The organism is Shinella sp. (assembly GCF_049651085.1).
GTDB lineage: Bacteria > Pseudomonadota > Alphaproteobacteria > Rhizobiales > Rhizobiaceae > Shinella.
The window spans coordinates 226343-282226 of record NZ_JBASBL010000026.1; the positions used below are offsets into that span (position 1 = coordinate 226343).

55 protein-coding genes (1 of these 55 running past the window's edge) are annotated in these 55884 nt (G+C 63.9%); 20 read left to right on the plus strand and 35 right to left on the minus strand.

Annotation, left to right across the window (positions count from 1 at the left end; genetic code table 11):
* Together WA950_RS17100 and WA950_RS17105 are read right to left on the minus strand one after the other, a co-directional pair.
* Positions 1–1765 carry the 5' portion of an ABCB family ABC transporter ATP-binding protein/permease gene (locus tag WA950_RS17100; RefSeq protein WP_424552976.1) on the minus strand. 125 nt of this gene lie to the left of the window's left edge, so only the first 1765 of its 1890 coding nucleotides appear in the window; its start codon is at positions 1763–1765; its stop codon lies beyond the left edge, outside the window.
* A gap of 187 nt (positions 1766–1952) precedes the next feature.
* Positions 1953–4217 carry a LysM peptidoglycan-binding domain-containing protein gene (locus WA950_RS17105; RefSeq protein WP_424552915.1) on the minus strand — a complete coding sequence of 755 codons (2265 nt, stop codon included), beginning with the start codon at positions 4215–4217 and terminating at the stop codon, positions 1953–1955.
* Between the two features lie 161 nt (positions 4218–4378).
* Here WA950_RS17105 and WA950_RS17110 point away from each other — a divergent pair, with 161 nt between their 5' ends.
* Positions 4379–4999, plus strand: coding sequence for a TIGR00730 family Rossman fold protein (locus WA950_RS17110; protein ID WP_424552916.1), 621 nt, complete (start codon positions 4379–4381; stop codon positions 4997–4999).
* 56 nt (positions 5000–5055) lie between these two features.
* Here the strand turns inward: WA950_RS17110 and rarD are convergent, their stop codons facing one another.
* The 7 genes from rarD to cysS form a co-directional block, all read right to left on the minus strand.
* Complete coding sequence (rarD, locus tag WA950_RS17115; protein WP_424552917.1) at positions 5056–6000, minus strand: EamA family transporter RarD; 945 nt, start codon at positions 5998–6000, stop codon at positions 5056–5058.
* 106 nt (positions 6001–6106) lie between these two features.
* On the minus strand, positions 6107–7723 hold the full coding sequence (gene cimA, locus WA950_RS17120; protein WP_424552918.1) for a citramalate synthase: 1617 nt from the start codon (positions 7721–7723) through the stop codon (positions 6107–6109).
* Between the two features lie 29 nt (positions 7724–7752).
* Complete coding sequence (gene pip / locus WA950_RS17125; RefSeq protein WP_424552919.1) at positions 7753–8712, minus strand: prolyl aminopeptidase; 960 nt, start codon at positions 8710–8712, stop codon at positions 7753–7755.
* Complete coding sequence (locus WA950_RS17130) at positions 8709–9182, minus strand: GFA family protein (RefSeq protein ID WP_424552920.1); 474 nt, start codon at positions 9180–9182, stop codon at positions 8709–8711. The genes pip and WA950_RS17130 overlap by 4 nt, the downstream gene beginning before the upstream one ends.
* 3 nt (positions 9183–9185) lie before the next feature.
* Positions 9186–9677, minus strand: a complete 492-nt coding sequence (locus WA950_RS17135) for a GFA family protein (RefSeq protein WP_424552921.1) — start codon at positions 9675–9677, stop codon at positions 9186–9188.
* Positions 9674–10156 (minus strand): GFA family protein, encoded by a 483-nt coding sequence (locus WA950_RS17140; protein ID WP_424552922.1) that lies wholly within the window; start codon positions 10154–10156, stop codon positions 9674–9676. Before WA950_RS17140 ends, WA950_RS17135 begins: the two co-directional genes overlap by 4 nt.
* On the minus strand, positions 10153–11586 hold the full coding sequence (gene cysS / locus WA950_RS17145) for a cysteine--tRNA ligase (protein ID WP_424552923.1): 1434 nt from the start codon (positions 11584–11586) through the stop codon (positions 10153–10155). The genes WA950_RS17140 and cysS overlap by 4 nt, the downstream gene beginning before the upstream one ends.
* A 470-nt stretch (positions 11587–12056) precedes the next feature.
* On the opposite strand from cysS, the gene WA950_RS17150 reads away from it, so the two are divergent.
* Positions 12057–12230 (plus strand): hypothetical protein, encoded by a 174-nt coding sequence (locus tag WA950_RS17150; RefSeq protein WP_424552924.1) that lies wholly within the window; start codon positions 12057–12059, stop codon positions 12228–12230.
* 5 nt (positions 12231–12235) lie between these two features.
* On the opposite strand, the gene WA950_RS17155 is transcribed toward WA950_RS17150, so the two are convergent.
* On the minus strand, positions 12236–13012 hold the full coding sequence (locus WA950_RS17155; RefSeq protein WP_424552925.1) for an SOS response-associated peptidase: 777 nt from the start codon (positions 13010–13012) through the stop codon (positions 12236–12238).
* 75 nt (positions 13013–13087) lie between these two features.
* Here WA950_RS17155 and WA950_RS17160 point away from each other — a divergent pair, with 75 nt between their 5' ends.
* The 4 genes from WA950_RS17160 to WA950_RS17175 all read left to right on the plus strand — a co-directional run bounded on the left by WA950_RS17160 (position 13088) and on the right by WA950_RS17175 (position 15096).
* Positions 13088–13507, plus strand: a complete 420-nt coding sequence (locus tag WA950_RS17160) for an NUDIX domain-containing protein (protein WP_424552926.1) — start codon at positions 13088–13090, stop codon at positions 13505–13507.
* Positions 13504–13929, plus strand: a complete 426-nt coding sequence (locus WA950_RS17165; RefSeq protein ID WP_424552927.1) for a TIGR02301 family protein — start codon at positions 13504–13506, stop codon at positions 13927–13929. The genes WA950_RS17160 and WA950_RS17165 overlap by 4 nt, the downstream gene beginning before the upstream one ends.
* 104 nt (positions 13930–14033) lie before the next feature.
* On the plus strand, positions 14034–14291 hold the full coding sequence (locus tag WA950_RS17170) for a hypothetical protein (protein WP_424552928.1): 258 nt from the start codon (positions 14034–14036) through the stop codon (positions 14289–14291).
* A 22-nt stretch (positions 14292–14313) separates the two neighbouring features.
* Positions 14314–15096 (plus strand): hypothetical protein, encoded by a 783-nt coding sequence (locus tag WA950_RS17175; RefSeq protein ID WP_424552977.1) that lies wholly within the window; start codon positions 14314–14316, stop codon positions 15094–15096.
* Position 15097: 1 nt separating this feature from the next.
* Here the strand turns inward: WA950_RS17175 and WA950_RS17180 are convergent, their stop codons facing one another.
* Complete coding sequence (locus tag WA950_RS17180) at positions 15098–15703, minus strand: amino acid transporter (protein WP_424552929.1); 606 nt, start codon at positions 15701–15703, stop codon at positions 15098–15100.
* Positions 15704–15872: 169 nt separating this feature from the next.
* Here WA950_RS17180 and WA950_RS17185 point away from each other — a divergent pair, with 169 nt between their 5' ends.
* Genes WA950_RS17185 through WA950_RS17200 form a run of 4 tightly spaced genes read left to right on the plus strand, consistent with a single transcriptional unit; the run spans position 15873 to position 18848 of the window.
* On the plus strand, positions 15873–16718 hold the full coding sequence (locus tag WA950_RS17185; protein ID WP_424552930.1) for a YgfZ/GcvT domain-containing protein: 846 nt from the start codon (positions 15873–15875) through the stop codon (positions 16716–16718).
* Positions 16715–17344 carry a YfbR-like 5'-deoxynucleotidase gene (locus WA950_RS17190; protein WP_424552931.1) on the plus strand — a complete coding sequence of 210 codons (630 nt, stop codon included), beginning with the start codon at positions 16715–16717 and terminating at the stop codon, positions 17342–17344. The genes WA950_RS17185 and WA950_RS17190 overlap by 4 nt, the downstream gene beginning before the upstream one ends.
* 2 nt (positions 17345–17346) lie before the next feature.
* A complete protein-coding gene (locus WA950_RS17195; protein ID WP_424552932.1) occupies positions 17347–17874 on the plus strand; it encodes a tyrosine phosphatase family protein in 528 nt (175 codons plus the stop codon).
* A complete protein-coding gene (locus tag WA950_RS17200; protein WP_424552933.1) occupies positions 17871–18848 on the plus strand; it encodes an NUDIX hydrolase in 978 nt (325 codons plus the stop codon). Before WA950_RS17195 ends, WA950_RS17200 begins: the two co-directional genes overlap by 4 nt.
* A gap of 6 nt (positions 18849–18854) precedes the next feature.
* Here the strand turns inward: WA950_RS17200 and WA950_RS17205 are convergent, their stop codons facing one another.
* From WA950_RS17205 to WA950_RS17225, 5 genes are all read right to left on the minus strand, one after another.
* Positions 18855–19373 carry a superoxide dismutase family protein gene (locus WA950_RS17205; RefSeq protein ID WP_424552978.1) on the minus strand — a complete coding sequence of 173 codons (519 nt, stop codon included), beginning with the start codon at positions 19371–19373 and terminating at the stop codon, positions 18855–18857.
* A gap of 66 nt (positions 19374–19439) precedes the next feature.
* Complete coding sequence (gene nadC, locus WA950_RS17210; protein ID WP_424552934.1) at positions 19440–20348, minus strand: carboxylating nicotinate-nucleotide diphosphorylase; 909 nt, start codon at positions 20346–20348, stop codon at positions 19440–19442.
* Between the two features lie 40 nt (positions 20349–20388).
* A complete protein-coding gene (locus WA950_RS17215; RefSeq protein WP_424552935.1) occupies positions 20389–21987 on the minus strand; it encodes an L-aspartate oxidase in 1599 nt (532 codons plus the stop codon).
* Between the two features lie 90 nt (positions 21988–22077).
* Positions 22078–23157 (minus strand): quinolinate synthase NadA, encoded by a 1080-nt coding sequence (gene nadA, locus WA950_RS17220; protein ID WP_424552936.1) that lies wholly within the window; start codon positions 23155–23157, stop codon positions 22078–22080.
* A gap of 193 nt (positions 23158–23350) precedes the next feature.
* Positions 23351–24586 (minus strand): MFS transporter, encoded by a 1236-nt coding sequence (locus tag WA950_RS17225; RefSeq protein ID WP_424552937.1) that lies wholly within the window; start codon positions 24584–24586, stop codon positions 23351–23353.
* Between the two features lie 302 nt (positions 24587–24888).
* Here WA950_RS17225 and WA950_RS17230 point away from each other — a divergent pair, with 302 nt between their 5' ends.
* Complete coding sequence (locus WA950_RS17230; protein WP_424552938.1) at positions 24889–25884, plus strand: magnesium transporter CorA family protein; 996 nt, start codon at positions 24889–24891, stop codon at positions 25882–25884.
* A gap of 87 nt (positions 25885–25971) precedes the next feature.
* Here the strand turns inward: WA950_RS17230 and WA950_RS17235 are convergent, their stop codons facing one another.
* The 5 genes from WA950_RS17235 to recO form a co-directional block, all read right to left on the minus strand.
* Positions 25972–26817, minus strand: coding sequence for an MOSC domain-containing protein (locus tag WA950_RS17235; protein WP_424552939.1), 846 nt, complete (start codon positions 26815–26817; stop codon positions 25972–25974).
* Positions 26818–26895: 78 nt separating this feature from the next.
* Entirely contained in the window at positions 26896–27549 is a 654-nt protein-coding gene (locus WA950_RS17240) for an HD domain-containing protein (RefSeq protein WP_424552940.1), read from the minus strand.
* 35 nt (positions 27550–27584) lie between these two features.
* Positions 27585–30446: a DUF2339 domain-containing protein gene (locus WA950_RS17245; protein WP_424552941.1), complete on the minus strand. Its 2862-nt coding sequence runs from the start codon at positions 30444–30446 to the stop codon at positions 27585–27587.
* A gap of 97 nt (positions 30447–30543) precedes the next feature.
* On the minus strand, positions 30544–31053 hold the full coding sequence (locus WA950_RS17250) for a PaaI family thioesterase (protein ID WP_424552942.1): 510 nt from the start codon (positions 31051–31053) through the stop codon (positions 30544–30546).
* Positions 31050–31814, minus strand: coding sequence for a DNA repair protein RecO (gene recO / locus WA950_RS17255; RefSeq protein WP_424552943.1), 765 nt, complete (start codon positions 31812–31814; stop codon positions 31050–31052). Before recO ends, WA950_RS17250 begins: the two co-directional genes overlap by 4 nt.
* Before the next feature lie 205 nt (positions 31815–32019).
* Here recO and WA950_RS17260 point away from each other — a divergent pair, with 205 nt between their 5' ends.
* Positions 32020–32751, plus strand: coding sequence for a L,D-transpeptidase (locus tag WA950_RS17260; protein WP_424552944.1), 732 nt, complete (start codon positions 32020–32022; stop codon positions 32749–32751).
* 17 nt (positions 32752–32768) lie between these two features.
* On the opposite strand, the gene WA950_RS17265 is transcribed toward WA950_RS17260, so the two are convergent.
* A complete protein-coding gene (locus WA950_RS17265; protein ID WP_424552945.1) occupies positions 32769–33131 on the minus strand; it encodes a hypothetical protein in 363 nt (120 codons plus the stop codon).
* A 113-nt stretch (positions 33132–33244) separates the two neighbouring features.
* The gene (locus tag WA950_RS17270) at positions 33245–33733 is read right to left on the minus strand and encodes an SRPBCC domain-containing protein (protein ID WP_424552946.1); all 489 of its coding nucleotides are present in this window, start codon (positions 33731–33733) and stop codon (positions 33245–33247) included.
* A gap of 72 nt (positions 33734–33805) precedes the next feature.
* Between WA950_RS17270 and WA950_RS17275 the strand changes: the two genes are divergently transcribed.
* Positions 33806–34129: an ArsR/SmtB family transcription factor gene (locus WA950_RS17275; protein WP_424552947.1), complete on the plus strand. Its 324-nt coding sequence runs from the start codon at positions 33806–33808 to the stop codon at positions 34127–34129.
* 30 nt (positions 34130–34159) lie between these two features.
* Here the strand turns inward: WA950_RS17275 and bla are convergent, their stop codons facing one another.
* Both bla and WA950_RS17285 read right to left on the minus strand, forming a co-directional pair.
* Entirely contained in the window at positions 34160–35053 is an 894-nt protein-coding gene (bla, locus tag WA950_RS17280) for a BKC/GPC family carbapenem-hydrolyzing class A beta-lactamase (RefSeq protein WP_424552948.1), read from the minus strand.
* A 145-nt stretch (positions 35054–35198) separates the two neighbouring features.
* Positions 35199–37508 (minus strand): Tex family protein, encoded by a 2310-nt coding sequence (locus tag WA950_RS17285; protein ID WP_424552949.1) that lies wholly within the window; start codon positions 37506–37508, stop codon positions 35199–35201.
* 279 nt (positions 37509–37787) lie between these two features.
* On the opposite strand from WA950_RS17285, the gene WA950_RS17290 reads away from it, so the two are divergent.
* On the plus strand, positions 37788–38837 hold the full coding sequence (locus tag WA950_RS17290; protein ID WP_424552950.1) for a polyamine ABC transporter substrate-binding protein: 1050 nt from the start codon (positions 37788–37790) through the stop codon (positions 38835–38837).
* On the plus strand, positions 38824–41187 hold the full coding sequence (locus WA950_RS17295) for a putative bifunctional diguanylate cyclase/phosphodiesterase (protein ID WP_424552951.1): 2364 nt from the start codon (positions 38824–38826) through the stop codon (positions 41185–41187). Before WA950_RS17290 ends, WA950_RS17295 begins: the two co-directional genes overlap by 14 nt.
* Positions 41188–41278: 91 nt before the next feature.
* Here WA950_RS17295 and era read toward each other — a convergent pair whose 3' ends face one another.
* The 8 genes from era to rpoZ all read right to left on the minus strand — a co-directional run bounded on the left by era (position 41279) and on the right by rpoZ (position 48043).
* On the minus strand, positions 41279–42223 hold the full coding sequence (era, locus tag WA950_RS17300; RefSeq protein ID WP_424552952.1) for a GTPase Era: 945 nt from the start codon (positions 42221–42223) through the stop codon (positions 41279–41281).
* A 95-nt stretch (positions 42224–42318) separates the two neighbouring features.
* On the minus strand, positions 42319–43032 hold the full coding sequence (rnc, locus tag WA950_RS17305) for a ribonuclease III (RefSeq protein ID WP_424552953.1): 714 nt from the start codon (positions 43030–43032) through the stop codon (positions 42319–42321).
* Entirely contained in the window at positions 43029–43799 is a 771-nt protein-coding gene (lepB, locus tag WA950_RS17310) for a signal peptidase I (RefSeq protein WP_424552954.1), read from the minus strand. The genes rnc and lepB overlap by 4 nt, the downstream gene beginning before the upstream one ends.
* A gap of 66 nt (positions 43800–43865) precedes the next feature.
* Complete coding sequence (gene acpS, locus WA950_RS17315; RefSeq protein ID WP_424552955.1) at positions 43866–44276, minus strand: holo-ACP synthase; 411 nt, start codon at positions 44274–44276, stop codon at positions 43866–43868.
* Positions 44273–44872: a DUF2062 domain-containing protein gene (locus WA950_RS17320; protein WP_424552956.1), complete on the minus strand. Its 600-nt coding sequence runs from the start codon at positions 44870–44872 to the stop codon at positions 44273–44275. The genes acpS and WA950_RS17320 overlap by 4 nt, the downstream gene beginning before the upstream one ends.
* Before the next feature lie 105 nt (positions 44873–44977).
* Positions 44978–45130 carry a DUF3563 domain-containing protein gene (locus tag WA950_RS17325; RefSeq protein WP_424552957.1) on the minus strand — a complete coding sequence of 51 codons (153 nt, stop codon included), beginning with the start codon at positions 45128–45130 and terminating at the stop codon, positions 44978–44980.
* A 170-nt stretch (positions 45131–45300) separates the two neighbouring features.
* Positions 45301–47529: a RelA/SpoT family protein gene (locus tag WA950_RS17330; RefSeq protein WP_424552958.1), complete on the minus strand. Its 2229-nt coding sequence runs from the start codon at positions 47527–47529 to the stop codon at positions 45301–45303.
* 112 nt (positions 47530–47641) lie between these two features.
* Entirely contained in the window at positions 47642–48043 is a 402-nt protein-coding gene (gene rpoZ / locus WA950_RS17335; RefSeq protein WP_424552959.1) for a DNA-directed RNA polymerase subunit omega, read from the minus strand.
* Between the two features lie 495 nt (positions 48044–48538).
* On the opposite strand from rpoZ, the gene WA950_RS17340 reads away from it, so the two are divergent.
* From WA950_RS17340 to WA950_RS17350, 3 genes are all read left to right on the plus strand, one after another.
* Positions 48539–49114 carry an NYN domain-containing protein gene (locus WA950_RS17340; RefSeq protein WP_424552960.1) on the plus strand — a complete coding sequence of 192 codons (576 nt, stop codon included), beginning with the start codon at positions 48539–48541 and terminating at the stop codon, positions 49112–49114.
* A 172-nt stretch (positions 49115–49286) separates the two neighbouring features.
* Positions 49287–49763 carry a hypothetical protein gene (locus WA950_RS17345; RefSeq protein ID WP_424552961.1) on the plus strand — a complete coding sequence of 159 codons (477 nt, stop codon included), beginning with the start codon at positions 49287–49289 and terminating at the stop codon, positions 49761–49763.
* Positions 49764–49899: 136 nt separating this feature from the next.
* Entirely contained in the window at positions 49900–50982 is a 1083-nt protein-coding gene (locus WA950_RS17350) for a MerR family transcriptional regulator (protein WP_424552962.1), read from the plus strand.
* 84 nt (positions 50983–51066) lie between these two features.
* Here WA950_RS17350 and smpB read toward each other — a convergent pair whose 3' ends face one another.
* Positions 51067–51546 carry an SsrA-binding protein SmpB gene (smpB, locus tag WA950_RS17355; protein WP_424552963.1) on the minus strand — a complete coding sequence of 160 codons (480 nt, stop codon included), beginning with the start codon at positions 51544–51546 and terminating at the stop codon, positions 51067–51069.
* Position 51547: 1 nt separating this feature from the next.
* Positions 51548–52432, minus strand: a complete 885-nt coding sequence (gene dapA / locus WA950_RS17360; protein WP_424552964.1) for a 4-hydroxy-tetrahydrodipicolinate synthase — start codon at positions 52430–52432, stop codon at positions 51548–51550.
* A 323-nt stretch (positions 52433–52755) separates the two neighbouring features.
* Between dapA and WA950_RS17365 the strand changes: the two genes are divergently transcribed.
* On the plus strand, positions 52756–54825 hold the full coding sequence (locus WA950_RS17365; RefSeq protein ID WP_424552965.1) for a lytic transglycosylase domain-containing protein: 2070 nt from the start codon (positions 52756–52758) through the stop codon (positions 54823–54825).
* 88 nt (positions 54826–54913) lie between these two features.
* Complete coding sequence (locus tag WA950_RS17370) at positions 54914–55789, plus strand: alpha/beta fold hydrolase (RefSeq protein WP_424552966.1); 876 nt, start codon at positions 54914–54916, stop codon at positions 55787–55789.
* The last annotated feature ends 95 nt before the right edge of the window (positions 55790–55884 follow it).

The window sequence follows — 55884 nt, forward strand, 5'->3', positions numbered from 1 at the left end:
CGTCGCGCTGCATCAGCTCGCCATGGGTGCCACGCTCGGCGATCACGCCGTCCTTGAGCACGATGATCTCGTCCGCGGAGATGACGGTGGAGAGGCGATGGGCAATGACCAGCGTGGTGCGGTTCTTCGAGACCACGTCGAGCGCCGCCTGGATTTCCTGTTCGGTGCGGGTGTCGAGCGCCGAGGTCGCCTCGTCGAGGATGAGGATCGGCGGGCTCTTCAGGATCGTGCGGGCAATCGCGACACGCTGCTTCTCGCCGCCGGACAGTTTCAGGCCGCGCTCGCCCACCATCGCCTTGAAGCCTTCCGGCAGGTGGCGGATGAAGGGACCGATCTGGGCGGCTTCGGCCGCGGCCGTCACCTCCTCGTCGCTTGCACCGGGCCGGCCGTAACGGATGTTGTAGGCAATCGTGTCGTTGAAGAGGACGGTATCCTGCGGCACCATGCCGAGCGCCGAGCGAAGGCTCTTCTGCGTCACGTCACGCACATCCTGCCCGTCGATGGTGATCGCCCCCTCCTGTACGTCGTAGAATCGGTAGAGCAGCCGCGAGAGGGTGGACTTGCCCGCGCCGGAGGGACCGACGACCGCCACGGTCTTGCCCGCCGGCACCTCGAAGGAAATGCCCTTGAGGATCGGCCGCGCCGGATCGTAGGAGAAATGCACGTCCTTGAAGGAGATCGCGCCGCTGGACACGGCAAGCGCCACCGCACCCGGCTTGTCCTGCACCTCCTGCTCGACCTCGAGAAGATCGAACATCTGCTCGATATCCGTCAGGCCCTGGCGGATTTCGCGATAGACGAAGCCGATGAAGTTAAGCGGGATGGCGAGCTGGATCAGCATTGCATTGATGAAGACGAAGTCGCCGACCGTCTGCTCGCCGCGCTGGACGGCGAGTGCGGACATGGCCATCATGATCGCCATGCCGACGCCGAAGATCAGCGCCTGACCGAAGTTCAGCCAGCCGAGCGAGGTCCAGACCTGGGTCGCCGACTTCTCGTAGCGCTCCATGGACTGGTCGAAGCGCCGGGCTTCCATGTCCTCGTTACCGAAATATTTCACCGTCTCGAAATTCAGGAGCGAATCGATCGCCTTGGTGTTCGCCTCGGTATCGCTGTCGTTCATCGAGCGGCGGATGGAGATGCGCCAGTCGCTCGCCCGAACGGTGAACCAGATATAGAGCCAGACCGTGACGGCGGTGACGAGCAGATATTGCAGCCCGTAGCCCCACCAGAAGATGGCGGCGGTCATCAGGAATTCGATGAGGGTCGGCACGCTGTTGAGGATCGTGAAGCGCACGATCGTCTCGATGCCCTTGGTGCCGCGCTCGATAACGCGCGAAAGCCCGCCGGTGCGCCGCTCCAGATGGAAGCGCAGCGAAAGGCGGTGCAGGTGCACGAAGGTACGGTAGGCGAGCTGGCGCACCGCATATTGCCCGACGCTGGCAAAGAGCGCGTCACGCAGCTGATTGAGCCCGGCCTGCAGGATGCGCGCGCCATTGTAGGCAAGTACCAGCATGACGGCGCCGATGAGGAAGCTCGGCAGCAGGCTGACAGTATCCGGCTTGCCGTTCAGCGCATCGGTCGCCCACTTGAAGAAGTAGGGAACGAGCAGCAGCACGACCTTGGCGGCGAGCAGGAAGACCGTCGCCCAGACAACACGCATCTTCAGGTCCGGACGGTCGGCCGGCCACATATAGGGCCAGAGGTTCACCAGCGTGTGGAGGAGATTGCTATCATCGGCCGAAACCGTCTTCTTGGTCGTCATTGCCACGCTGGCCTCCACCGAACCACCGTCCGGTCTGCTATATCGTTTTCACGCTGGTTCGCACGGAAACCGTCTCGTGTTTTCCCGGGAACCGCTCGAATGAAAATACGGCGCCCGGTGGGGCGCCGCATCCTGGAGATAGGCCCTTGCAGGCCGTTTCACAACGGCCCGCAGGAAATAACAGCGATCAATTGCCGCGCACGTGCTTGCGGTGCATTTCCTCCGCCTCCGCATCGCTCTCCATCGCCTTGTCCGGCACGCCGAAGACCTGGCCGGGGATGATGCGATCCGGATCGTTGATCTGCGCTTCGTTGGCGAGGTAGATCGTCGTGTAGCGCACGCCCTTGCCGTAAATGCGGCGGGAGATCTGCCACAGCGTATCGCCGCGGCGGATGATGACCGAAGTCTTGCTTGCCTGGAGCGGAGCCTGCTCGACCGTTTCCGGCTCTTCGGCCACGGCCTGTTCGCTGCCCGCAGCCGCAGTGCCGCTTTCGCCAGCGGTTGCGGCCGCCGTACCGGTTTCCGTAGCGGCGGATGATGTCGACGACGGTGTGCCTTCGGTGGCGGTCGCCACCGCATTGGCGGCGGCGGTGAGCGAGGGCATGCCTTCAAGGGCAACGAGCGCCTGCTGGTAGGCTTCCTTGCCTGCGCCTGCCGGGACAGCCGCAAGACGATCGAGCGCCGTAGAGGCCCAGCCCTTGAGCTTTGCAATGGCCGCCGCGACGTCCGCCGCTGTACCTTCCGGTGACGCGAAGCCGCCGATGGCCTTCAGCGCGCCCTCCAGCGCAGTGCGTGTGGTCTGGATTTCCGCCGACGTTGCATTGCGTCCGTCGGAGAACAGCGACACGAACTGTTGCTGCAAGGCGGTTGCCTGACCGGCCATCGCCTCGATCGAATTGTCGGCTGCGACCGTGACGCCGGTTGCGGCGCCCTGCGCCTTTTCGATGGCCGGCGCCAATGCATCGGCAACGGCCGTCTCGATGGAACCGAGCGCTTCGCCCACGGCGGCGGCGTCGGTCGGCAGGGCATGGATGCGGGCAAGCGCCGCAGCGGAGGCAGCGGACGCCTTGGCCGCCATCTCGCGGGCAGCCTCGCCCTCTTCGATACCCGGCCGGAACTCGGCCAGCGACTTCAGCGCGATTTCAGTGGCGGAGCGGGCCGCGGCAAGCTCTTCGGCGGACGGCAGTGCGCCGTTCGCATAGAGCCCCTTCAGCAGCGCAAGGGCCTTGTCGGCGTCGCCACGCAGCTTGTCGAAGGTGCCGCCGCCGATGAGGCCGAGAGCCGGGCCGGCATCGGTCGTGGCATTGTCCTGCGCCACCACGGCAACCTGTTCGCCTTCCGGCCGGTCGAACGGCACGGAAGCACGGAAATCGACCTTGCCGCCATCCGCGCTCATCACATCGGCGCGAATAGTGTGCCGGCCGACCGAAAGGTCGATCTTGCCGTCAGCCACATAGCGGCCCTGCTCGTCCGCCTTGGCTTCGCCGACAAGCTTGTCGTCTGCATAGATGCGCACCAGCGCGCCGGGCGTGGCCGTGCCGGCGATGAACATGCGCTCGCCCTCCAGTTCGACGGCGGAGACGCGCACCGGGGCCTTGGTGGCCGTGGCGGTCGCGTCGGCTGCAGTCGTCTCGCTGGTGGCCGGCGTGCTGTCGACTGCCGCGGTCTGCGTCCCGGCAACCTCGCCGCCGGTCGTCGTTGCGGCATCCGACTTCGCCTCGCCTTCCACGACTGCGGTTTCGCCCGCGGCCTGATCGGCGGCCTTCTGCGCTGTCTCCAGCACCTCACCTGCTGCCTTGCCTGCCGCGTCCGGCACCGTGATCAGACGGCTCGCCTCGCCCGGCTTCGAAACCATGGCGAGCAGCTCGCCTTTGCCGTCCTTCGGCACGGAAACGGTCGCCACCTCTTCCGAGGTCTTCGAGACGCCCTTGTCGTCCTTCGCGCTGAGGGTGAGCTGATGGTCGCCGGCGGCCAGCGGCTGGTCGAGGACGGCGGCAAAATCGCCCTCCGGACCGACATCGACGGTCGCGACGACAGTCTCGCCGCTCTTGATTTCCAGCTTGCTGCTCGGCTGACCGCGACCGGCGATCACCGTGGAGCCGTCCGGCTCGACACGCAGCAGATCGAAGGAAGGCATGACCAAGGCGGCGGCCGTATCGACCGGCGTTGCGTCTGCCTTGGCGGTTTCCTGCGTTTGCGTCCCGACCGGGGCAGCCTCGCCGGCAGCGGGCGTCTCGCCCTCCGCAGCCGCTCCATCCGTGGTGGCACGGGCCTGTTTGCCGTCCGCCGTCGCCGTCTCGCCGCCGCCCTCGACCGGTGTTTCGGCGGGCGTCGCCACGGAGGTTTCCGCCGGCTTGTCCTTGTTAATATTGGGCAGCACGAAGAAAACCATGAGCAGCGTGGCAGCCGCCAGGACGATCAATGTCACGAGGCCGGTCTTGTTCTTCATCATCAACTCTCTCTCTGTCCCGGTTTCCCGGGGAGTCCCCTGCCCAAATTGCTAGCGAGTCCCGGTGCCTTGCACAAGGTTCAGGGGAGATTCCGGGCCTTCGCCCCCTTGCTTTTCCGTCATTATCCTTGACGGGTCGCCAGTCGGGGTGTCTGAATCACCGGATGAGCGAACAAACCCAACCGATTCGATCCGTCTGCGTCTACTGCGGCTCCCAGCCGGGTCGTGATTCTGCCTATATCAACGCCGGGCGGGTGCTGGGCAAGACGATGGCCGAAGGCCATCTGCGCCTCGTCTATGGCGGTGGCACGAAAGGCATCATGGGAGCTGTCGCCAGCGGCGTACTCTCGCATGGCGGCCGCGTCACCGGCATTATACCGCAATTCCTCGTCGATATGGAGGCCACGCGTCATTCGCTCGGCCAGCTCAGCGAGCTGATCATCACGCCCGACATGCACGAACGGAAGCACAAGATGTTCGACCGTGCCGACGCCTTCGTGGCGCTGCCGGGCGGCATCGGCACGCTGGAGGAGATCGTCGAGGTGATGACCTGGGCGCAGCTCGGCCGTCATCGCAAGCCGATGGTCTTCGCCAATATCGGCGGCTTCTGGGATCCGATGCTGAAACTCATCCGCCACATGGCCGACGAAGGCTTCATCCACACCGCCCATCTCGTCCAGCCGCTCGTCATCGACGAGCCGGAGGACATCGTGCCGGCGCTTCTCGAACATTGGGCCGGTCAGGTCGACCGCGAGGGCGAAGCGGACATCATCGCGCGGCTCTGAGAGGAGCGGGCAGGAATTGCTGAAGCCGGAGGCATGCCTCCGGCTTTTTTGTATGGCTACTCTGCCACCTTCAGCTCTGCGGCGGAGGCACGATTTGCCCGCGCCGTGTGGAACATCGAACCGGTATAGAGGATGAGCGCGGCCCAGATGAAGGCGAAGGCGATGAGCTTCATCGTGCCGAAGGGCTCGCCGAAGATGAAAATGGCGATGAAGAAGATCATGGTCGGCGCGATATACTGCATGATGCCGATGGTGGACAGGCGCAGCAGCTTCGCACCGTTGGCGTAGATCATCAGCGGCACGGCGGTGACGATGCCGCAGGCCAGCAGCCACAGCATGTCGGCCATGCCCGTATCGCCGAAATGGCCCTGCCCGGTCGATTCCAGCCAGATGACATAGCCGAGCGCCGGAATGCTGAGCAGCAGCACTTCAAGGAAGAACCCCTGGTTCGGCCCGATCGGCAGCGTCTTGCGGAAGAAGGCGTAGAACCCCCAGGACAGGCAGAGGCTGATCGATACCCAGGGCAGTCCGCCCGCATCGAAGGCGAGGATCGCCACCGCGCAGGCAGCCAGCGCGATCGCCACAATCTGCGCCCTGCCGAGCTTCTCCTTCAAGAGGACAGCGCCGAGGAAAATCGAGAAGAGCGGATTGATATAATAGCCGAGCGCGGTCTCGATCGCCCTGCCCGCACCGATCGCCCAGACATAGATGCCCCAGTTGATGGTGATCAGCACCGCCGTCAGCGTCGCCATGGCGAGCATGCGGGGCGAGCGCAGCGCCGCCTTGATATCGGCCGTGCGGCCGAGCCAGACGAGCACGAGGCCGGCAAGCGGCACCGACCAGATGATGCGATGCGCCACCACTTCCGACGCCGGGATATGGGCCACGGCCTTCATGAAGAAGGGCAGGAAGCCCCAGAGCACATAGGCCGTCAGGGCAAAGGCGAAGCCGCGTGGCGAATCGCCGGATTGCGGGCCGCTGGAGGAATTCGCGTCGGCCATGGTGTCATTTCCCGTCAATTTATCGGATTGCCGTCGGGATACCCCAACGATGATGAATGCACCAATTCATTCCGGTGAAGGAATGGTTGAGCGGCGTTGATCCTGGCTACTCCGCCGCCACCCGTCCCGCCTCGCCGCGGTTCTTCAGGAGCTTGTAGACGATCGAATCCATCAGCGCCTGGAACGAGGCATCGATGATGTTGTCGGAGACACCGACGGTCCACCAGCGCGCGCCGGAGGCATCGGTCGATTCGATCAATACCCGGGTGATGGCTTCCGTGCCGCCATTGAGGATACGCACCTTGTAGTCCGCCAGCTCCAGATCCGCGATCTCGGCCTGATACTTGCCGAGGTCCTTTCTCAGCGCGAGGTCGAGCGCGTTGACGGGACCATGGCCTTCGGCAACCGACATCATCACCTCGCCATCGACGACGACCCGCACGACCGCTTCCGAGACCGTCTTGAGCTGGCCGTTGGCGTCGTAGCGACGCTCGACCATCACGCGGAAGCTCTCGACATGGAAGAAATCCGGCACTGTGCCGAGCGTGCGGTAGGCCAGAAGCGCAAAGCTTGCATCCGCCCCCTCATAGGCATAGCCGGTGGCTTCGCGCTCCTTGACGATCTGGATGAGCCGGTCGAGCTTGGGATCGTCCTTGCCGACCGTGATGCCGCGCAGTTTCAGCGCATTGATGAAATTCGCCTTGCCGCCCTGATCCGACACCATGACCTTGCGCAGGTTGCCGACGCTTTCCGGCGTGATGTGTTCATAGGTGCGCGGGTCCTTGAGGAGCGCGGAGGCGTGGATGCCGGCCTTGGTGGCAAAGGCGGAGGCGCCGACATAGGGCGCCTGCTGGTCCGGCGAGCGGTTCAGCAATTCGTCGAACGTGTGCGCCAGCTTGGTAAGGCCGGTGAGCTTTTCCGTGTCGATGCCGATCTCCAGGCGCGTATTGTACGCATCCTTGAGCGCCAGCGTCGGGATGAGCGTCACCAGATTGGCATTGCCGCAACGCTCGCCGATGCCGTTCAGCGTGCCCTGGATCTGGCGCACACCCGCATCGACGGCGGCAAGCGAGTTGGCGACGGCCTGTCCCGTATCGTTGTGGGCGTGGATGCCGAGGTTTTCGCCGGGCACCCCAGCCGCAATCACCGCCTTCACGATTGCCTGAATTTCGGATGGCTGCGTGCCGCCATTGGTGTCGCAGAGCACGACCCAGCGCGCACCGGAAGCAAAGGCGGTCGTGGCGCAGGCCAGCGCGTAGGTCGGGTTCGCCTTGTAGCCGTCGAAGAAGTGCTCACAGTCGATCATCGACTCGCGACCGGAGGCAACCACGGCCTTGACGGATTCGGCGATGCTTTCGAGATTCTCCTCGTTGGAACAGCCGAGCGCCACGCGCACATGGTAGTCCCAGCTCTTGGCGACGAGACAGATCGCATCGCTCTTCGAGCCGAGGAGCGCCGCAAGGCCGGGATCGTTGGAGGCGGAAATGCCGGCGCGCTTCGTCATGCCGAATGCGACGAATTTTGCGCGGCCGGTGCGGTTTTTCGCAAAGAAGGCCGTGTCCGTCGGGTTTGCGCCCGGATAGCCGCCTTCGACATAGTCCAGACCGAACTCGTCCAGCATGCCGGCGATCGCAATCTTGTCCTCAACGGAAAAGTCTATGCCGGGCGTCTGCTGGCCGTCGCGAAGGGTGGTGTCGAAAAGGTAGATACGGTCTTTTTGCATGTGCTCCCTCCTGGGAACGGTATTTTGTCTTACTTCTTGCCGGCGAATTTATCGGTCGCGTAGATCAGGCGATCGAGGATGCCAGGCTCGGAATAGGCGTGGCCCGCGCCTTCGATGAGATGGAATTCCGCTTCCGGCCAGGCCTTGTGCAGTGCCCAGGCCTGCTTGGCCGGGCACGGCATATCATAGCGGCCGTGCACGATTAGCCCCGGAATCCCCTTTAGCTTGTGCGCGTCACGCAGCAATTGCCCCTCCTCCAGCCAGCCGGCATTGACGAAGAAGTGGTTCTCGATGCGAGCAAAGGCATGGGCGAATTCGTCCTCGCCGAAATGATCGCTCGTCGCCGGCTCAGGCAGCAGCGTGATCGTCTCGCCTTCCCACATGCTCCATGCCCTGGCGGCGGCTATGCGCGTCGCCTTGTCGTCGCTCGTCAGGCGGCGATGATAGGCCTGCATCATCTCGTGGCGCTCTTCCGGCGGGATCGGCGCGACGAAGCGTTCCCACTTGTCGGGGAACATTTCCGAGACGCCGAACTGGTAGTACCAGTCGAGCTCACCCTTGGTGAGCGTGTAGATGCCGCGCACGACGAGTTCGCTGACGCGCTCCGGGTACGTCTCGGCATAGGCCAGCGCCAGCGTCGAGCCCCAGGAGCCGCCGAAGACCAGCCACCGGTCGACATCCGCCACCGCGCGCAGCCGCTCGATATCGGCGACCAGGTGCCAGGTCGTATTGGCGTCCAGCCCGGCATGCGGCGTGGACTTGCCGCAGCCGCGCTGGTCGAACAGCGTGACGTCGTAAAGCGCCGGGTCGAACAGCCGGCGATGGCTCGGAGAAATCGTGCCGCCCGGCCCGCCATGCAGGAAGACGGCGGGCTTGGCGCCCGGCGTGCCGACACGTTCCCAATAGACGACATGCCCGTCGCCGACGTCCAGATGGCCGCTGGCATAGGGCTCGATCTCGGGATAGAGCGTCCTCAGGTCTTCGTTCATAGTTTCAGTCCGTGGGAAGGCCAGTTTTCGGTTTCGTGGTCGGGGTGCTGGAAGGAGATGATCTTCTCCTGCTGGCTGTAGTAGTCCGGGTCGTCGTGGACCGGGGTGGAGAAGATCGTTTCGACCCAGGGAAGGCGCGAGCCGTAGTTGACCTGCACCTGCGGGGCGAGGTCGCTGCGGTCATCGAAGGCGCCGATCGCGATCTCCAGCCCGCCCGGATGCTTGTAGGTCAGCGGCGTGCCGCAATGCTTGCAGAAACCGCGGGCAATGTTGATCGACGACTGGAAGTAAGTGGGCTCCTCGCGCACCCATTCCGTCTCGCCCTTGGCGGTCACGAGCGGACCGAAGAAGCCGCCGAACTGTTTCTGGCACATGCGGCAATGGCAGATCGACGGGCGGCCAAGCTCCCCCCTGATGCGGAAACGGACGGCGCCGCACTGGCAGCCTCCGGTACGAACGGTCTCGGTCATGTCTTACTCCTCCGGCGGCCAGTGATCGGTGTCGTAGTCGGGATGCTGTCGGTTCGAATCGCGGATCGTCACATGGCGCGCCTCGCCGCCCTCGCCCTCGTCGCTTTCGTGCTCCGGCAACCTCGGCAATTGCGCAAACCAGACGACCCGCGATTCGACGCCGGATTGCGCGGCCGGGCGGACATCGTCGGGATCGTCGAGCGAGCCGAGCGTCACATTGACATGGGCCGAGCCAAGGCCGTCATAGAAGAGCGGGGTGCCGCAATTCCGGCAGAAGCCGCGCCGCACGGTTTGCGAGGACTGGAACCAGCCGGGCTCGCCGCGCACAAGAGAAAAGCGCTCGCGCGGCGCATTGGCGAGCGGCAGGAAATAGTTTCCCGCCGCCTTCTGGCACATGCGGCAATGGCAAAGATGCGGATCGCCAAGCGTGCCCTCAACCCGGTAGCGCACCGCGCCGCACTGGCAGCCGCCCGTATAGATGCGCGAAATGCTCATGATCTCTGCTCCGGCGGCCATTCGTCGGTATCGTGGTCTGGGTGCTGGTAAGAGACGAGGTCGGCAAGGAAGGCGGCGGCGTCCTGATCCGCCATCGTGTCCTCGCCCGGCAGGTCGTGGATTCCGTCGACATAGGGCAGCTTCGCCTCGATGCCCCACTGGATGCGCGGGGCGATTTCGGCCGGGTCGTCGAAGGCGGCGATGGTGAGCGCCACACCGTCCGGCGCTTCATAGGTCAGCGGCGTGCCGCAACCGGCGCAGAAGCCGCGATAGCCGTGGTTCGACGACTGGAAGCGTTTCGGCTCGCCGCGCGTCCATGTCAGCCTGGCGTCGCGCACCGAAACCAGCGGCAGGTAGAAGTTTCCGCTCGCCTTCTGGCACATCCGGCAATGACAGACCGACGCATCCCCGAGCGCGCCCTCGACATGAAAGCGCACCGCTCCGCACTGGCATCCACCGGTGTAGAAGGGCGTGGTCACCTTTTCACCTCCCACGTCGTCACGCGCTCGCCCGTTGCAGCGTCCTTGCCGTCCTTCAGCTGGATGCCTTTGGCGGAGAGGTCGTCGCGAATCTTGTCGGCTTCGGCGAAGTTCCTTGCCTTGAGCATTTCAAGGCGCAGTTGGATAAGCGTGTCGACGCTGTCCTCCAGCGCCTTGGAGACCTCGACCTTCTTTGGCAGCACGCCGAGCAGCTGGGCACTGGCAGCGAAGACCGGCAGCATCAGCGGATCGCCGTTGGCGCATTGGGCCAGCGCATGCAGCGCCTGCACGGCCGCGACCGTGTTGAGGTCGTCGATGAGCGGGGCACGCACGCTTTCGTCGACGCGGCCCTCTGCCGGATCGCCGCCGGTCGGCCACTTGGCGAGGAGGCGCTCGGCCTCTTCGAGGCGCTTCACGCTGAAATCGATCGGCTCGCGGTAGTGGGTCATCAGCATGGCAAGGCGCAGCACCTCACCCGGCCATTTGCGGCCGCCGAACTTTTCCTCGTGCAGCAGCTCGGCGATCGTGAAGAAATTGCCCTCCGACTTCGACATCTTGCGGCCCTCGACCTGCAGGAAGCCGTTGTGCATCCACACATTCGCCATGACCTTGGTGCCATGGGCGCAGCGCGACTGGGCGATCTCGTTCTCATGGTGCGGGAAGATGAGATCGAGCCCGCCGCCGTGAATGTCGAAGACTTCGCCGAGATAGGCGGCGGCCATGGCCGAGCACTCGATATGCCAGCCCGGACGGCCCCGGCCCCAGGGCGAGGCCCAGCCCGGCTCTTCCTGCGAGGAACGCTTCCACAGCACGAAATCGCCGGGGTTTTTCTTGTGCGCATCGACGGCGATGCGCACGCCGGCCTGCTGCTCGTCGAGATTGCGCTTGGAGAGGTCGCCGTAGTCGGCCATCGACTGCGTATCGAACAGCACTTCGCCATTGGCTTCATAGGCATGGCCGCGTTCGATGAGACGCTGAATCAAGGTAACCATGTCCGCCTTGCCGTCCGCGCGCGGCTCGACGAACTCGGTGGCGCGCGGCTCGTGGGTCGGCGGCATGGCGCCGAGCGCCACGATGTCGGCGTGGAACTGGTTCGCCGTCTTTTCCGTCACCCGGCGGATCGCCTCGTTGAGCGACAGGGTGCCGTCCGAAATCTCGCTGCCGAAATCGCGAAGCGCCCGCGCGTTGATCTTGTCGTCGACATCCGTGATGTTGCGGGCATAGGTGACATGGCTGTCGCCATAGACATGGCGCAGCAGACGGAACAGCACGTCGAAGACGATGACCGGCCGCGCATTGCCGATATGGGCAAAATCATAGACCGTCGGGCCGCAGACATACATGCGCACATTGTCGGGATCGATGGGGGCGAAGGCCTCCTTCGAGCGTGTGAGCGTGTTGTACAGCGTCAGGACCGGCTTGTCGGCCATAGGAATCTCCCAAAATGCGTGCGCCCGGCTGGCCGGGTCGTTGTCATCCGGGGATTTTGGGGGACGAAAACGGCCGGGCCAGCGCGTGCGCTAGCGAATAATGCTCCGGCGAATGCAGAGTACCGTCTTCATGGCTGCTTTATCGCGCCGCATCGGCCTGCGGTCAAGCGGGCGCAGGCGTCGCCTCGCGAAAATCCTGTCCTTTCGGCCTGTTACCGCGGTGACACGCCGACCGGCGCTTTCCGTGCAAGAAGGGACCTGCGAACCGACGGGTCGAAGAATTCACAAATGAATGTTAGCGCCCGTCACAATTATTGAGCGTCAAAACCGGCGCTTTCTGCCATCTTGCCGCGAAGCGGGCAAAGTTTGAGCAGAATTTGGCCGAATGGGGCCTGTAGATACACAGGTCATGGGGGAGCAACCGGGGGAACTGACGGGGCTACCTGATGAAACCACTTCAGGAGAGTAAAATGTCGACCGCAAACAAACAGCCTGCACAACACGCCGCCAACGAGAACCTGCAGGAGCGCTACAAGCCGCTCGGCCTGCGCGCCGTCGTTGCCGCCACGCAGTGCAAGCCGGAGATCAAGGCCACCGAGACGCGCCGCGATATTCCGGCCGTTCTTCAGTCGCTCCACGACTGAGCCGCTCAAAACAGCGAAAGCTGATCGGACGACGGGGGCGCTTCTGCGCCCTTTTTCTTTTTCTCCGGCAGCGTTCCGGCTTTCTCCTCGACCGGCTCCAGAATGTCCGGCCCCATATTGGAAACCTTACCCACCTTGTCGGACACGGGGATTGCCTCGAAGAAGCCGTCGTCGATCGGCGTCATGAGATCCGCCACATCGCGCGGCTCCTGCGTCTTGCAGTCGAGCCAGCGGGAAAAATCCTGCCTGCGGATGACGACAGGCATGCGATCATGGACGCGGGCAATATCGTTGTTCGCCGCCGTCGTCAGGATCGCGCCGGTATCGACCTCGGAACCGTCAGCCGACGACCACGTCTCCATGAGGCCGGCGAAAGCAACGATCTCGCCCTTTTTCGGGCGGATGTAATAGGCCTGCGCCTTCGCGCCCTTCTCCTCCGGCTTGCGCCATTCGAAGAAGCCGGAAGCCGGCACGAGGATGCGGCGGTGGCGCATGGCGGCGCGGAACGAGGCCTTGCCTGCCGCTGTTTCGGCGCGGGCATTGATGAGGAGCGGAAACTCGTTCGGATCCTTGACCCAGCCGGGCAGGAAACCCCAGCGCACCAGCATCGCCCTGCGCTCCGGAAGATTGCTGCCGAGCTCCTGTTTCTCGCCGGCGATGACGATCAGGATCGGCTGCGTCGGGGCGATGTTGTAGCGCGCCGGCGGGTCCTCCATGTTCACGACATCGAGAAACTCGCGCAGACCTTCGGGCTCGGCCAGCAATGCAAATCGTCCACACATGGCGTCGTCATCGCACTTTGCCTATAAGGGGTCAATCAAGCGCAAGCGAACCGGAACGCGATGAAGAAATCGAAGATGCCCCAGCCCGCCTCCTCCGCCATTATCGAGCGCGACGGGCGTTACCTGCTCGTCCTGCGCAGCAAGCCGCCCTCGGACGCCATGTTCGCCTTTCCGGGCGGGCGCGGCGAGGAAGGCGAAACGGCAGCCGAGACGGCGGTCCGCGAGCTGTTCGAGGAAACCGGCATTCGCGGCGAAAGGCCGATGCTCTTTGCGACCTACGACCTGCCCGGCCGCGAGGACGGCCCCGGCAGCCCCTCCTTCTTCCTCTCCGTCTTCAGGGTGAAGGCCGATCCGACAGCCGTCGCCATCGCCGCCGACGATGCGGCGAGCGTCGGCTGGTACACGGCCGAGGAAATCGAGAAGCTGCCCGCCCCCGACAGCGTGCGCGAATGCATCGTCCGACTGGAAGCGGAGCGGGCGGAGCAAGGCGCATGAACGCGATTCGCCTTGCGCTCGCCCTTGTCCTCGCCTTCGCCGTGCCCGCCCTCGCCCAGCAGGCGAAGGGCGGCAAGGCCGAGGAAACGCCGGCGGCGCCCGTCATCGAGCAAAAGCCTGCGCCCTATGACGAACGGCTGGAGCGTCTTTCCGAGATCGTCGGCGCCGTGCACTACCTGCGCAATCTCTGCATGGACAAAGCGGAGGACGCCTGGCGCGTCTCCATGCAGCGCCTGATCGAGCTGGAAGCGGCAAATGAGCCGAAGCGGCAGGAAAAGCTGACGGCGGCTTTCAACCGTGGATATCGTTCCTTTGCCGCGATCTATACGGCTTGCACCGACTCAGCCGTTGTCGCAGAAGAGAGATACCGTAACGAAGGTGCAACACTTGCGGCCGAAATTACCGCAAGGTTTGGAAATTAGCGATTAATTAACCTGTTTTCGCGGGAGCCAGTGCCGTTTTGGGAAAAGGCTGCTAAGGTCGTTAACAGTGCAGTAAGAACTGAATGCCTCGCATGGACCGATTGATGGAACCTACTCTCAACGATATCGACGAGATGATCGTGCACGAGAAGATGCAGGCCGCTCTGGAATACCAGAACGAGGCCTGGGCCGACGGAATGGCGGACGGAATCGAACCGGAAATCATCGCCGACGCCGCGATCGCGCTCGCTTTGCGCGAAACGATCCGTGTCCAGGGCGAAAAGGGTGCGGAAGCGATGCTCGAATCGCTGCGCGAGCGTATGCTGGCTGGAGAATTCTCCCCCGAGCGCATCCTGCAATAGGCTGGAAAGACAAGTCATGCAGATGTCGGCTGACGGCAAAAAGCTGTTTCGCAACAGCCTCATCGTACTGTCGGTACTCTTCGCGACAACGGCGCTCAACGCGCCGGTGCGCCCCGCCTTCGCCCTCAGCGGGCTGAAGAACGAGCAGGGCCAGGTACAGCAGGCTCCCGCCGAAGCTGAAAAAGCGCCGCCTGTCGAGGAGGAAGAGGAGCCGGTAGACGTCGGCCCGCTCGAATTGCCGCTGCCCGATCCGCTGATTCGCAAGGACCAGGCGCTAACAGAGCCGGCCGGCGAAGACCCCGCCGCCAACGACAAGGCGGTCGAAGAGCCGCAAGTGCCGGCGGAATTCATCTTCGACATCAGCAAGGCGCCGGAGCCCGTGCGCCGCATGCGCCAGCTCATCGTCGAGGCCGCCGCCTCCGGCGAGATCGAACGCCTGCGCCCCCTCCTCGGCAAAGGCATGACCGAGACCCAGGTCTCGATGGTCGAGAGCGAGGAAGACCCGGTCGCAACGCTGAAGGGCCAGTCCGGCGATCAGGACGGCATCGAAGTGCTCTCCATCCTGCTCGACGTTCTGGCGACGGGCTTCGCGCATATCGACAAGGGCACCGCCAACGAAATGTATGTCTGGCCCTATTTTACCGAGAAGGCCCTGGCCAGCCTCACGCCGCCGGAAAAGGTTGAGCTGCTGCGCATCGTGACAGCCGGCGATTTCGCCGACATGCAGGAATTCGGCAGCTACAATTTCTACCGCGTCGGCATCACGCCGGACGGCCAGTGGAAGTTCTTCGTCAGCGGCGATTGACCTACAGTGCTTCCAGCCAGGCATGATCCGGCTGGGCTTTTGCAATGCAGGCGCTCAGCCAGCCCCGTTGCGCCTTGTCGAGCTTTGGCAAGGCTGCGGCGAAATCGGCTTCGTCCTTGTCACGCCGGTATTTCGCCTTGAAGAGCAGGATGGCCTCGGGAGCGAGATAGGCAATACCGTCGACCGTGACGCGCACCATCTCACGGCGCAGGCGGCTTATCGCCGGGTCACGCTTGTAGACCCAGGTCTCCGGCGTGCCATCCTCGAGCATCATGTCGACGCGCCAGCATTTTGCCGCAACGTCCTCGCACCAGACCTGCATGATGCCAGCGGGTGGCGCTTGCGCTGTCGCGAGCGGTTCGACATGGCCATCCCCGACCGCATGGAATCGCAGGCCGGACAAGGCGGCGCTGAACGAGAAGAAATCGCCGCGCAGGATGGTGAATTCCAGATCGTCGTGCGGCCGCGTCTCGACGCCATGCCACAGATCGAGCGCCCAGCCGCCGACGACGCACCATGGGCGCGAGACGTGTGCAAGCCGCCGGGCAAGCGCGCTTGGGTGCCAGGCGGACCACGCGTCATGCGGCAGCGTCGATGGAACGTTCATGATGCATCGCCTTTTCTTGATCAGGCGTCTTCATAACCATCCTGAACCGCCGGACAAGCCTCCCCGATCTTGCGAAAGACGGCCGGCCGTTCTACTTCTGTTTCAACGGGTGCGATGATGCACCGCCTGCGCCGGAATGTGCCGGCGCACAAGAAATCTGGATCGAATCATGCCTTCCGTCACGCTTTCCGGCCGCGCCTTTCTCCGTCTATCCGGCAAGGATGCCGAGACCTTGCTGCAATCGCTCATCACCACGAACCTGCCCGATCTGCCGGAGGGCGAGATCCGCCCCGGCGCGCTGCTGACGCCGCAGGGCAAGATCCTCTTCGATTTCCTGATCCGCCGTGACGGCGCGGAAGCTTTCCTGTTCGAAACGGGCGAGGAGCAGCGCGATGCGCTCGTCAAGCGGTTGACCATGTACAGGCTGCGCGCCGCGGTCGATATCGCGATCGTCGAAGGCGATGCGGTTACGGTGGCCTGGGATGGCGCGCAAACCGATGCGGCGCTCGATGCCCGCTTCGCCAAGGCAGGCCTTGCGGTCTCCCGCCGCCAGGGCGCTGGCGGCAGCGATGATCCCGCGCTCTACGATGCGCTGCGCGTCAGCGCCGGCATTGCAGAATCCGGCCGTGACTACGCACTGTCCGATATCTTCCCGCATGATGCGCTGCTCGATCTCAACGGCGGCCTTTCCTTCGGCAAGGGCTGCTATGTCGGGCAGGAGGTCGTCTCCCGCATGCACCACCGCGGCACCGCGCGCCGCCGCCCGGTCATTGTCCGGGGCGAGACTGCCCTGCCCGCGACCGGCACCGAGCTTCTTGCCGGCGGCAAGTCGATCGGCGCGCTCGGCAGCGTTTGCGGCACGACCGGCCTTGCCATCGTGCGCATCGACCGCGCGGCCGATGCCATCAGCGCCGGCACGCCGATCACCGCGGACGGCGCGCCCGTGACCGTGGCGCTTCCCGCCTGGACCGGCCTTTCCTTCCCCGCCGACCACGCCGAGGTGCCGGCGCAATGAGCGGAGCGGCGCGAGCGAAGGCGGAGCCCCGCGCCTGGCAGCGCATGCTGTCCGGCCGCCGTCTCGACCTGCTCAATCCCTCGCCGCTCGATATCGAGCTTTCCGACATCGCGCACGGGCTTGCCCGTGTCGCGCGCTGGAACGGCCAGACCAACGGCGACCATGCCTTCTCGGTGGCGCAGCATTCGCTGATCGTCGAGACGATCTTCCGCCGGCAAAACCGCTGCGAGGCAGGCGAATGCCTGATGGCGCTGCTGCACGATGCGCCGGAATATGTGATCGGCGACATGATCTCGCCCTTCAAGGCCGTGGTCGGCGGCGGCTACAAGACGGTGGAAAAGCGGCTGGAGGCGGCCGTGCATCTGCGCTTCGGCCTGCCGCCCGCCACGCCCGCCGGCCTGAAGACGAAGATCAAGAAGGCCGATCAGATCGCCGCCTTCTTCGAGGCGACGGAGCTTGCCGGATTTTCCCATGTGGAAGCGACGAAGCTGTTCGGTGCGCCGCGCGGCATCTCGGTCGACATGATCGATATCGCGCCGCTTCCCGCCGTCGAGGCGCAAAGGCGCTTTGCCGAGCGGTTCGAGGCGCTGGAGCAGGAGCGCGGCGCCCTCGCCGCGGCGGTGTGACGATGGGAACGATCGTCGTCGCCCCGCTTGGAAAGATCGCGGAACTGGCCGTGCGCCACCGCTGCCGCGAAATGCTGAGCCTCGTTGCGCCCAGGCAGGACTTTCACCGTCCCGCCGTGATCTCCGCCGCGCGCCACCTGATCCTCGGCGTCAACGATATCGCCTTTGCCGGCACCGGCAAACTCGTCGCGCCCGGCGAGGAGCATGTGGCCGCGATCATCGACTTTGCCCGCGACTGGGACCGGCAGGCGCCGCTGCTTGTCCATTGCATGATGGGCGTGTCCCGTTCGCCTGCCGCCGCCCTCCTTGCCGCGCTCGCCGTGGAGCCGGACCAGGACGACCATGACCTTGCGCAGCGTGTGCGCCGGGCCTCCGTGCAGGCGACGCCGAATGTGCGGCTTGTCGAGATCGGCGATCATGTGCTCCACCGTGGCGGCCGGCTCATTGCCGCCGTGAAGGCCATCGGCCGTGGCGCGGATTATGTCGGCGACAGTCCCTTCGCTTTCTGCGCGGCACCGGAGCGGCCATGACGGAAAACACCGCCCGCCCGCCGGTCGAAATCGGCCTCAACGCGGCGGTCGTCGCGATTTCCGGCCGCAGTCCCTGTATCCTGGCCATCGGCGGCGACGGCGCACAGGCGCGCGATGCCCTGCCCTTCGGTCCCTTCGACCCGCGGCAACACCGCACCTTCGAGACGAGCCTGCGCGCCAGCGTGCAGACGCAGACCGCGCTGAAGCTCGGCTATATCGAACAGCTCTACACATTCGGCGACCGTGGCCGCCAGAAACTGCCCGACGAGGCCGGCACGCACATGGTCTCGGTCGGCTATCTCGCGCTCACCCGCACTGATGCCGAGGCGAACGAGCGGCTGGCGGAAGCCGGGGCGCGATGGCGCGACTGGTACAGCTACCTGCCCTGGGAAGACTGGCGGCAGGGCCGGCCGGCCGTGATCGACCAGTTGATCCTGCCGGCCCTCAAGCGGTGGGCAGCCGAGGAGCCGCTCGACGATCGCGTGAACCTCACGCCCCTGCCGCTCACCCGCGTTCGCCTTGCCTTCGGCCTCGACGATTTCCCCTGGGACGAGGAACGGGTGCTGGAACGCTACGAGCTGCTCTACGAGGCAGGCCTTGCCGAGGAGGCTGTCACGGACGGCCGGGCCCGGCCCTGCCAGGCCTCGCCCGGCACGACCATGCGGCACGATCACCGGCGCATCGTCGCCACCGCCATGGCGCGGCTGCGCGGCAAAATCAAATACCGCCCCGTCATCTTCGAACTGATGGCGCCGGAATTCACGCTCACCGAATTGCAGGCGACCGTGGAAGCGATTTCCGGCCGTCACCTGCACAAGCAGAATTTTCGCCGGCTCGTCGAGGGCGCCGAACTTGTCGAGCCGACCGGCGGCTCGACCTCCGCCACCGGCGGGCGGCCCGCCGCCCTCTTCCGCTTCCGCCGCCGCATTCTGGAGGAGCGCCCCGCCCCCGGCCTGAAGGTCGGCATGCGCTGACGGCGGCTACTTGATCACGGCGCAGGCCAGCCGGTCACCGGCACCGCCCGCCGGATCGGTGCGATAGTCGTCCGAGCCGGCATGCACCACGAGCGCGCGGCCGCGAATGCCCCGTTCGGCATCGTCGAGGCGCACCATCGTCGTGTGGACCTGAGCGCGCATCACGCCGTCCTCCGCAACATACTGGTTCGGCAGGTCGCCTGCATGCGGGCCGTTGGCGGCGGCAAAGCCATGTTCCTTGCCGTCCGGGTTGAAGTGCCCGCCAGCCGAAGCGTGACCGTCCGCATGATCGCAGGCGCCCGTCTCATGGATGTGCAGCGCCACCCATTTGCGGGGCGTCAGGCCGGAAACCTCCACCTCGAACAACACGCCGTCATTTCCGGCAGTCAGATGTGCGCGGCCAGTTTCCGTGCCGGAACGGTCGGTGAAATCGGCCTGTGCCGTGTTCTTCACCTGCTGGGCGACGGCGGGCGCGCCCAGCGCCACAAAGGCACCCGCCGCGGCGGCGAGCGCAACGATCTTCAACATGATGCGTCCTTCCGGTTGATTGCTCACGAGAGCGGAACGCATCGCCAGGTGGGGTGTTCCCCGTTACCGGCCCACGACGACGTCGAGGCCGATATCGAGCGTCGGCGCGGCCATGGTGATCTTGGAGGTCGAGATATAGTCGACGCCGGTCTCGGCGATCGCGCGGATGGTCTTGAGGTCCACATTGCCGGAGGCTTCGAGATTCACGCGGCGCGGGTCGCCGGCATAGGCCGCATCGGTGAGGCCGGCGCAATCGCGGTTGATCTCGACGGCGCGGCGCAGCAGTTCCGGCCCCATATTGTCGAGCAGGATGACATCCGGCTGCGCCTCGAGCGCCTCTTCCAGCTCCTCCAGGTCCGTCACTTCCACCTCAACCTTGACGAGATGACCGGCAAAGGCGCGGGCGGCGCGGATCGCACCGGCAACCCCGCCGGCAACGGCGATATGATTGTCCTTGATGAGAATAGCATCGTCGAGACCGTAGCGGTGCGAGGAGCCTCCGCCCATGCGCACGGCATATTTTTCCAGCGCCCGGAGCCCCGGAATGGTCTTTCGGGTGCAACAGACATTCGCCTGCGTGTGGGCGATTTCCTGAGCAAAGCGCGCGGTATGAGTGGCGACGCCGCACAGGTGCATGAGGAAGTTGAGCGCCACCCGCTCGGCCGAAAGCACAGCGCGCGCCGGTCCCGAGACAGTCGCAATCACCGTGCCGGGGGCAATCCTGTCGCCGTCCTTGACGAAGGCCTCGAAGCGGATCGCCGGGTCCATCAGCCGGAAGGCCTCACGCGCAAGATCGAGCCCGGCGACGACGCCATCCTCGCGCGCATTCAACTCCGCCCTGGCGACCATCTCCGGTGCAATCGTCGCCTGGCTGGTAATATCGCCCGCCCGGCCGAGATCCTCGCAAAGCGCCGCGCGCACCTGTTCCTCCACCATCAGGGGAGAAAGCACCGGGAGATAGGAGGTGGTCATGAAACTTGTCCTGTTTGGTTTCGATAGGATAGCGGCAGCCTCACGCCGCCGCTGTCTCCGAGAGGTCCTCGACCACCTTTTCCGCGTCCGCAAGGGTCAGGAAAGTGCGGTGTTTCCAGTTTTCCTTCTGCTCGGAAAAATCGGAACGGAAGTGGCCGCCGCGACTTTCTTCACGCAGATACGCGCCGGTCACGATCAGCTTTGCCGTGGTGACGATGTTGTGGAAGCGCATGCGGCTGTTTTCACGCTCCAGCCTTGCGATCTCGCGAATGGCGGTTGCGAGGCCGTCGCGGCTGCGGATGACGCCGGCATGATCGCTCATGACGCGGCGCAGGCGCGTCAGCGCAGGGCTGTCCTCGATGGTCACGAGATCGTCGCTCTCGCCGGCATTCCTGCCCCAGTCGTTGATCTTCGGCTCGGGCAGCATGCCCTTGATGTTTTCCGCGATGCGCGCGGCGAAGACGACGGCTTCAAGCAGCGAATTCGAGGCAAGGCGGTTCGCGCCGTGCACGCCGGTAGAGGTGACTTCGCCCGCCGCCCACAGGCCGTCGATGGAGGTGCGGCCTTCCGCGTCCGTCAGCACGCCGCCCATGTGGTAGTGCACGGCCGGAACAACGGGAATAGGCTGCGTGACCGGGTCGATGCCGGCGGCCATGCAGGATGCATAGACCGTCGGGAACATGTCGGGGAAATGCTTGCCGACCGCCTTGGTGCAGTCGAGGAACGCGCCGCGGCCGGCCTGCACCTCGGCGAACACGCCGCGCGAGACGATATCGCGCGGAGCAAGCTCGCCGTCCTCGTGGATATCCAGCATGAAGCGATGGCCGGCGGAATTGACCAGATGCGCGCCGTCGCCGCGCAGCGCCTCGGTGGCGAGCGGCGCCGGATCGCGGCCGATATTGATGGCCGTCGGATGGAACTGCACGAATTCCGGATCGGCGATGATCGCGCCGGCGCGCGCAGCCATGCCGACGCCCTGGCCGCAGGCTTCCCACGGGTTGGTGGTGACGGCGTAAAGATGGCCGACGCCGCCCGAGCAGAGCACCACGGCGCGGGCCGGGAAATGCACGCGGTTCTTCGACTGGCCGGCATCCGGCCGGGCCACGACGCCCGAGATGAAGCGGCCTTCGCGCACCAGTTCCTCGACGACATAGCCCTCCAGCACGCGGATCGACGGCGTCTTGCGCACGGCCGCAATCAGCGCTTCCATGATGGCCTTGCCTGCCATGTCGCCCTTCACGCGCACGATGCGCCGCTCGGAATGGGCCGCCTCGCGAGAGAGCATCAGCTTGCCTTCGAGGTCGCGGTCAAAGGGCACGCCATATTCGAGCAGGTCATGGATGCGCGCCGGGCCTTCGGAGACCATGAAGCGCGCCATCTTCTGGTCGACGATGCCGGCGCCGGCCTCCAGCGTGTCGGCGACATGCTTTTCAAAGGTGTCGCCGGGGCTCATGGCCGCAGCGATGCCGCCCTGCGCCCAGGCAGAGGATGCGCCCTGCCCGATGGGCGCGGCCGCAAGGATCGTGACGGGGCGCGGCGCAAGCTTCAGCGCGCAGAAAAGACCGGCAAGACCACCACCGACAATGACGATATCGTCGATGCCGTTCCAGGATTGCGGGCGGAAACTATCAATGGGCATGTCTTACTCCTCCGACGCGCCGCTGTGCTCCCTTGCGGGAGACTGACCAAGGGGCATTCGCGCCCCTTTCCCTCCAGAGCGGAGGACGGCCTACTGCTTCAGGTTCACCATCCGCTCGACGGCGAGACGGGCGCGATCGGCAATTGCCGGATCGACCACGACCTCGTCCGTCATGTACACCAGACTGTCGAGGATCTTCGGCAGCGTGATGCGCTTCATGTGCGGACAGAGATTGCACGGCTTGACGAAATCGACGCCCGGCAGTTCGGCCTGGATATTGGAGGCCATGGAGCATTCGGTGACGAGCAGAACGCGGGCGGGACGGTTGTCCCTGACATAGTTGATCATGCCCGAAGTGGAGCCGGCGAAATCGCAGACGGCGATGACGTCCGGGTGGCATTCCGGATGGCCGATGATCTCGATGCCGGGATGGGATTCCTTGTAGGACAGCAGCTCGGACGCCGTGAAGCGCTCATGCACCTCGCAGTGGCCCTTCCAGGTGAGGATCTTCTTGTTCGTCTGCTTGGCGACGTTCATCGCCAGATACTCGTCCGGGATGCAGAGAACGGTGTCGCTCTCCAGGCTCTCGATGACAGCCAGCACGTTGGACGAGGTGCAGCAGATATCGGTCTCCGCCTTCACGTCGGCCGAGGTGTTGACGTAGGTCACGACCGGCACGCCGGGATAGCGCTGCTTCAGAAGGCGTACATCGGCGCCGGTGATCGAATCCGACAGCGAGCAACCGGCCCTGGAATCGGGGATCAGCACGGTCTTTTCCGGGTTCAGCAGCTTCGAGGTTTCCGCCATGAAGTGCACGCCGCACTGGATGATGATCTCGGAATCGACCTTGGTGGCATCGCGCGCAAGCTGCAGCGAATCGCCGACGATATCGGCGACGCAATGGAAGATTTCCGGCGTCTGGTAATTGTGCGCGAGGATGACGGCGCCACGCTCCTTCTTCAGCCGGTTGATGGCGGCGACATAGGGCGCGTAGACCGGCCATTCGAAGGCCGGGATGAACTGCTTCACCTTTTCGTAGAGGTGCTCCGTCTCGCGGGCGATCTCGGGCGTGAAGGTCAGGTCCGGTTTCTCGACGACACCGAAGCGCTCCGCGGCGGTGAGCGGACGTGCGGCTTCGGCTGGCGCGGCATGCTGGGCCAGAACGGTCATGGAACCCTCCTCTTCTCCCGCCTCCCGGCGGTATCCTCGATTTTCCTGCCTTGCGGCAGGCCATTTTGCTCAATTTGAGCATAACGGCTGTAAAACAAAACCGGCACTGGCCGGTCGTTCAGATTTAGAAACTTTTGTGACGCTTTGCAAGAAGCGCCGCCCGAATTCCTTCGGGCGGCGGCAAGGTTTTCGCTCAGGCCATGGCCGGGCGGGCGACGCCCTTTTCCTCGATCGGCCAGTGGACGATCGCCGCAAAGATCCCGAGCACCACGCCGAGCCACCACACCGGATCGTAGGTGCCGAACTGATCGTAAAGGTAGCCGCCCATCCAGACCCCGAGGAACGAGCCGACCTGATGGGACAGGAAGACGATGCCGCCGAGAAGGCCGAGATGCTTCGTGCCGAACATGATGGCGACGAGGCCATTGGTCGGCGGCACGGTGGAGAGCCACAGAAGCCCCATGACGATGGCGAAGATGATGACCGAGGCAGGCGTCTTGGGCAGCAGGATGAAGGCTGAGACCGCAACCGAGCGCGCGATGTAGATATAGGCGAGGAAATAGGGCTTCGAATAGCGCTGGCCGATATAGCCGGCGGCAAGCGAGCCGATGATGTTGAAGAAGCCGATCAGCGCCAGCCCGATCACCGCATAGCGCGCATCAATGCCGAGATCGCCGAGATAGGCCGGGAAATGCGCGGTGATGAAGGCGACCTGATAGCCGCAGACGAAGAAGCCGGCGGTCAGCAGCAGGTAGCTGCGATGGCCAAGCGCCTCACGCAGCGCCTCGCCGATCGTCTGCTTGTATTCCGCGGCCGCGGTGATGCCGGAGGAGGAATTGCCGCGCAACGGAATGGCGATGAGCGGCACGGCCAGCATCAGGATGCCGAGATAGACGAGGCTGTCCGACCAGCCATAGGCGCTGATGAGCCCCTGCGACAGCGGCGCAAAGAGGAACATGCCGGCCGACCCCGCCGCCGTGCAAATGCCGAAGGCCATGGAACGCTGGTCCGGGGTGACATTGCGCGCAAAGGCGGAAAGCAGGATGCCGAATGAGCCCGCGCCGACGCCAAGCCCGACCAGCACGCCGCCGCCGACATGCAGCCAGAGCGGCGACGTGCCGAGCGACATGAGGAAGAGGCCGAGGGCATAGACGAGGCCCGAGACGAGCAGCACGCGCCAGGTGCCGAACTTGTCGGCGATGGCCCCGAAGAACGGCTGGCTGACGCCCCAGGCGAGGTTTTGCAAGGCCATGGCGAGACCGAAGGTGGTGCGGTCCCAGCCGGTATCCTGCAGCATCGGCAACTGGAAGAAACCCATCGCCGAGCGCGGGCCGAAGGTGAGCACGGCAATCAGCGAACCGGCAAGAATGATGAGCCAGGGCATGGGCCGGGTGGCGGCAGGAGCCGCAACGACGGATGGGGCGGACATGGTGGGTCTCCGGGATTGTCTGCCGGGAACCTACGCTCGGCCATCAATTAACAAAAGCGAATTTAATTGACCAAGCAATCAGCCGCATTGATGGGACATTCCGATTCAGCGTATCGCCCGATGTGCTTGACGCAGCAGGATTTTAGGCGCATGTCCATCGCGCGCGTCACATGACGCCAACCCAAACCGGATAAGATCAATGGACCCCGACAGTAGACCATCGAGAGCAATCGAGCGACCTGTCCGGTAAGAAGCCTTCAGCTTCACTCCGGACGGCGAGAACGCCCTCAAAGGAGTGAAGCATGCTGCAGATCTATGCCCGTCAGGCTGACCGCTTTTGCCTGCGTGAAATTTCCAACCCTGCCATCGAGCAGGCGATTTCCCCTGCCCTCTGGTATGACCTCCTGAGCCCGACGCCGGAAGAGGTGAATGAGGTCGAAGCCGCGCTGCACCTTTCCATCCCCTCGCGTGAGGAAATGGAGGACATCGAGCTGTCCGCCCGCCTCTACCAGGAGGACGGCGCAGCCTTCATGACGATGACCGCGCTGACCAATCTCGACGGCGACGAACCGACCAAGATGCCGATCACCTTCATCCTGCGCGGCCCGACGCTGGTGACGGTGCGCTATGCCGATGCAAAACCCTTCGCCACCTTCTGCCACCGGGCGCTGCGCTCCAACGGCCATTCCTACGAGACCGGCGAGGACGTCATGCTCGGCCTTATAGAGGCTGTCATCGATCGCATGGCGGACGTGCTGGAACGGCTCGGCAACGAGATCGACGGCATTTCGCACGCGATCTTCCGCGGCAAGAAGGCGCCTTCCGCCCGCAAGACGCGGAACCTCGAGGCGGTGATCGACCAGCTCGGCCGCAAGGGCGATTTCCTGAGCGGCGTGCGCGAAAGCCTCGTCAGCATCGCACGGTTCGTCGCCTATCATGCGGCGGCGGTCGAGCATCCGGACCGCCGGCCGTACAAGGAAGTGCGCCAGCTGGTGAAACTCGTGCAGCGCGACGCCGTCTCGCTGGGCGACCACGCAGCGTTCCTCTCGGGCAAGATCAACTTCCTGCTCGACGCGACGCTCGGCCTTATCAACCTTGAGCAGAACCAGATCATCAAGATCTTCACCGTCGCCTCGGTCGTCTTCCTGCCGCCGACGCTGGTTGCGTCCGCCTACGGCATGAACTTCGAGCTGATGCCGGAACTGCAATGGCAGCTCGGCTATCCCTATGCGGTCGGCCTGATGATCTTCTCGGCGCTGATGCCCTTCCTCTATTTCAAGCGGCGCGGCTGGGTCTGACAGGCCCCGTCTGCTCCAGCCACACAGAACGACGAAGGGCCGGCACCTCACGGAGCCGGCCCTTCGTTCTCCCAATCCGTCCGGACGTCATCCCCGCATCTTCATCGGCCAGCGCTCGCCGCGCGTCTTTGTCACCTTCACCGCATCCCCGAGGCGCACTTCACCCTCGCCGCGCGGCACCGCGTTCCAGCCGAACAGCACGCCGGGCACGCGCCGGTCGGCGGACATACGCTTTTCGGCGAGGCCCTGGATCGGATTGCCGCCGATGCGCTCGCCGGTCCTCTGGTCCTGCGTGGTCATGATGCAGCGGGAGCAGGGTTTGACGAAACCGAAGACGATGCCGTTTATCTCGATCGTTTCCCACAGGTCTTCCGCCCAGGGCTCGTCGCAAGAGACGAGGATATTGGTGCGGAAACGGTCCATGCCGACCGGTTCTTGCCCTTTGGCGACCAGCGTCTCGTTGAGGTCGGCAAGCGAGCCGGTCGTCGTGACGAGGACCGGAAAACCGTCGGCGAAACCGACGGGCGCCGGGCGGCCGGCCCATTCCTCGCCCTCCGCGCGCCGCGCCAGCGCATCCATGTGCACGAGCTTGACCGGCCGGGCGAGCCAGCCCGACAGGGCGTCGTTCACCGCTTCGTCCGCCACGGCCGCATTCACCGGGCTGTCCCAGATGATCACATCCATCCGGTCGTCCGGTTCGAAGCTGGCGAAGAGCTGGCTACCGCCCATTTCCAGATGCAGGCTATCGCCGACAGCCGTCGCCTCGACACGGGCGAGCGTCTGAAGTTCGCGCTGGGTGATGAAACGGCCATCGGGCTCGACGACCATGAAGCGCCGGTCGCCGGCAAGCCCATCGAGGCGCACCGTCGCGCTTTCGACGGGGATGGCCCGGCCGCTCTTCAGCGGGTGGATGTTCAGACCTTCGATCTTCACGGGGCGACCTTTCCTGAAATTTCGATTCAACGCCTTGCCGAAGCGATTCAATGCGGCGGCACAAAAGCATGTTTTCGTTCAGATTTCATCCAGAAGCATGTCGCGGATGGCGCGCAGGCGCTCCGTGCGCTCCCCGGCCATGCGCGCGCCTGCCGCCGTCTGGAAGCCATCCGCCAGCTTGAACAGCTTGACCTCGAAGTGATCGATGGCGAAGGCCTTGTCGTCGAGCGGCCGGTTTTCGGCGAGCGGATCAAGCGGATCGTAGAGGCCGCTGCCCATGCGCCCGGCAATGTAGAAGCAGCGCGCCGCGCCGACCATGCCGATGGCATCCAGTCGGTCGGCGTCCTGCAGGATTCTTGCCTCCAGCGTTTCCGGCGCAATATCGGCGGAGAAGCTGTGTGTGAGAATGGCGTGGGCAACCGCCGCGACATCCCCGGCGCTCCAACCCTCGGCGGCAAGCAGGCGGGAGGCCTTTTCTGCCGCAAGGCGCGAGGCTTGCCTGCGCAGCGGCGAGTTCTTCTCGACCGAAACGCAGTCGTGCAGCAGCACGGCGGCGGCAAGCAAACGCAGATCGCCGCCCTCTTGCGCTTGGATGCGGCGGGCGCTCTTCCAGACACGAATGAGATGGGCGGCATCGTGCGAGCCGTCATCGGCCGCAAAGGCTTGCGGCAACAGACGCTCGGCAAGGTCACCGAGGGGCGAAAAGGCGGCGGCGAGGCAGGCAAAGGACATGGGCAATCCACAAATGATCGCCCATGACTAGCCTGTCACGGGGACGCGTTCAATTCCGCCTTCCCGTCCGTCCCGGACTTTCCCGAGAGGATCTTCTGGTAGAACAGCCCGATCCCGATCAGCACCGCGCCGAGCCCGATGAAGGAAAGCGCCCGCAGGATGCCCTCGAGGTTAGACATGTCGATGAGGAAGACCTTGACGACAGCGATCAGCACGAGGCCGGCCGAGGCAAGGCGGATGCTCTTGGAATCGACCTTCGAGCCGATAGCGAGCAGCGCCACGCCCAGCAGCAGCCAGACGACCGAGTAGGTGTAGGTCTCCGGCTGGAGGAAGCCCTTCCAGTCGGCAATGTTGTCGCCCTGCCAATAGCGGCGGACCGAGAGCGTGAACCAGGCGAAGACGAGAGCGACGCCGGTCAGGGCGAGCATGATTACATAGGGCAGCGGCCGCCGGTCGCGCGCATAGAAGGCAAGACCGCCATAGGCGATACCGGGCAGCAGGTAGCCCACCAGCAACAGATCGACGACCGGCCATTTGCCGAGCAACTCACCAGTGAAATAGGGGTTGAGGCCAATGAAATGGGCGCTCAGCACCGAAAGCACCGAGAGACCGCCGACCACCATCGATCCGTAGCGGAAGACGGGGCTCGGCGATTTGAGGTCAAGCGACATCATGACCGCCGAGGCGCCGATGACCAGCAGCGTATAGGTCGCCTGCTCGCCGAGCGTCGGCACGGAACTGTCGAGCACGCCGCCATTCATGCCATGGCGCACGAGGATCGCCGCCGTCAGCAGCAGGAACAGGCTGGCGAGCGCCTGCAGCAGGTTGCGGATACGTATCCCCGGCCAGCGACGCAATTCGAAGGCGGAGAGCGCGAGCAGCACCGCCGGAATGCCGTAGCCGGCGAGAAGCTGGTTGAAGACCGGCGTCGTCGAAAGGCTTGCCGGCCCGACGATGGTGGGCTCCCACGCAATCCGCCCTGCAACGATGGCAGCGGCACCGGCCATCAGCCAGGGCAGCACCAGCCAGCGGCGAAGGCGGGTTGCAAAAACGGCCGCCGTGCCGAGCACCATGATGGCGAGCGTGGTGACGAGTCCGTCCGTCAGCGCATGCAAGGCCAGCACGAGAAAGGCGAAACCGCCGGCCGCAAACGCCCATTGCGGCACGAAGAGGCTATCCTCCTCGCTTCGCTCGCGCGAAAAACCTTCCGCCGCCGCGAGGAACACAAGACCGAAGACAACAGCGGTGAGGCCGTGCTTGAGGTCGAACGAGAGGTTGCCGAAATTGAAGAAGCTGATCGCAAGGATCGCAAAGGGCACGGTCGGCGCGATGAGGCTCCAGATCGCGGCGAAAACGCCGGAACCAGCCAGACGCAGGCGCACGGCAGCGATCGAAACGGTGGCGTAGGCGACAGCGAGCACCAGCAGCAGGTTGACCGGCGTTGACAGGACGGGGACCGGAACGGGAAGCGACTGCGGCTCCGTGCCGTCCAGCAACGGAGTGCCGTCGAGCATCGGCGGCGCGATGGTCGAGAACGCGTCGATCACGCCGCTGCCGGGCAGCCCGACCAGCGCCACGACACCCGCCACGGCGGCTATCGCCGACAGCAATGCCGGATAGATAGCCCAGACGCGTAGCGCGCCAAGCAGCGCCAGCGCCATCACCGCAATGACGAAGGCATAGTCCCCATGGGGGATGGCCGCCTCACCGCTTGCAAACATCAGCGCCGGGAAAGCCAGCGCCAGCGCACCGGTCAGCGACACCGCGACGGCCGGCGGGGTGAGCAGCCGGTCGAGCGGATGCACTGAGACGGCTCCCGACGGGGACGGCATGTCCTCCGCCGTAACGCTGCCCGGCCAGATCAGGCCATGGCCGATTGCAAGCACCAGAACGGCAAGAAGCACCGGCAGGACATCGACATTTTCCGAAAACGACAGGTAGAGCGCGATCCACAGCAGCATGCCGGCATTGGCGAGCGAAGGCACGATCTGCCAGCGGCGGATGCGCGCGGCGGCGAAGGTGGCGAGCCATGCAACGCCGAGGAAACCGAACAGGCTCCAGGGGCTCGGCTCGCTGGTAGAAACCAGCGCCGGCGTCAGCATGGAGGCCAGCAGGCCGAGGCCGGCAAGCGCCTGTCCATGCAGCAGAGACAGGCCGATCGTCGCGAAGGAGACAGCGGCGAGCAATGTAAAGGCGGCCACGGGACCGAGATAGCCGTAGAATTCGTAGGCGACATAGGTGACGGCGAAGAGCGTGATCGCGCCGGCCGCCGTCAGCACACCGGGGATCATGGCGTTCTGGAAGGCATTGGCGATGAGCGGCTGGGTGCGGCGGCGCACGAATTCGCCGACGCCCATCAGCACGAGGCCGAAGACTGCGGCAAGCGAAAGCCGCACGGCCGGGCTCAGCAGGCCCGCCTCGATGGAATATTTCACCATGAAGATGCCGCCGAGCGCGAGCGCGATGCCGCCCACCCAGACGGCCCAGCGCGCGCCGATGCGGCTCTCGAAGCTTTCCTTCGGCTTGACCAGTACAATGGCAGGCGCGGCAACGGCCTCCTCGGCCGTTTCACTTGCAACAGAAGCCTCGGCCGGCGCGACGGCCTCGCCGCCGAAGATGGTGCGGCCCTTTTCGGCCTCCTCCACCTTGCCTGCCCAGGGGCTGGAAAAGCCCTCCTCCACTGGCGCTTCGGCCGCCTCTTCGCCCGTGACCATGGCCGCTTCGTCCGAAATTTCCGCCGCCGTCTGTGCCGGCACCGTCACGCCGCCGGTTTTCAGCGCCTCCACCTCACGCTTGAGACGCATCACCTCCTCACCGAGTTTCTGCGCGCTGCTTTTCGAGGCGTTGAGGGTGTAGAGGGCCAGGCCGATGGCGACCAGGGAAAGGATTTCCAGCATTGCAACTCCAGAACGGGCATTGTCCGGCGGGCAGACTACCCGGTTTTCTTCAATCTCCAAACCGGGTTACGTTTCAGGGCGGCAATCTGTTCGGCGTTCAGCGCATCAGATTTTCGATGGGGAAGATGGCGCAGGTTTCCGTGCCGTGGGCGAGCAGCTTGCCGTTTCCATCCCGCAGCCATGCCTCGGAGGTGGCTATCGTGCGGCCGCGATGGACGATCTTTCCCTCGCAGAACACCTCGCCCATGCCGGGCAGAACGGGGCGCACGAGGTTCAGCTTGAACTCGATGGTCGTATAGGCTTCGCCCGGCTTGATGACGGAGAAGACGGCGCAGCCGAGGGCCGAATCCATCACCGTCGCCGTCCAGCCGCCATGCACGGTGCCGAGCGGATTGAGATGATCGGCGGACGGCATGCCGGCGAAGACGACGCGGCCGTCCTCCACCTCGGTCAGACTGAAGGCGAGCGTCCTTGCCATTGGCGGAGCCGGCAGCTCACCGGCAAGCATCGCCTGCAGGACCTTCAGGCCGCCATCGCGCTTCACCACCTCGAGCGGCAGCGTGCCGATGCCGCCGACCGTCAGCCCCGGATAGATTTCGACCGTCATGCACCTGCCTCTTTCGATTGATCGTTTCGTGGCGAACCAAGCGCCTTCAGCGCCGCCTGCACGAAGCCTTCGCGGGCGTTTGCAAGCTCCAGCCCGCGCGGTTCGCAGACATGCCGGTTGAGGAAGAAGGCCGTCAGCCGGAAGCCGTCGGCAAGCGCGGCGGCATCGGCCGCATGCCGGCTTTCGTCGCCAAGAAAGGCGGGCAGCGCCAGCATCTTGTCCGCCCAGGGGCTGCCGGCCTCGCGCGAGACGGCGCGGCCGGATTTCGGCGAGACGTAGCAGAGGTCGTCGCGCGTGCCCGTCGCGACACATTCGAGAAGGTCGAGGCCGAAGCCCAGATCGTTCAGCACGGCAAGCTCGAAGCGGATGAACAGTTCACCGGCATCCGCCGGCTCGTGAAGGTGGCCGAGGATGACGGAAAGCGCCTCGTAAAGATGGGGATGGGGATCGCGCTCCGGCAGGAAGCGCAGCAGCGCCGCCATGGCCTGCACGCCGTAGACGGCGGTCGCCGTTTCCATCAGGCGGCCGGCGCGCAGTTCCACCGGCTCGATCCGGAATTCGCCGAGATGCTCGTCGAGCCGCGCCCGCCACGTCACATCCACCGAATTGCCGGGCTGGAGCACCGGCTGCATCGTGCGCGTGCGCCCGCCGCGCACCATGCCGAGATGCCGGCCGCGCTCACGCGTCATCACCTCGGCGATCACCGACGTTTCGCCATGGCGCCGCACGCCCAGAACGATGGCCTCATCACTCCATTGCATGGCAATGCATTACGCCCTCGCCCGCCCCGCTGCAAGCACATGCGCCCATGCCGGGCACCTGCGGGACCTGTGGCCCGATGGCCACACCTAAGCCCTTGCCACAGTTTTGCTTTCTTCTTGCCCTGCCCGCGCCCGCTTTGCCTTCAATGAAGCCCGAAAGGCCTCCAAGGCCAGATCCAGACTTGCAATTACAGGTGCCCTCTTCATGTGTGTGTCCCGCATCCGCGCTTCTGCGGCTCTTCGCTCCCTCGCCCTCCTCGCTCTTGCCGCCACGCTTGCCAGCTGCGCCACCACCGCTACGCCGGTGAAAAAGGGACCGAACCCCATTCATGTCGCGATGTACGGCCCCCACCCGGAAGAGCGCTTCCCGCTGCCGGCCATGGATATCAGCCGGGTAGACCCGAAATATTTCCGCCAGCAGGTGGCCTACCAGACCAACGAGCCGGTCGGCACCATGGTCATCGATACGCAGAACCGCTTCCTCTACCTCGTGCAGGGCGAAGGCATGGCGATGCGCTACGGCATCGGCGTCGGCAAGGCGGGTCTGGAATTCGAGGGCACCGCGCGCATCGGCCGCAAGGCGGAATGGCCGCGCTGGACGCCGACGCCCAACATGATCAAGCGCGAGCCGGAACGGAACCTCAAATGGGCGAACGGCATGGAGCCGGGCCTGACCAATCCGCTCGGACCGCGCGCGCTCTATCTCTATCAGGGCGGCAACGACACGCTCTTCCGCATCCACGGCACCTCCGAGCCGTGGTCGATCGGCAAGGCCGTATCGAGCGGCTGCATCCGCCTGTTCAACCAGGACATCATCGACCTCTATGGCCGCGTGCCGAGCGGCAGCCGCGTCGTCGTTCAGCAGCATCAGGCGCCGGTGAATGAGGCAATACCGATGGCGGCGGTCGACGCCTTCACGCCGCCCGCAGCCATCTAGTTCATTCACGCACTGGCCTACCAGGCGTCCGGCTCGCGCACCATGTGCACGATATTTGCCGGGCTCATGATCCAGCCGCCGCGAAAGCCCTCGCCCAGATCCTCGACGGCGTCGCAGCGCACGACGCCGTTCTGCTCCAAATGCCCGAGGGCGATCCGGTGATCCGGCGTGAAAAGCTCCAGCCAGACTTCGGCCTGGCTGTAGTTCGGCGCTTCGTCGATCCACAGCCGGTTCGGTCCGAGCACGAAGCCCTTGGCCGGCGCCTTGTCATCAAAAGGCTCCAGGCCGACGACATCGCGGTAGAACGCGATCGTCGCCTCGTATTGGTGCGTGGGCACCTTCATGGCGATGTTGATACCGCCCTTGATTTTCGCTGTCATGACATCCTCCTGGAGCATTTTTCAGCCGAACCGGTATCGTCCCGGCGTCGGACAATGCGTAAAAAACAAAGAGCTGGAGCATTTTCGGTGAACCGGAATTCACCGGATATGCCCTAGATGAAGTCCTGCTGCTCCGAGGCGACGACGCCCTTGAGTTCGCTCGGGTAGTAGCCCTCGCGCAGGTTGATGCCGTATTCGACATAGGCCTTCATGCAGGCAAGCATCTGCGACCAGCCCTCGCAGTTCATGTAGGACGATTTCTGGCCGCGCTCGTTCTCACGCCAGCCAGTCTCGGCGATGGTCACCATCGTGCCGCCATCGTCGAGCGGCTTGAAGCGCATCTCGACGCGCGTCTTGTAGGGATCCTCCCCCTCATCGACCGTGGCGTCCCAGCGGAAAACGATGAGGGCATCCTTCTCCACCTTGTCGACAATGACCGGGGCCATACCCCACCACGTCACAGTCGCGCCCTCGACAAGCGGCGCGCTCGCGCCGCCGATCGTCGTGAAATAGCCGCTCAGCTTCTGCGGATTGACCACCGCGTCGAAGACCTCGGCGGCCGGCTTGCCGATTCTTCCGTTCACGCGAAATTCCAGCGTCATGCTGTCCTCCTTCGGGGCGTCTCCGCCCTCCTCGATCTTGTACCCGGATAAAATATGTTATAAAAACATAACATGTCAAGCGAATCAAAAGAGGATGCCATCTTCAAGGCGCTCGCCAATGGAAAGCGGCGGCAGATGCTGGACGCGATCAGACACGCGCCACTGACGACGGGCGCGCTCTGCGAAAGGTTTCCGGAGATGGACCGCTGCACGGTGATGCAGCATCTGAAGGTGCTGGAAGAGGCGGATCTCATTCTCGCGCGCCGCGAGGGCCGCGAGCGCTGGAACCACCTCAACGCCCTGCCGATAAAGGCGATTCACGACCGCTGGATCAGCCAATATGCCGGCCATGCGATGAATGTGCTCTCCGCCCTGAAGGACGGACTGGACGAGTGAAGCGCCGCCTTGTGGCGGCGCTCCGCTAGATCAGACCTCGGCGGCGATACGGCCGATCTCGGCGATGACGGCATTGCGCTCGTCGCCGGAAATTCCGGGCATCTCGCAGAAGGCGGTGACGATGATCGCGCCGCGGTCCGGCGACCAGGCGACCGCCACGTCATTGGCATTGCCGGCCTTGTCGCCGTTCGTGCCGGTCTTGTCGCCCGTCATCCAGCCAGCCGGGAAGCCTGCACGCAGGCGGGCATCGCCGGTCTTGTTCATCACCAGCCACGCGGCGAGCTGCGCCTTCGAGCCTGAAGAAAGAACATCGCCGAACAGCAGCTTGCGCAGCGTTTCGGCCATGGCGACCGGCGTCGTCGTGTCGCGCTCGTCGTCCGGCGTCTCGTGGTAGTTGAGCGTCGGTTCCGTGCGGTCGAGGCGGGTCACCTCATCGCCGGCACCGCGGAGGAACGCCGTCAACGCCTTCGGCCCGCCGGAGGCCGCCAGCAGCAGGTTGGCGGCGGCGTTGTCGCTGAGCGTGATCGTCGCCTCGCAAAGTTCGGCGATGGAAATTCCCTCGCCGCCGACACGCTTTTCCACCACCGGCGACCAGTCGACGAGGTCGGATTTCTGCACGACGACACGCCGGTCGAGCGTCTCTTCCTTGCGGTCGACGCAGGCGAGGATATGGCCTGCCAGCAGCGCCTTGAAGGTGCTGCACATCAGGAAGCGTTCGTCCGTGCGGTGGCCGAGCCGCGCTCCGGTAGCGAGATTAAGTATGGCAACGCCGATGCGGCCCTCATGGCGCGCTTCCAGCGCGGCAAGCCGCTTTTCCAGTGCGCCCGTCCCGGCAGCGGCGGCATTGCCGGCAAGTGCGGAAACCGCGGGAACGGCAAGCAAGGCGCCGGCCATTGCCTGCCGGCGTGAAATCGTGATCGTCATATGCATTTTCCTGTCTGTCGGACACCGCAGCGCATCGCGCCACCTGCCCGTTGAGCCCGCCCATGCCGCAACAATGCGGAAAGGGGCGGGTCAAGACAAACGACGATTTCTGCCGTCAGCCATTAGGAAAATTTGGGCTCGAATACTACTTCCGCTTCATCGCCTCGGCGAGCGCCGCGCCGAAGGCCCCCTGGGACGGTGCCTGCTGCTTGGGGGCGGCCTGGCTGAATTTTGGCTTCATCTGCGCATTCTTGTCGTTGCGCGGGGCATTGTCGCGGGCGACGGGCGCGCCGCCGTCCTTGCGCATGGTGAGGCCGATGCGCTTGCGGGGAACGTCGACTTCCGTGACGCGCACCTTCACCACGTCGCCGGCCTTCACCACCTCGTGCGGATCCTTGATAAAGCGGTCTGCAAGCTGCGAGACATGCACAAGGCCGTCCTGATGCACGCCGATGTCCACGAAGGCGCCGAAAGCGGCGACGTTCGTCACGGTGCCTTCCAACAGCATGCCGGGCTTCAGGTCCTTGATGTCATCGATGCCATCGGCGAAGGTCGCGGTCTTGAATTCCGGGCGCGGGTCGCGGCCGGGCTTTTCCAGTTCCGCCAGAATGTCCCTGACGGTCGGCAGGCCGAAGCGCTCGTCGACGAAGACCTTCGGGTCGAGCGTCTTCAGCGCCGCGCTGTCGCCCATCAGCGTGCGCACGTCGCGCCCGCAGGCGGCAACGATCTTCTTGGCGACGCCGTAGGCCTCCGGGTGCACCGACGAGGCGTCCAGCGGCTCCTTGCCGTTCGGGATGCGCAGGAAGCCGGCGCACTGTTCGAAGGTGCGCGCGCCGAGACGCGAAACCTTCATCAGTTCCTTGCGGCTTTCGAACGGGCCATTGGCGTCACGATGCGCGACGATGGCTTCCGCCGAGGACTTGCCAAGACCGGAAACGCGGGCCAGCAGCGGCGCAGAGGCGGTGTTGAGGTCCACGCCGACGGCGTTCACCGCATCTTCCACCACGGCATCGAGCGAGCGGGACAGCTTGCCCTGGTCGACATCGTGCTGGTACTGGCCGACGCCGATCGATTTCGGCTCGATCTTGACGAGTTCGGCGAGCGGATCCTGCAGGCGGCGGGCGATGGAGACGGCGCCGCGTAGCGAAACGTCGAGATTCGGGAATTCCGCCGCCGCCGTTTCCGAAGCGGAATAGACCGAAGCGCCGGCCTCCGAGACGATGACCTTGGTGGGTTTTGGCGCGGGAAGCTGCACCAGCATGTCGGCGACCAGCTTTTCCGTCTCGCGGCTGCCGGTGCCGTTGCCGATGGCGATCAGTTCCACCTTGTGCTTGCGGATGAGGCTGGCAAGTTCGGCCTGCGTGCCGCGCACGTCGTTCTTCGGGGGGAAAGGATAGACCGTCGTCGTCTCCAGCACCTTGCCCGTATTGTCGACCACGGCGACCTTGACGCCGGTGCGGATGCCCGGATCGAGGCCCATTGTGGCGCGCGTGCCGGCGGGCGCGGCAAGCAGCAGGTCCTTGAGGTTTCGCGCGAAGACGCGGATCGCCTCCTCTTCCGAGCGCTCGCGCATCTCGCGCATCAGGTCGAGCGAGAGCGACATGGAGAGCTTCACGCGCCACGTCCAGCCGATCACCTCCGCCAGCCACTTGTCGCCCGGCTTCGTGCCGATGGCGTAGAAGGACGCAATGATGCGCTCCACCGGCTTGACCGGCTCGACATTGTCCTGATCGACGACGATATCGACCGACAGGAACTCCTCGTTCCAGCCGCGCAGCATGGCAAGCGCGCGGTGGCCCGGCACGCTTGCCCAGCGCTCGGTATGATCGAAATAGTCGGAGAATTTGGCGCCGGCCTCCTTCTTGCCCTCGACCACGCGGGAGCGCAGAAAGGCGTTGTCCTTCATGTATTCGCGTAGACGCTTCAGAAGATCGGCATTTTCCGTCAATTGCTCGGCGACGATGTCGCGCGCGCCTTCCAGCGCGGCCTTCACCTCCGGCACCTCGGCCGAGATGAACTTTTCCGCCAGCTCCGCCGGCACCAGCGCGCGGTCGGCAAGGATCTGCTCTGCCAGCGGCCCGAGGCCGCGTTCGCGCGCGATCTCCGCTTTGGTGCGGCGCTTCGGCTTGTAGGGAAGATAGATGTCCTCCAGCTCGGCCTTGGTCGTGACGGCGGCGATCTTGGCGCTCAGCTCGTCCGTCAGCTTGCCCTGCCCCCCGATGGAATCGAGGATGGAGGCGCGGCGGGCCTCCAGTTCGCGCAGATAGGTCAGCCGCTCGGAAAGCGTGCGCAGCTGCGTATCGTCGAGACCGCCGGTCACTTCCTTGCGGTAGCGTGCGATGAAGGGCACGGTGGCGCCCTCGTCCAGCAGCCCCACGGCAGCGGTAACCTGCGCGGACGTCGCCTTGATCTCGGCGGCGATCAGGTTCGAGATCTTGAGCGATGTCGGGGCCATGTCGAACTCCTCTGGATGGCGCGGCGGCGATCGTGGATTGCCTGTGCAGATCCGGACGCACGCCGTTTCGCGCGATTGCTGGAATTGCTCATAGTGAGCGCTCGATAGCAAGCCAACCGCGCGACGCGCCGGGGCCTTTCACGTCCACAATATATCCATGGCCGGCAGCATCAGGGCCGTATCAAGGTTGAGCAATCATCGATACAGGCTCATCGGTTGTAACGCTTCATAAAGCCTTACCGCCTATCCTGCCTCCCGTAACGGCAACGGGGCCTTCGGATGCGCGGCGCTTTTCTAGCAACAGTCTCGATGACGGTCCTTGCCGCGACCGCACCCGCGGGCGCGACGACGCTCAACCTCCTGATCTGGGAATCCTATATCGACGAGCAGATTCTCGTCGACTGGCTGGCCGAGACCGGGATCGAGGTCCGCCAGACTTTCTACGACAGCGGCGATGCGCGCGACGAGATCCTCGCCGATCCCAACAGCAACATCGACGTGGTCGTGACCAACGAGAACGGCGCGAAACTCTACGGAAACCGCGGCGTCATCATGGCCGTCGACACGGCGAACGTGCCGACCCTCAAGGACTTCGAGGAGAGCTGGCTGAAGCGCTGCGGCGGCTATGGCGCGCCCTATCTCTGGGGCACGATGGGCATCCTGTACCGCTCCGACAAGATCGCCACGGCGCCGACCTCCTGGGCCGACATCATGAAGCCGGCCGAAAGCCTGCGCGGCCATATCGCCATGTATGACGACCATGCCGAGGCCTTTGTCGCGCCGCTCGCGCTGCTCGGCAAGTCGGTCAACGCCAATGACAACGAGACGCTGAAGGCAGCCTTCGAACTGATGAAGGCGCAGGTACCCTACGTGCTGACCTACGACTACGTGGTCACCTCGATCCAGAACGCCGACAAGGGCCCCAACATCCACATGGCGCTCGGCTACAGCGGCGACCAGTATACGCTGAACGACAAGGTCGGCACTCCCGGCCTATGGCGCTATGCGGTGCCCAAGGAAGGCACGCTGTCCTGGCTCGACTGCATCACCGTCAGCGCACGCTCGCAGAACAAGGACCTGGCGCTGAAGCTCGTCGACTACATCAGCAACGCCAGAAACGGTGCGCGCAACGCCGTAAAGCTCAACATGCCGACCGCAAGCACGGCAGCCCTGGCGCTGCTTCCGGAAGACGTAAGATCCAATCCCGAAATCTATGCCGCACCGGAAGTCCTGGCCAAAAGCCAGTTTCAGGAGGAACTGACCGTTCAGTCGGTACAGGCCCGCCGCCGCATCATCAGCAGTCTGGCCCAACTCAGTGACGCTCGGTAAACGCGCCCTCTCCCTCATCTTCCCGGTCGTGCTGGCGGGCTACGTGCTCGCAGCCGCTCTCATCTATTATGTGCAAGGTGCCTCGATCCTCGGATTGGAGCGCGCGCGCCTCTGGCAGCAAATGGGCCTGCTGACCGCCGTCTTCCAGAACGAGGTCACGCAAAACCGAAGTTTCATCTATTCGCTCGTTGAAGGCGGCGCGATCCGCCTCTTCGTCAACGAGCAGGACCCGGCCTATCGCAGCACCGCGCTCGGCGTGCGGCTGCAACAGAGCATCACCTCGCTCTCCGACGATCGCAAACGTTTCATTTCAGTGGCAATCATCCGCCCGCCGCTGTCGGTCGACTATTATTTCGAGGACAGCGAGGATCCGTTCGCCGAAATCACCGAGCAACAACTGGAACATGCCCGGCAGGTGATCAAAAGCCCGCGGCTTTCGTCCTGGAACTATCTCCTTGCGGAAGGCCTCGAGCCGCTGATCGTGCATTCCGAGTTCATCGATCCGCACACCCTCAACCGTCCGGTGGCGAGCGCCAAGAGCGGCGCAATCCTCGTGCAGACGGCGGTTCGTCCGCAAGCCTTCCTAGACATGAAACGGGCGCTGGAAAAGGAATACGGCGCGACGATCGAGATCGGGCAGCACCAGTTCCTCGCGCAGGGCTCTCTTTCGGCGACCGCAACGCTGAGCCCCGCACTCTTTGCGCGCCTCACGCCCGATCCGGTCTTCCTCGAAAAGCGGCTCGGCACGTTGAAGTCCCTGCTCGCCCTCGGCGCCATTGCGCTCAGCCTCTTCACGATCGCCCTCGTGCTGCTGCTCGTGCGCCGCTACATCACAAATCCGATCGCCCGCCTCGACCGCCAGCTCACCGACGTGATGACCGGCAGCCGCAGCGCGCTGCTGGACGCGGACGAGGCTGGTGAGATCGGCCGTCTTTCGACCAACGTCAAGCGGCTGCACGACCAGTCGATGCAGTCCTTCGACCTCGTACAGAATGCGTCCTGGACCGACACGCTGACCGGCATCTCCAACCGCGAATATTTCAACATCCGCTCGACGCAGATCCTCGAGGAAGCCGAAGCCGAGGATATCGGCTGCACCCTCCTCTTCATCGACGTCGACAACTTCAAGTTCGTCAACGACAAGCACGGTCACAAGATCGGCGACGAACTGCTGAAGACGCTGGCTGACCGCATCTCCACCATCGTCAATCGCATCGTCTGCGAACGCGGCCTGCCGAACGGCCTTTTCGCCCGCCTTTCCGGTGACGAATTCGCGATCATGCTGCGCTGCCAGCCGGGCGGCGGCACCATCACCGAGATTTCCAACGAAATCCTCGCGCTCTTCGCCGAAGGCTTCGAGGTGCTGGACAAGGCCTATCCGGTGACAGCCAGCATCGGCATCGCGGTCTATCCGGAGGATGCGCATACCCTTGCCGAACTCGTCGCCAACGCGGATGCCGCCATGTACCAGGCGAAGTCCCAGGGTAAGAACGGTTCGGCCCGCTATTCGCGCTCGCTGCACGAGAAGCGCAACCGCCAGCGCCGCATTGAGGAGGAATTGCGGATTCTTGACGCGGACGACCAGTTCCACCTCGTCTACATGCCCATCGTCGATGGCCGCGGCAAGGTGACGGGCTGCGAGGCGCTCCTGCGGTGGAATTCACCGGTGCTGGGCAGCGTGACGCCCGACGAATTCATCCCGATCGCCGAATCGACCGGCCTCTTCAGCAAGATCGACTGGTGGGTGATCGACCGGGCGATGGCGGAATACAGCCAGATCAGGAATCTCTTCGGTGCGGAAACGATCCTCTGCATCAACATCTCGTCCGCCGAACTCTATACCAAGTCGATCAGCGATCACTTCTGCGCCTGCGCCGACCGGCACAGCGTCGAGGCGCGCATGATCGAAATCGAACTGACGGAAACGTTTGCGGTAAAGCTCGGCGAGCAGTCTCGCCGCAACATCGAGATCCTGCGCGCCCGCGGCTTCCGCATCTCCATCGACGACTTCGGCGCGGGCTACACTTCGGTCCAGCAGATCATCGAATACACAGCTGAGACCATCAAGCTCGATCGCGAACTGGTGGAAAGCCTCACCCGCTCGGCGGCGCTGCCCACGCTGCGGGCGCTCGTCGCGCTCTGCCATGCGCAGGACATGGCGGTGATCGCCGAAGGCATCGATACGACGGAAAAGATGGCGCTGCTTGCAGCTGCCGGCTGCGATCTGTACCAGGGCTACCTCATCAGCCGCCCCCTCCCGCTCGAGGAACTCGGCATCTGGGCGATGCAGCGGCTGATCGAACAGGCGCGCGAAACCGCCCTTCCCCAGGAACGGCACGTCCGCGCCTGATACTATCTCATACCATGTCGCGCCTCCTGCGGGCCTTGTCGGCCGCAGGAGGAATTCTACAGGACCGCGCCAAGACGCGGCCGGTAGTCCGTCAGGAGTTCGGGAAGTCGAGGCCCATTTCGCGGAAGCGGGCCGGGTCGTCGCCCCAGTTCTCGCGCACCTTCACGAACAGGAAGAGATGCACGGGCTGTTCGAGAATTCCCGAAAGTTCCTTGCGCGAAGCCATGGAGATGGCCTTGATCGCGTCGCCGTTCTTGCCGAGGGCGATCTTTTTCTGGCTGTCGCGCTCGACATAGATCACCTGCTCGATGCGCACGGAGCCGTCCTTGCGCTCCTCCCATCTCTCCGTCTCGACATGCGAGGAATAGGGAAGCTCCTGGTGCAGGCGCAGGAACAGCTTTTCGCGGGTGATTTCGGCGGCGAGCTGGCGCATCGGCAGGTCGGAAATCTGATCTTCCGGATAGTACCACGGCCCTTCCGGCAGCGCTTCCGCGAGATAGTTCATCACATCTTCGCAGCCCGAGCCGTTCAGCGCCGAGATCATGAAGGTGCGCTCGAACTTGACGACCTCGTTAGCGGCGGCGGCAAGCTTCAGCAGATCCTCCGGGTTCACCCGGTCGACCTTGTTGAGGACGAGGAGCTTCGGCTGGTGGACTTCCTTCAGCCCTTCCAGAATCGTCTCGGCATCGCCCTTGAGGCCGCGCTCGGCGTCGATCAGGAACATGATCACGTCGGCATCCTTGGCACCGCCCCAGGCGGTCGTCACCATGGCGCGGTCGAGCCGGCGGCGCGGCTTGAAGATGCCGGGCGTATCCATGAAGACGATCTGGGCGTTGTTGTGGATCGCGATGCCGCGCACGATGGCGCGCGTCGTCTGCACCTTGTGGCTGACGATCGTCACCTTGGCGCCGACGAGGCGGTTGACCAGCGTCGACTTGCCGGCATTCGTCGCTCCGATGAGCGCCACGAAGCCGGAATGGGTCGGGCCCTCACCGTTCGTGCTGCTTTCGGCGGGGGTGTTCTGTTCTTCGGTCATGATATCCGTCAATCCTGAAGCATTTCCGTGAAATGCCTCGTCCTTTGTTACGCAATTCCAACGCAAAATCGCTGCGCGCCTGTGCTGGAATTGCTCTAGGCGCCGCCCTTGGGCCAGATGCCTTCGCGTTCCAGAATCCTTGTCGCGGCCGCCTGTTCGGCGGCTCGCTTCGAGCGGTCGATGCCGGTTTCCGGCGCGACGCCCCTGATCTCCACCGTCACGGTGAAGCGCGGGTCGTGGTCTGGTCCCGAGCGCTCGTCCACGCGGTAGTTCGGCGTCAGGCCGAACCTGGCATGCGCCCATTCCTGCAATTCGGTCTTGGCGTCGCGCCGCGCGCCTTCCGCGCGCGCCGCCCTGCCCTGCCAGTTGGCGAGGATGAACCCCCGCGCCGCTTCCAGCCCGCCATCGAGATAGATCGCGGCGATGAGCGACTCTACCACATCGGCGCGCACATTCAGCATGGCTTTTCCGGTGAGCTTTTTCACGTCTGCACCGGTGCGGATGAAGCGATGCAGTTCCAGCTCGTCAGCGACCGCCGCACAGCTTTCCGCGCTCACGAGCTGGTTCAGGCGAACGGAAAGCTCGCCCTCCTTCGCGTCGCGGAAGGTGCGAAACAGCATCTCGGCGACGCACAGCCCCAGGACGCGGTCGCCCAGGAACTCCAGTCGCTCGTAATTGCTGCCCTTGCCGGGCCGCGCACTCGCATGCGTGATGGCCCGGTCGAGACGATCCTTGTCAGAGAAGACGTAACCGATCAGTGCCTCGAGGGCTTTCCGGTTCGCGTCATTCAGCGGAATGGCGCCTTTCATTCAACGACCTTGAACAGGCGGTCCCAGCGCAGGTTTGTCGGCCACTTCCAGATTTCACTGAACGAGGTGTCATTGCCCAGCGAGAAGAAGATCAGGCTGGCGCGACCGATCAGGTTCTCTGCCGGCACGAAACCGACATCGAAGCGGCTGTCGGCCGAATTGTCGCGGTTGTCGCCCATCATGAAGTAATGGCCTTCCGGAACGATGAATTCGCGCGTGTTGTCGCCGACGGTGCCCGGACGCGTGTCCAGCGTGTTGTAGGCAACGCCGTTGTCCATGGTCTCGCGGAAGACCGGTACATCCTCGCCGGTATCGTACTGGTCGTCGGCGCGGAAGAAGCCGTTATGCTCGCGCTTGACCGCCACGCCGTTCACGTAGAGCTCGCTGTCGCGCACCTGGATGCGGTCACCAGGCAGGCCGACGAGACGCTTGATATAGTCGATGTCCGGGTTCGGCGGGAAGCGGAAGACGACGATGTCGCCACGCTCCGGTTCGCTCGCGAAGATGCGGCCGGAAAACAGGTCCGGCGAGAACGGCAGCGAATATTTCGAATAACCGTAAGAGAACTTGTTGACGAAGAGATAGTCGCCGACGAGGAGCGTCGGCATCATCGAGCCGGACGGGATGGTGAAGGGCTGGAAAAGCACCGTGCGGATCACGACGGCAAGCAGAAGCGCCTGAATGATGACCTTGACGTTTTCCCACAGGCCGCTTTCAGCCTTTTCAGTCTTCTCTGCCACGCCGGACTTTTCCTTATTTGTAAACATGAGGCCCTCTATAGAGGAAAGGTTGTCTGTTGGAAATCGTGTCGATCAAAAAGACGCAAGGCCCTGTTATCCGGGCGTTCCGGGCGGCAGCGCCTCGATAATCACGAAAGCCTGTGCCAGCGGAAAATCGTCCGTGATGGTGATGTGGATCCGCGCTTCGTGGCCTTGAGGAACCAGTTGCTGCAACCGTTCAAGCGCACCGCCGGTAAGCTTCATCGTCGGTTTGCCGCCGGGCAGGTTGACGACGCCCATGTCCTTCCAGAACACGCCCTGCGCCAGCCCCGTGCCGAGCGCCTTGGAACAGGCCTCCTTGGCGGCGAAACGCTTGGCATAGGACGCCGCCCGATTCCTGCGCCCGTCCGACTTCGCCCGCTCGATCTCGGTGAAGCAGCGCTCCGTGAAACGCTCGCCGAAACGCTCCAGCGACTTCTCCACCCGGCGGATGTCGATGAGGTCGCTGCCGATACCAATGATCATAGGGTATTGTCTCCAGGGGAAAGGATGGGGGCATGCACGGCGGATGCAAGGCCGGCGCGCTCGATAAGACGGGCGTGACGCCGTGCCTTGAACGAGCGTACCGCAACCAGCGTCCCGCCATAGGCAAGGGCCGCGACCGAGGTGCCGAGCAGGCCCGCGCCGACAAGCATCGGCTTCAGCACCGGCTGCCAGAGTTCCGACAGTTCGAGATGTTCGAGCATATGGAGGAGTTCGGACGCCGAGACCGCCTCCGCGGACTGGATGCCGAGCAGCACCTCGCCCAACCGGAAGGTCGCAAGGCCGATCAGCGGGATCGTCAGCGGATTGGCGATGGCCGTGGCGAGTGCCGCGGCGACGAGATTGCCCGCCATCAGATAGGCAAGCGCCAGCGCCAGGATGACATGAAAACCGATAAGCGGCGTGAAGGCGGAAAAAGCGCCGGCCGCTACGCCCGCAGCCACCGCATGGGGCGAGGCGGAAAGGCGAAGGATTCGCTTGACAAGGTAGCGCGCTGGACGCGTCAACCCTTTGCGCGGCCAGAAGAATTCGCGCAATCGGTCCGGCCAGGAGGCCTTCTTTCGGCGTCGGAACAACATGGCCCAGACATAGCCGATCCGTTAGTGGCATTTCAATGGCGTCGTCAGGCGCCATAGCAGGCGGTCGCCGTGGCGCAACGAGGTGCGCCACACGGGCCGCAGATCTTAGTAGGTCTTGCGGAAAAGGCCGCGGTCGATCTGACGCTGGCGGTATTCCAGGTCGATACGGTCGACAGCGCCGTTCAGATACGAAAGCTCGCGGTCTTCAGCGGTCGGAATGCGCAGGGCGCGGGTGAAATTCTTGAACTGCTTCAACATTGGTAAACCTCATTCGGTTGACCTCCCGATGCAGAAGATAGGATGAGCACCCCGCCGGCACCAGCGATACTATCCCAACACAGCCATGCGCAATGCGCATATCGACTGGTCAAAACTTGGGCAAACCTGCCTTATTCAAGGCAGGTTGCCACAAATTTGCATGGAAAACGTCACACGAACACACGGCTGATCGTCGAGACGCATTGCAGTTCCTTCAGCTGACCCATCAGCTGATTGAGCTGCCGCAGATCCCAGACCTCGAGGTCGATATGGACTTCGGTGAAGTCGGCCGCAACGCGCGTCATCGACATGGAGCGGATGTTGACATCGCTGGTGGCGATCGTCTGGGTGACTTCGGCCAGCGTGCCCGGCTCGTTCAGCGCATTGATCACGATGCGCGCCATGAAGCGGGTGTTGTTCGCCTCGTCGAGATCCCACCGCACATCGATCCACCGCTCCGGCTCGTCATCGAACTTCTGCAAGGCCGGCGACTGGATCGGATAGATGGTGATGCCCTTGTCCTTCTCCATGATGCCGATGATGCGATCGCCGGGAACGGCTCCGCCGGCGGAGAATTGCACCTCGGCATTGCCGGAAAGGCCACGGATCGGCAGGGCTTCGGGACCGGCCTCGCCGTCACCGCGCTCCAGCTCCGCCTTGGTCTTGCCGGGCAGCTTGAACACCATGCCGGCAACGCTGCGCATGTTGAACCAGCCGTCGTCGGAGCTTGGCTTCACCGTCACGCGCTCGTCCTGGTAGTCCGGAAAGACGGCGCGCAGCACGTCGATCGAGGAGAGTTCCCCGCGCCCGACCGAGGCGATGGCATCCTCGACTTCCTTCTGGCCGAGGCGATGCAGCACCGGCTTCAGCCCGTCGCGTGAGAAGGTCTTTCCCGCACGATCGAAGGTGCGCTCCAGAATGCGATAGCCGAGGCCGGAATATTGCTTGCGCACGGCCGCACGCGTGGCGCGCCGGATGGCGGCGCGCGCCTTGCCGGTGACCACGATCTCTTCCCAGGCGGGCGGCGGCACCTGGATGCCGGAGCGGATGATCTCCACCTCGTCGCCGTTATTGAGACGGGTGACGAGCGGCATGATGCGGCCATTGATCTTGGCTCCGACACAGGTGTCGCCGACATTCGTATGCACCGCATAGGCAAAGTCGATCGGCGTCGCGCCGCGCGGCAGCGTGATCAACTGGCCCTTCGGGGTGAAGGTGAACACCTGGTCCTGGAAAAGCTCGAGCTTCGTATGCTCGAGGAATTCCTCCGGATTGTCGCCCTCGGCCAGCGCCTCGATCGTGCGGCGCAGCATCGCATAGGCGTTGGAGCGCGGCGGCGCGACGGCGTCACCGTTCACCGTATCCTTGTCCTTGTAGAGCGAATGCGCGGCAATACCGTATTCGGCGATCTCGTGCATACGCTTGGTGCGGATCTGCAGCTCGATGCGCTGGCGCGACGGACCGACGATGGTCGTGTGGATCGACTGGTAGTCGTTCTGCTTGGGCGTCGAGATATAGTCCTTGAACCGCCCCGGCACGACGCGCCAGCGCGTATGCACGATGCCGAGCGCCGCGTAGCAGGCCGGAATGTCGCCGACGAGGATACGGAAGGCATAGACGTCGGAAAGCTGCTCGAAGGAAAGCGACTTCGACTGCATCTTACGGAAGACCGAATAGGGCTTCTTCTGCCGGCCCTTGACGAGCGCCTCGGCAAGGCCATTGGCCACAAGCAGTTCGCGCAACTCTTCCTCGATCTTGCGGATCATGCCTTCGTTGCGCTGGGAAAGCTCTTCCAGCTTGCGCGTAACCGTCTCGTAGGCTTCCGGATTGATATAGCGGAAGGAAAGGTCCTCCAGTTCCTCACGCATATCCTGCATGCCCATGCGGCCGGCGAGCGGCGCATAGATGTCCATCGTCTCTTCCGAGATGCGGGCGCGCTTTTCCGGCGACATGTGGTCCAGCGTGCGCATGTTGTGCAGCCGGTCGGCAAGCTTGACCAGCAGCACCCGCACATCGTCGGAAATGGCGAGCAGCAGTTTGCGCAGGTTTTCCGCCTGCTTGGCCTTCTTGGAAACGAGGTCGAGCTTCTTGATCTTGGTGAGGCCTTCGACCAGCGCGCCGATATCCTCGCCGAACAGCTCGTCGATTTCCGCGCGCGTGGCGCTCGTATCCTCGATCGTATCATGCAGCAGCGCCACCGCGACGGTGGATTCGTCGAGGCGCATGTCTGTCAGGATGGCTGCGACTTCGAGGGGATGCGAGATATAGGGATCGCCGCTCGCCCGCTTCTGCTGCCCATGCTTTTGCATCGCATAGACATAGGCCTTGTTCAGCAAGGCCTCATTGGCGTCCGGCTTGTATTTCTGAACCCGTTCGACGAGTTCATATTGACGCATCATCCTCGTAAGGCTCCTCCCCGGATTCTGGCGGGGCAAAGAAAAAGTGCGCCCCGATCCTATGAGGGGCGCACCGACATTCGCAATATCAAAGGCTTCGGTAAAGATACCGAAATCAGTAATCGTCGCTCTTTTCCGGCGCAACGAGACCTTCGATGCCGGCAAGCAGCTCTTCTTCCGTCATGCGGTCGAAGGCGATCGTTTCCGGCTGGTCCTCGTCTTCGTCAGCCGCAGCGCTCGTTGCGTCCTCGGCAAGAAGGCTTGCCGGATCGGGCTCGGGCTCGTCCACTTCGACATGCTTCTGCAGCGAGTGGATCAGGTCTTCCTTGAGGTCATCGGGCGAAAGGGTTTCGTCGGCGATCTCGCGCAGCGCCACGACAGGGTTCTTGTCGTTGTCGCGGTCGATGGTGATGGCGGCTCCCTGGGAGATGAGCCGGGCGCGATGGCTTGCAAGGAGTACCAGCTCGAAGCGGTTGTCTACCTTGTCAATGCAATCTTCAACGGTGACACGGGCCATTGCCTGTCCTTTGTGATCAAGAATTTCAGGAGTTTGCATGCCCGATACAGGCATCGGGCGAAAAATTCAAGTTTTTCCTTCCCCTCTCCCCGGCGGAGCGCGTCGCAAGGCAGCCCGCATAACTTCTGGTTGAGCCCTCTCCTTAGGGGAAGTAAACGGCGGAATTATCGGACAAATAGCGTAAGACGCCGGAACTATTCTCCAATTCGGCAACCCTAGAGTTTGCCGTAACGGCACCGGCCTGAAAAATTCGCTACCGCAACCTAGATTTGCTTGGAAAGCGCACGACTGTGCCCTAAATGAACACTATATGAAGAAGAATTAATTCAACCGGATGCTGCAAATCCCTTGGATTGACCCTCGGAGTTTGCTGCAGGTCATGAGCGCTACAGCCCACGCTTGGGTATGACGCCTGGTACTGTAGTGCAACCGGACATCCGCCTTGGTCAAACTTCATTCGTTTACGGCAACATCTATTTAAAAGGACTGCTCGACATGTTCGACCCCCGCGAGAAAATCGCCCTCTTCATCGACGGCGCAAATCTCTATGCGGCCTCCAGGACACTCGGCTTCGATATCGACTACAGGAAGCTGCTCAAGGCGTTCCAGAAGCGCGGCTACCTGCTGCGCGCATATTACTACACCGCGCTGATCGAGGATCAGGAATATTCTTCGATCCGCCCACTGATCGACTGGCTCGACTACAACGGCTACAAGGTCGTCACCAAACCCGCCAAGGAATTCACCGACTCGCTCGGCCGCCGCAAGATCAAGGGCAATATGGACATCGAACTGGCCATCGATGCGATGGAGCAGTCCGAGACGGTCGACCACCTGGTCATCTTCTCCGGCGACGGCGATTTCACCACGCTGGTCGAGGCGTTGCAGCGCAGGGGCCGCAAGGTATCCGTCGTCTCCACCATGCAGACGCAGCCGCCGATGATCGCGGACGACCTGCGCCGCCAGGCGGACTACTTCATCGACCTCGGCTCGCTGAAGGCTGAAATCGGCCGCGACCCGTCCGAACGCCCGCAACGGACAGTCGAACCGGTGGAAGACACCACGGAGTGAACCATCCCGGCAGAACCTCGATCCCGCGGTTCGGGCGCTGGGGGTCGTTCCATGCCGCCTTCAATGCTTCATTAAACATTGCATCAAATGCGGCGCCCGCCCATTAACGTTCCTCAAGACTCTCCTGCTACTGCAACGACGAACAGTCATTCGCATTGGGGCATCTTGAAAAATGGTGGACGCAGTATCGGCTTCGGGCAACAGCTATCGGGCAGTATCGAACGCGCTCGAATTGCGTTCGACAGGCCCGTCCGCCGAAAGCAGGCCCGCCGTCACGGCGCTTGCCGCCCTCGCGCTGCCGCAACCCGTTACCCGGGTATCGGCGCCTTCCGACATGGCGGAAGACATCGGCGATCTCAGCTTCCTCTATGCACCCAACGGCCTGCCGGGCATTTCCGCCCTCTCCTCCCGCGCCGTACCGCCTGCGCAGGCGACGACCGATGAGCGGGTTGCCGCAGGTCGCAATCAGAACGCACGCCTCGCCATCGAAAGCAGCGAACTCAACGCCCTGATGGCCTCGTTCCTGGCGCCGCGCACGCCAAGCGCCAATCCCGCCCCTTCGCCGGATATCCCAGCGGAAGCAGGCAGCGAACAGCTGTCGCGCATTGCCCGCCAGTCGGTGGTCGCACAGCTTTACACCCAATTCTAGGTAAGACTACCGCGGCTCACCCCGTGGCCGCGATGGTCACGGGGAATTCGTCGTCGCGATTTTTTGCCAATCCCGATTTTCCACTTGAGCCGGACCTAGCGTCATATCGTAAACAGAACTCCGGAAGGAGTTTTCGATGCACGGTCGCGCTCATGATGAAGTCCTGCTGACCGCCCTGGAGTGCGCCGGGCGGATCGGCATATCGGTTCGGACCCTCCGGCTCTACGAGCAACACGGGCTGATCTCGCCCCGCCGCACGTCCAAGCAATGGCGGCTCTATGGCGGGAGCGAACTTGCACGGCTGAACGAAATCCTGGCGCTCAAGACCCTCGGCCTCAGCTTGCGCGACATTGCGAAGCTTCTGAAGGAGCGACCGACCGATCTCGCTCAAACGCTCACGCTACAACGCGATGCCTTGACGGAAGCACGCAGTCGCGCGACGCGGGGGCTGCGTGTGATCGATGCCCTGCAAGCGAAAATCGGCGCGGGAACGGCGCCGTCGGTCGATGACCTGATCCATTTGGCAAGGGAAACCAAGATGAACGAACCGTCACACGAAACCGCCGCTTGGCGCCGCTACGAACAGATGCGCCCGCGAACCGAAGTGGCTATCGATCCGCGCCTGCTCGACGACTATGCCGCTGCCTATGAAACCGAAGATGGCACGCTTTCCATCGTCTCCAGACAGGGCGACACACTTTTTTACCGGATCGTCGGACAGTCGGACATCGAGATCTTTCCAGAAAGCAATTCCGAATTTTTCATGAAAGTGCTGCCCGTGCAGCTCAAATTCCGCCGCGATGCGGATGGGCAGGTGGTTGGCCTCATCCATCATCAGAACGGTTTCGAGGATTCTGCCGAAAGAACGGCGCTGGAACCGGTTCTCGCCATCGAAAATGACGTTCAACAGCGCATTCGCGATCAGAAGCCTATGGTTAAGAGTGAGGCCATCCTGCGCCGTCTGATCGACCAGCTCTCCCGTGGCGAGCCTGACCTCGATGGTATGGCGCCGGCATTGGCGGCGTTGGTAACCGAGCAGAAAGAGGGCATCCAGAAGGAGATGGAAGACGCGGGAAACTTGAAAACCCTATCTTTCAAGGGCGTCTCGGAGGGCCTCGATATCTATGACGTGCAATTTGCCAAAGCAAAAATGGAATGGGGTTTTGCACTGACACACCGCGGGAAGGTCAGCCACCTCTACCTGCGCCCGTCCTTGTAGGCTTCGGCTGCACCACAAAGCAGCTTCGAATGTGTAGAAGGGGCCGCAAGTCGCGGCCCTGGCTCCAGTCGATTTCGGGAGCGGTCAGCCGCGTTCGCGCAGCAGGCGGCCCTTCTGGCGGTTCCAGTCGCGCTCCTTTTCCGTCTCGCGCTTGTCGTGCAGCTTCTTGCCCTTGGCAAGTGCGAGTTCGAGCTTCGCGCGCCCGGCATCGTTGAAGTAGACCTTCAGCGGAACGAGCGTCATACCTTCGCGGTTGATCGCGATGCGCAGGCGATGGATCTCGCGCTTGGAGAGCAGGAGCTTCCTGCGTCGCCGAGTCTCGTGGTTGAAGCGATTCGCCTGCAGATATTCCGGCAGATAGGAATTGATCAGCCAGATCTCGCCGCCCTCGTCCGAGGCGTAGGATTCGGCGATGTTCGCCTTGCCCTCGCGCAGAGATTTCACCTCCGTGCCGGTCAGCACCAGACCGGCCTCGTAGGTGTCCACGATTTCGTAGTTGTAGCGGGCCTTGCGGTTCTCCGCGACGATCTTCTTGATCGTCGCGGGACGGGCTTTGGTGGCCATATCAGTTCAACAGACCGGCATGGTGGAGCGCTGCATCGATGGCTGCCTCCGTCGCCGGCTCAAGTGTTGAAAGAAGCGGCGAGCGAACGGTGCGGTTCATGCCGCGGGTGCGGTTCAGCGCGTATTTAGCGCCGCAAAGCCCCGGCTCCAGGAAGATCGCCTTGTGCAGCGGCATCAGCTTGTCCTGGTAGACGAGCGCCCTGGCGTAGTCGCCGGCAAGCGTCGCTTCCTGGAACTCGGCGCACAGGCGCGGCGCGATATTGGCCGTGACGGAAATGCAGCCGACACCGCCATGGGCATTGAAGCCGAGCGCTGTCGCGTCCTCGCCGGAAATCTGGACGAATTCCTTGCCGCAGGTCAGGCGCTGCTCGGAAACGCGCTCGATCCTGCCGGTCGCGTCCTTGACGCCCATGATCGACGGATAGGCCTTGTGGAGCGCACCCATCGTCTCCGGCGTCATGTCGACCACCGAGCGGGCGGGAATGTTGTAGATGATGATCGGCAGCCTGACGCTCTCGGCAACCGCCGCGAAATGGGCGAAAAGCCCCTTCTGCGTCGGCTTGTTGTAATAGGGCGTCACCACCAGGATCGCGTTCGCGCCCGCCTTTTCGGCGTGCTGCGCAAGGTCGATCGCTTCCTTGGTATTGTTCGAGCCCGCGCCGGCGATAACCGGGACGCGACCGGCGCAAACCTTGATGCAGAGTTCCACCACCCGTTTGTGCTCGTCATGCGACAGCGTCGGCGATTCGCCGGTGGTGCCGACCGGCACGAAGCCGTGACTGCCTTCACCGATCTGCCATTCGACATGGGCGGCGAAGGCGTCTTCATCAAAAGCGCCAGCGTCGGTGAACGGGGTGACGAGAGCGGGAATGGATCCCTTGAACATCGAGAACTCCTGAGACCAAAGCCGCCCTGCGGCTTACATGCTTTGGCCGTATTCCTTGGTTAAAAACTGCCGCACAATAATCATGTGACAGTCATGCGGCAAGCGGCGCGACGGGCGTTTTCATGCACGATCAAGGCGGAAACGAGGTCCGATGCACGAATATCCGTCTTGCATGATCCGTCGTCCGGGCAGCACCGGCGTTCACGCCTTAGTGAGCGCCGTCGGTAAGGTTTCGTTAAGGCAACAAAGGGTTAATTGATTGTCAAAGATCAGGCGGAAAATGGCGGTCAGATGCGCCGCCTGTCAGGTATCCGGGATATAGCATGATCTCGACAAACAGTTTCGCACTTTGCGCCCTGTTGCTCGCCGGCGTGGCAGGCCTTGCGCTCGGCTCCTCCCCCGTTGACGCGGAAAGCACGACCGTGCCCGCGATGAAGCCGCTCGGCTTTGCTGCCGACATGCCGTCCAAGGACGTCATCACCAACGCCATTCCGCAGATGGACAGCATTCTGGGCGCAAGCACCCAACTGCGCGAGGGCCTTGACGCGCTGTCCAATCGCGATGCGGCCAGCGCCATCGTTGCCCGCAACCGGCTACCGGCCGACAGCTTGGACCGCCACATCCTGACCTGGGCGATCGCGGTATCCGGCCAGCGCGGCGTGCCATCCTGGGAAATCGCCGCCGCCCAGCGCGAGCTCAAGGGCTGGCCGGGCCTGAAGGCGTTGCGCACCCATTCCGAGCGCGCCCTTGCCCGCGAAAATCCGCCATCCGCCAATGTGATTGCCGCCTTCGGCACGACGCGGCCGGAAACGGCGGAGGGCGCCATCGTGCTTTCCCGTGCGCTCGTGGCGACGGGCAATACGGCGCGCGCCACGGAAATCCTGCGCTCGTTCTGGCAGAAGGAAGCGCTCTCCACCGACCTGGAAACCCGGATTCTCGACGAATTCGCCGCCCTGCTGACCGTCGCCGATCACAAGGCGCGCATGGAAATGCTGCTCTATCGCGACCGCGCCGAGCAGGCCCAGCGGTTTGGCGATCTCGGCAAGGCGCAGTCGCTCTATCGCGCCTGGGCGGCCGTCATCCGCAAGGCGAAGAACGCCAGCGACCTGATCAAGGCGGTGGATGCGAGTTGGCAGAAGGACCCGGCCTATACGTTCCTGCGCATTCGCAATCTCCGGCACAAGGAAGAATATCGCGCCGCAGGAAAGCTCTTCGCCGCCATGCCGGACGATGCGGCCCGCCTTGTCAATCCGGGTGCCTGGTGGAACGAGCAGCGCATCGTCAGCCGCGGCCTTGCCGATCTCGGCGACTATCGCGATGCCTACCGGGTCGCCTCCCGCCATGGCGCAGACGATCCGGTGGATATCGTGGAGGCGGAGTTCCACTCCGGCTGGTATGCGCTGCGCGACCTCGGCGATGCCAAGACGGCCGCAAGGCACTTCCAGCGAATCCTGCAAGCCTCCGACCGGCCGCTTTCCGTTTCCCGCGCCTGGTACTGGCTGGGCCGGGCCGCTGAAAAGAGCGGGAGCGGCGAAGCCAGGGACTATTTCGCCAAGGCGGCGAATTTTCCCGGCACGTTCTACGGTCAGCTTGCCGGCGCGCGGCTCGGCCGCAAGGCGCTGAACGTCGCCTACCCGAAGCCGACGGCCGAGGAGCGCACGCGCTTCGAGCAGCGCGAGGCCGTACAGGCGATCGCCCGTCTTCAGGCTGCCGGCCACGGCTGGCGCGGCGACAGCCTGTACCGTGCGCTCGCCGGCGAACTGATGAGCCCGGGTGAACTCGCCCTGCTTGCCGCACAGGCCGAAAAGAACGCCAATCACCAGCTTTCCCTGCAGATCGGCAAGATCGCCTTCGGGCGCGGCATCGATGTCGCGGCGCTGGCCTTCCCGATCGGGGTGATCCCGGATGGCGCCAACATCGCCGGCTCGGGCAAGGCGCTCGCCTATGCCATCGCCCGCCAGGAAAGCGCCTTCAACCCGGCCGCTGTCTCGCCCGCCAACGCGCAGGGCCTCCTGCAGCTCATGCCGGGCACGGCGCAGGGTGTGGCGAAGCGCTATGGCCTTGCCTACTCCAAGGAGCGGCTGACGTCGGATGCCGCCTACAACGCCACGCTCGGCGCGCACTACCTGGGCGAGCAAATCAACGATTTCGGCGGCTCCTATGTGCTGACCTTCATCGCCTACAATGCCGGCCCGCGCCGCGTGCCGCAGTGGATCGGCCGCTACGGCGATCCGCGCGGCAAATCGATCGACGAGGTGGTCGACTGGATCGAGCGGATTCCCTTCTCGGAAACCCGCGGCTACGTGCAGCGCGTCATGGAGAACTACCAGGTCTACAAGACCCGCCTCGGCCAGCAGGCCGATATCGTGCACGACCTGAGCGTGGGGCGGTAAAACCCTCCCCTGCCCGACTGAACGCCGTCTTGCCGGAGGCACGAGGCCTGACTAGGCTGTCCGCAAACCAGAGGCAGGCTCTCGAGACATGACGAATTTTTCCAGCCGCTACTTCCCCGCTCCGGACGGATTGCAGTTGCATGCGCGGGACTACGAACCGGCGCCCGGCGTCAAAACACGCCTTCCCGTGGTCTGCCTGCCCGGCCTCAGCCGCAACGCCCGGGATTTTCATCAGTTCGCCCAACTCGTTGCCGGGGATCCCGTTTCCCCCCGGCGGGTCGTCGCCCTCGACTATCGCGGTCGCGGGCTTTCCGCCCGCGACGGTAATCCGGAAAACTACAATATCGCCGTCGAGTGCAGCGACGTCATCGCCATGTGCGGCGCGTTCGGCATCACGCGCTGCGTCTTCGTCGGCACCTCGCGCGGCGGCCTGATCCTGCACGTTATGATTGCAGCAAACCCCGACCTCATCGAAGGCGCCGTCCTCAACGATATCGGCCCCGAAATCGAGGCCAATGGTCTCAGGGATATTCGCGACTACCTCGCCGAGCGCAGCCACCCTGCGAGCTTCGAGGCGGCGGCCGATGCGCTTCAGCGCATCCATGGACCGACATTCCCCGCATTGACGTGGACCGACTGGCTGGAAATGGCCGATGCCATCTACACGGACAGGGATGGGCCGATCGTTGCCGAGCACGACGCGAAACTGGCGGATCAGCTTGAGACGATCGATTTCAGCAAGCCGCTGCCGACGCTCTGGCCGCAATTCGACCTGCTTGCGGAAAAACCGTTGCTCGTGGTGCGCGGGGAACATTCCCGGCTGCTTTCAGTGGAAACCCTGAAGCGCATGACGGCGCATGGCCGAAATGTCGAAGCCGTCGTGGCTGAGGGCCAGGGCCACGCCCCTCTCCTGCACCGCCCTGACCTGTTTGCGCAGGTAAAAGCGTTTCTGGATCGCCTCTGAGGGCTTCGCCCTGTTAAGGAATTACCAAAAGAAATCAATTGCCTGACCGTTTCGACAGGCAACGCGAAAAACCCGCAGCCTCGAAGAGGCTGCGG

What these genes read in the sequence shown, in the direction of transcription:
- cimA (WP_424552918.1), bottom strand. Translation starts at nt 7,723, where the DNA reads ATGCAAAAAGACCGTATCTACCTTTTCGACACCACCCTTCGCGACGGC.
- WA950_RS17225 (WP_424552937.1), bottom strand. Translation starts at nt 24,586, where the DNA reads ATGTCCGCCCCATCCGTCGTTGCGGCTCCTGCCGCCACCCGGCCCATG.
- WA950_RS17180 (WP_424552929.1), bottom strand. Translation starts at nt 15,703, where the DNA reads ATGAACGTTCCATCGACGCTGCCGCATGACGCGTGGTCCGCCTGGCAC.
- WA950_RS17130 (WP_424552920.1), bottom strand. Translation starts at nt 9,182, where the DNA reads ATGACCGAGACCGTTCGTACCGGAGGCTGCCAGTGCGGCGCCGTCCGT.
- WA950_RS17245 (WP_424552941.1), bottom strand. Translation starts at nt 30,446, where the DNA reads ATGCTGGAAATCCTTTCCCTGGTCGCCATCGGCCTGGCCCTCTACACC.
- era (WP_424552952.1), bottom strand. Translation starts at nt 42,223, where the DNA reads ATGACCGAAGAACAGAACACCCCCGCCGAAAGCAGCACGAACGGTGAG.
- rarD (WP_424552917.1), bottom strand. Translation starts at nt 6,000, where the DNA reads ATGGCCGACGCGAATTCCTCCAGCGGCCCGCAATCCGGCGATTCGCCA.
- WA950_RS17190 (WP_424552931.1), top strand. Translation starts at nt 16,715, where the DNA reads ATGAGCGGAGCGGCGCGAGCGAAGGCGGAGCCCCGCGCCTGGCAGCGC.
- pip (WP_424552919.1), bottom strand. Translation starts at nt 8,712, where the DNA reads ATGAACGAAGACCTGAGGACGCTCTATCCCGAGATCGAGCCCTATGCC.
- lepB (WP_424552954.1), bottom strand. Translation starts at nt 43,799, where the DNA reads ATGTTTACAAATAAGGAAAAGTCCGGCGTGGCAGAGAAGACTGAAAAG.
- rnc (WP_424552953.1), bottom strand. Translation starts at nt 43,032, where the DNA reads ATGAAAGGCGCCATTCCGCTGAATGACGCGAACCGGAAAGCCCTCGAG.
- WA950_RS17250 (WP_424552942.1), bottom strand. Translation starts at nt 31,053, where the DNA reads ATGACGGTCGAAATCTATCCGGGGCTGACGGTCGGCGGCATCGGCACG.
- WA950_RS17285 (WP_424552949.1), bottom strand. Translation starts at nt 37,508, where the DNA reads ATGGCCCCGACATCGCTCAAGATCTCGAACCTGATCGCCGCCGAGATC.
- WA950_RS17135 (WP_424552921.1), bottom strand. Translation starts at nt 9,677, where the DNA reads ATGAGCATTTCGCGCATCTATACGGGCGGCTGCCAGTGCGGCGCGGTG.
- WA950_RS17230 (WP_424552938.1), top strand. Translation starts at nt 24,889, where the DNA reads ATGCTGCAGATCTATGCCCGTCAGGCTGACCGCTTTTGCCTGCGTGAA.
- dapA (WP_424552964.1), bottom strand. Translation starts at nt 52,432, where the DNA reads ATGTTCAAGGGATCCATTCCCGCTCTCGTCACCCCGTTCACCGACGCT.
- WA950_RS17340 (WP_424552960.1), top strand. Translation starts at nt 48,539, where the DNA reads ATGTTCGACCCCCGCGAGAAAATCGCCCTCTTCATCGACGGCGCAAAT.
- WA950_RS17275 (WP_424552947.1), top strand. Translation starts at nt 33,806, where the DNA reads ATGTCAAGCGAATCAAAAGAGGATGCCATCTTCAAGGCGCTCGCCAAT.
- WA950_RS17345 (WP_424552961.1), top strand. Translation starts at nt 49,287, where the DNA reads ATGGTGGACGCAGTATCGGCTTCGGGCAACAGCTATCGGGCAGTATCG.
- WA950_RS17110 (WP_424552916.1), top strand. Translation starts at nt 4,379, where the DNA reads ATGAGCGAACAAACCCAACCGATTCGATCCGTCTGCGTCTACTGCGGC.
- cysS (WP_424552923.1), bottom strand. Translation starts at nt 11,586, where the DNA reads ATGGCCGACAAGCCGGTCCTGACGCTGTACAACACGCTCACACGCTCG.
- WA950_RS17260 (WP_424552944.1), top strand. Translation starts at nt 32,020, where the DNA reads ATGTGTGTGTCCCGCATCCGCGCTTCTGCGGCTCTTCGCTCCCTCGCC.
- WA950_RS17320 (WP_424552956.1), bottom strand. Translation starts at nt 44,872, where the DNA reads ATGTTGTTCCGACGCCGAAAGAAGGCCTCCTGGCCGGACCGATTGCGC.
- bla (WP_424552948.1), bottom strand. Translation starts at nt 35,053, where the DNA reads ATGACGATCACGATTTCACGCCGGCAGGCAATGGCCGGCGCCTTGCTT.
- WA950_RS17265 (WP_424552945.1), bottom strand. Translation starts at nt 33,131, where the DNA reads ATGACAGCGAAAATCAAGGGCGGTATCAACATCGCCATGAAGGTGCCC.
- nadC (WP_424552934.1), bottom strand. Translation starts at nt 20,348, where the DNA reads ATGACCACCTCCTATCTCCCGGTGCTTTCTCCCCTGATGGTGGAGGAA.
- WA950_RS17325 (WP_424552957.1), bottom strand. Translation starts at nt 45,130, where the DNA reads ATGTTGAAGCAGTTCAAGAATTTCACCCGCGCCCTGCGCATTCCGACC.
- WA950_RS17185 (WP_424552930.1), top strand. Translation starts at nt 15,873, where the DNA reads ATGCCTTCCGTCACGCTTTCCGGCCGCGCCTTTCTCCGTCTATCCGGC.
- WA950_RS17155 (WP_424552925.1), bottom strand. Translation starts at nt 13,012, where the DNA reads ATGTGTGGACGATTTGCATTGCTGGCCGAGCCCGAAGGTCTGCGCGAG.
- WA950_RS17105 (WP_424552915.1), bottom strand. Translation starts at nt 4,217, where the DNA reads ATGATGAAGAACAAGACCGGCCTCGTGACATTGATCGTCCTGGCGGCT.
- acpS (WP_424552955.1), bottom strand. Translation starts at nt 44,276, where the DNA reads ATGATCATTGGTATCGGCAGCGACCTCATCGACATCCGCCGGGTGGAG.
- nadA (WP_424552936.1), bottom strand. Translation starts at nt 23,157, where the DNA reads ATGACCGTTCTGGCCCAGCATGCCGCGCCAGCCGAAGCCGCACGTCCG.
- WA950_RS17200 (WP_424552933.1), top strand. Translation starts at nt 17,871, where the DNA reads ATGACGGAAAACACCGCCCGCCCGCCGGTCGAAATCGGCCTCAACGCG.
- WA950_RS17350 (WP_424552962.1), top strand. Translation starts at nt 49,900, where the DNA reads ATGCACGGTCGCGCTCATGATGAAGTCCTGCTGACCGCCCTGGAGTGC.
- WA950_RS17240 (WP_424552940.1), bottom strand. Translation starts at nt 27,549, where the DNA reads ATGTCCTTTGCCTGCCTCGCCGCCGCCTTTTCGCCCCTCGGTGACCTT.
- WA950_RS17330 (WP_424552958.1), bottom strand. Translation starts at nt 47,529, where the DNA reads ATGATGCGTCAATATGAACTCGTCGAACGGGTTCAGAAATACAAGCCG.
- WA950_RS17160 (WP_424552926.1), top strand. Translation starts at nt 13,088, where the DNA reads ATGCCCCAGCCCGCCTCCTCCGCCATTATCGAGCGCGACGGGCGTTAC.
- WA950_RS17175 (WP_424552977.1), top strand. Translation starts at nt 14,314, where the DNA reads ATGTCGGCTGACGGCAAAAAGCTGTTTCGCAACAGCCTCATCGTACTG.
- WA950_RS17270 (WP_424552946.1), bottom strand. Translation starts at nt 33,733, where the DNA reads ATGACGCTGGAATTTCGCGTGAACGGAAGAATCGGCAAGCCGGCCGCC.
- recO (WP_424552943.1), bottom strand. Translation starts at nt 31,814, where the DNA reads ATGCAATGGAGTGATGAGGCCATCGTTCTGGGCGTGCGGCGCCATGGC.
- WA950_RS17195 (WP_424552932.1), top strand. Translation starts at nt 17,347, where the DNA reads ATGGGAACGATCGTCGTCGCCCCGCTTGGAAAGATCGCGGAACTGGCC.
- WA950_RS17365 (WP_424552965.1), top strand. Translation starts at nt 52,756, where the DNA reads ATGATCTCGACAAACAGTTTCGCACTTTGCGCCCTGTTGCTCGCCGGC.
- WA950_RS17370 (WP_424552966.1), top strand. Translation starts at nt 54,914, where the DNA reads ATGACGAATTTTTCCAGCCGCTACTTCCCCGCTCCGGACGGATTGCAG.
- WA950_RS17215 (WP_424552935.1), bottom strand. Translation starts at nt 21,987, where the DNA reads ATGCCCATTGATAGTTTCCGCCCGCAATCCTGGAACGGCATCGACGAT.
- WA950_RS17165 (WP_424552927.1), top strand. Translation starts at nt 13,504, where the DNA reads ATGAACGCGATTCGCCTTGCGCTCGCCCTTGTCCTCGCCTTCGCCGTG.
- smpB (WP_424552963.1), bottom strand. Translation starts at nt 51,546, where the DNA reads ATGGCCACCAAAGCCCGTCCCGCGACGATCAAGAAGATCGTCGCGGAG.
- WA950_RS17150 (WP_424552924.1), top strand. Translation starts at nt 12,057, where the DNA reads ATGTCGACCGCAAACAAACAGCCTGCACAACACGCCGCCAACGAGAAC.
- WA950_RS17290 (WP_424552950.1), top strand. Translation starts at nt 37,788, where the DNA reads ATGCGCGGCGCTTTTCTAGCAACAGTCTCGATGACGGTCCTTGCCGCG.
- rpoZ (WP_424552959.1), bottom strand. Translation starts at nt 48,043, where the DNA reads ATGGCCCGTGTCACCGTTGAAGATTGCATTGACAAGGTAGACAACCGC.
- WA950_RS17170 (WP_424552928.1), top strand. Translation starts at nt 14,034, where the DNA reads ATGGAACCTACTCTCAACGATATCGACGAGATGATCGTGCACGAGAAG.